The following is a 44,941-nucleotide window of genomic DNA, read 5'->3' as shown; positions in this document are numbered from 1 at the left end:
AAAATAGGAGTAATTGTGAACAAATCCTTCCTTGCAACTCATAGACCATTAGATGTTTCAAAAGGTGTAATCAGGATGTTGATCAATTTTGTTGGCGATCAGTGTTGAGAATTTGCAGACAGTCTTATCTAATTATTTTTCACAAAATTCTGTTATGAGAATACCTTGTTTTCTATGTACAAAAGACCTTGGAAGATTATATTTATACAAATGAACTACTCTCAATCTTTTTAACATCTTTTTCTAATTGAAATTTATGAAAATACCTATCATTATCGGAATTATGATCATGATGACAATGTCATCAACTGCTTTTGGCGTGGTACTCGTATTTTTAGATAAAGATGTTTATGAAATTCCTACTCCGGATAACCCATTAACGGTTTTTATTGAATCTCCAGGCAAAGTTACAATTTCTGTAAGCAATGGAGATGTTGCAACGGTGTTGGGAGATACAGATACTGGTGAATTTACCATTTATCATGATGATTACGATTTCATGGAAGGTACAATGTTGATTGCAAATCACATTAATGATTATACTTTAAAAGAATGGACTGACGTTTCAACTTTTACTAAAACTGGATTATCTGTACCTGCAAAAGAAACAACTAGTGTGAAAACAGGCAATGGTGGAGGTTGTCTCATAGCTACTGCAACATATGGTTCTGAATTAGCACCACAAGTACAACAACTTCGTGAGTTAAGAGATACTCAATTACTAAACACCGAATCTGGAACTGCATTCATGAGTACGTTCAATGACATTTACTATTCATTTAGTCCAACAATTGCGGACATGGAACGTGAAAGTCCATATTTCAAAGAGGCAGTCAAGCTTGCAATCACACCAATGATTTCCACATTATCATTAATGGAGAACGCTGAATCGGAATCAGAAATATTGGGAATTGGAATCTCAGTAATTGCATTGAATTTGGGGATGTATCTAGGGCTTCCAGCTATTGCAATTGTTGGAATTAGGAAAATAAAATAACAAAAACTGACAATCAGTGTTGAGAATATTTAGACTGTCTTATCTAATTCTCATATTTTACTAAAATCATGAATTGTTCATATTGTAAAAAGGACATTCCAATTGTACTTGGATTAATCACAGGTGCAATAATGGCAGCCAGTGGCGGAGATGTTGCCTATGTTTATCCTGATAGACCTCAATACGTGGATCTTAGTACGTAATTGTGATGATAATGAAGATTATTCACGTGTTCTTATACTAATTTTGTAATAATATGGAGATGCAAACATCAGTCGATATGAATAGAATTGAGATGAAAATCCTAGGACAACAAATCAAACAACTAAAGTTTGAACTTGTAAATTTTAGAGAATAATCATCATCAATTTTGACACAAAGAAAGAAACTAGTCAGATATGACTATGCCCAGACAATCTTATCTAATTGATTTTTTCTCAAAAGGATGACAATATCATAAGCAAAAATATTTCCTCGTAGAATATTTCTTACAACAAAGTTGCTTATGGATAATAGAGATCATTATTTTTCTGATTATTTTGAATTGCCATAACTGCATCAAAGGAACTTGTAAATCAAATTTTTTCAACAGTTGATTGTTGTATCAAATTCACACAATACCTCGTATAGTCGTAAAACACAAGAAAAAGTACCAGTCAAAGGGTTTTTTGTGTTAGGCTCTGCAATAGTAAGAGTGTCAAATAGATGATTCAGACATGATCAATTTTTTTACTGTTTTGTTTTTTTCATCTCTGAAATGGCTTCCATCTTTCCCTTCATGAAAGCAAGGTCATATGTTCTAATTAGTACCTCTTCACCATCTTCGAAATTAGTTTGCAGGTGCTTTGCCATGTTTTTTATAATTTCCTCTTTTGTGGGGATTTGAGAATCTTCTTTCATTTTACATCCTCTTAAAAATTATCATCAGGGTCTTCACCGTCTTCTAATGCTTTATTGTACTTGTCAACTTTGAGATTGTACTCATCAATTTTTCTATTTTCTTCATCTATCATTTTGTTTTCTTCATCAATGGAATTATCTACATCCATGCCAAATAACCGCCTTCCAGGGTTACTGCATTGAATCCGCCTTTGATTAACTCATCAGCTGCAATGTTTCCTCTATAACCAGTCCCACAATATGTGCAAATTTTCTTATCTTTCAAATCATCAATTTGACTTTTCTTTACGTTTCTAATGCACAAACCTAAAGGCATGTGGATAGAGTCCTCAATTATTCCGCCTGACAATTCATCAGATTCTCTCACATCAATAATCACAAAATCATTTTTTTGTGCAGCCAATTCTTTTGCCGTAATTTTATCTGACATGTGTAACAAATATTGAGAAATTCATAGAAATAAGTGTTAATTTCATGTCCTGAAGAGATATGACGTATCGACGTTCTTTATCTCAGCAAGACATACTCTATCTTAGATCGTACTAGTATATTTAGATCGCGGTTTAGTGATATAACCAATAAAATAATGAAAATTCATGACTCTTGCAGTAAAAGTACGGAGTTGATTTGTGCCTAGAGTACATGAATTAACATCTGACTACTATGATGTTACTGATCGTCAATTAAAGAAACCAAGGTAATTTTATCATATGCAGAATTTTACTAGTTTGATGAAGAATTTTTGTATTTAAAATATTCCTCAATTTCTTGAGATAGTTTTGTGATGAGTTCCTCTTTGCTAAAATCTGCTTTTTTTAACTCGTCCCATGTTTTTTCTATCTCTTGTTTTAATACAAACAGGGTTCTTTTATCATCACAGTGCATACGAAATAAAAATTTGCGTAAAATTTATCTCTTTTATTTCAGATATTCTAAAAAGATTGGATGAATTTCTTTGTCTTTTGAAAGATAGTCATACATGTTTAAATTCATCATTTTAAACATTTCAGAAAATAATCTCGGAGTTGCAATTTTACTAGTAAACATTATGGGTATGAACTTTCCACATTTGTCCATCTCTTCTTTTAGTTTTGTGGGATTGTTTGTTTCATGATATTTTACTAGCGTCATCCACTGTTCTTGTACGTCTGTTTTTGCTTTTTCCAGAAACTGTTTGCCATCATCAGTTAATTCTGACAAGTCATGAGATTTTAATCCTAATTTTAAATAGATTTTTCTAATATTTTCTTTATGCTCAACACTTAATGTTTGATTTGTATTTTGTGTGTATTGTTTGTATTCAATGGAATTTAGCCAATTCTGAATTTTAATTTTTAATTCTGGCGGTGGCTGGTGTTTCATTTTTTGCATAAATTTACAATCAAAGAATTTTTCACAGCTTTTTATTAATTCAAATGCATTAATTTTGATCATAGTTTTCAAATCTGTTTCATGCATTGCAGCAAGAACAACAAAATCAATTGCAGTTAAACTCTTGAGAATTTCATCATTATTTTCAGAATTGGAAAATTCCATTATTGTTTTGATTCATTACTTTTTGATGAACTGTGTGCAGATGTGACGTATCGAAATACCTCATCAATTAACTCTACACTTAATTCGGATTTAATGTCTTCAGGAATCACTTTTAGCACAAAATCATACATTGTTGTATTTTTTGGCAATTCTTCTCGTTCTTGCAATAATGAAAATACTGCAATTCCATTTGAAATTATTGAAATCATCTTTTCTTTGTTAGTTAGTGCCATGATAATATCTGAAAATCCTTGTCTATTTAATCTAAATTTAGATTATTGTTTGAAATCCATCTTGTTTTTCAATAATTTGTAGTAATTCGGGAGTTGTTTCTACAATATGTAGATCTATTGGGATGCTATGGCCTCCTGCATCATCAGAATAACTCTGAGAATAATTGTATCCCACAAATACTGCAGTGCCAACAAACATTGCAATTACTAGTGCAATCAAGATATTTGCCATACTGCATTAAATGACTCTTTAGGGCTGTAAAAACATTATGAAAATCAATCATTTTGGAAAAGATCCCTTTGAAAAAATTAATTACACCATAAAATATGGAAATATTATAAATTATGATTGAAACTGAACTGGGAAATTTGAGAAGATCTCACTATTCTGATGAAATTAACGCATCTATGGACGGTAGTGAAGTCACTGTCATGGGATGGGTTTTGACTGTAAGAGGACACGGAAATATCAGCTTTGCAACTATTAAAGATAAAAATGGAAGTCTTTCAGTTATTGCAAAAAAAGGAGATTGTTCTGATGAAATACGTGAAAAAATATCCGCACTAAAAGCTCATTCATCAATTGGCGTAACTGGAAAAGTAAAGTCTTCAGAAAAAGCTCCTGGCGGTTATGAGATAATTCCAACTGAATTGCGAGTTTATTCTGAAGTAACAAAAGTTCCTCCATTTGAGCCAACTGTGAAAACTGTAAAAAATATTGATACTCGTTTAGAAGTCAGACCAATTGACTTGCGACGAAATGTATTACAACATGTTTTCAAAACTAGAAGTTTAGTTCTAAAGACAATTAGAGATTATTTCAATGATCAAAACTTTGTTGAGATTAATACTCCAAAAATGATTGCAACAGCTACTGAAGGTGGTGCTGCATTGTTTCCAATATTTTATTACAACAAAGAAGCATTTTTGGCTCAAAGTCCCCAACTGTACAAAGAACAACTGACGATGAGTTTTGAAAAAGTTTTTGAGATTGCCCCAATCTTTAGAGCAGAACCTTCTAGGACAAACAGACACTTGGCTGAAGCAATTTCAATTGATTTGGAAGAAGCTTTTGTTGATTACAACGACGTAATGAACAGAATTGAAGATATCATTAAAGTTTCAATAAATGCAGTAAATGACTACATTAAAAATAATCCTGATTCTGAATTTACTCCAACTCCAGTCCCTGAAAGTATTCCAAGATATACCTACGATGATCTAGTTGATAGAATGCAAAAGGCAGGGGCAAAAACAGAATGGGGTGATGACTTGTATCCCTCAAATCTTAAAAAAATTGGATTAGATGGATTTTACTTTATTACTGATTGGCCTTTAGGTCCAAAGCCATTTTATGTTAAAGACAGTAAATCCAATCCAAAAATTTCTGAATCATTTGATTTGATGTTTGGAGATTTGGAATTATCATCAGGCAGCACAAGAATTGAAAAACGTGATGAATTAGCTCAACGAATGAGCAACAAGGGCATGAAAACTGATTCCTTTGAATATCATCTTAATGCATTTGATTATGGGGTACCGCCACACGCTGGTTGTGGTATTGGCCTTGAGAGATTAATTATGGCTTTAACTGGAACTGAGAATATTAGAGATACAACATTTTATCCAAGAGATGTAGACCGCCTTACTCCATAATTTTCACATGTTGTCATAATCTTACTCTTGTTTTAAATATCAAATTTCTATTCATATTGAAATTTTTTCTAAAATGTACATAAAACTTAAAAATAATTTGTTTATTTTTTATTCTAAAATCTTATTCTATAATCATAGAATTATAAGGCATTAATACTCTTAAGGAAATCTCAAAATGGAATGTCAAAAAAAAATAATTTGATTAGAATATTTTTTGCAATTCTCATGTTTGCATCAATTGCACCCAATATTGAGGTATTAGCTGAAACAACAAACATGGATACTGTAGTACTAAGTACTACGGAAATATTGGCAGTATCATTAGATGTGGTAGATGATAATGTTCAGAATGGAAATTTTGAACAAGCCAAACAATTGACAAAAGAAAACTCAGAATTTTTCTCATTACAAGTACTAACTTTACGAGAATCAAATTCTGAAATAACTGATGAAATCCATATCTTGCTTTTAGACATGCATAATGAAATTAAATCTGGAAATGAAAATCTAATATCTAATAATGTTGCCACAATTAAAAATTTGTTAAAACAATATGAAATTAATTCCCCTGACTACGGAATGGCTAACGCCATGATTTTAACAACTGTTGACGAGCAATATCAAATTGCAAACAAAGAAGGTGATGAATATAGGTATGAAGTTTCAGAAAAATTATTGGAACGAGTTATCGTATTATTTGAAAAAACTGATTTTGATGAACGACTAACATTGGAAATCTCTGATTTTTTAGTTGATTTAAAAAACCATATACAAAATAGAGAAAAATTTACTAGTGTAGGGATGTTAATTACTGCAATTAATAGAGACTTTACAGGTATTGAAGCAGTTCCTTATGAAAAAGAAAAATTATATGAAAACATAAGGGCACTTTACAAAGAATTACTAGTTGCAATAGATAACGGTGATTATGCTCAAGCAGAAGAATTAGGAATTGAAGCATATCTTGAAAATTTTGAATACCTAGAACCTGACATTGAAAAAGTTGATGCAGAACATCTATACAAATTAGAAATTGACATGAGAGAAGAACTTAGAAAAATGATCAAGTTCAAAGAAAGTCCTGCTGCGATTAGAGCATTCTTAGAAGAATCCATCTTACCTGATTTAGCATATGCTCAGGACCTAGTAACTAAAGCAGACAAATCAATTTTACAAAGTAAAATGGATAGAGAACTAAAAGAAATGGGCGATGCAACTGATACCCAAAAGTCAGGAGTTAGGGGTGAAATTGATTTTATTAGAGATACATTACAACTTGTGTTAGTTCAATATCAGGACGGACAATATCCAGAAGCATATAATTCAGCAAGAACTGCATATCTTGATAGTTATGAATTTGTAGAAATTCCCTTGAGAGCAATTGATCCTGACTTCACATTAGAAGTAGAATTTCAATTTGCAGAACTTAGAAGTTTAATTAAACAACAAGCAGATTTTGAAGAAATTAAAGATGTTACAATTAAAATTAAAAGAAATTTAGATGAATCTGAAAGACTAGTTAGTGGAACTGGTACTCTTGCACCTGCAATTGCATTTACTTCTTCATTTGCAATTATCTTTAGAGAGGGCTTAGAATCAGTATTAATTTTAGGTGCAATTATTACATATCTTGAAGCATCACGAAATACAAAATATAAAAAATATCTATACTATGGAGTAGTTGCAGCAATTGGTGCAACAGGGATTACTTGGGTAATTGCATCATACATAATTGAAATATCTGGTGCTAATCGTGAATTAATAGAAGCTATTGCTGCATTATCTGCAACTGCAATTTTGTTTTACGTAAGTTTCTGGGTTTTGAATAAAATTGAACATAAAAAATGGATGGAATTTGTCAAGGCAAAAGTTTGGCAAGCCACAACTACTGGTAGTGTAATGGTGTTTGTTGGATTAGCATTCTTTACAGTGTATAGAGAGGGATTTGAGACTGTTTTATTCTATCAAGCAATGTCTTCGTTTGCAAAATATATGGAAGTATATGTCATATTAGGATTCATTGTTGGTATGGGTTCCTTGTTATTGTTATTTTATATCATGAGAAAACTTGGAAAACGATTGCCACTACGTGCATTATTTGGACTCACAATGGGTGTAGGCGCATATTTGTCAATTGCATTTTTGGGCAATGCAATTAGAGAACTTCAAGTTATAGAAATTATGCCATATACTGGAATGATTGGAATCATTCCTAGATTAGATATCAATCTAGCTGCGATGACAGGAATATATCCGACATTAGAAACTGTAGTTGGTCAGATAATTCTTCTTGGAATCTATCTTGCTGCTGCATCTTATGTTTTGGTTTTGAGACCAAAACGCGAGAATAAAATAGCCGAGATGAGAAAATCAAGAAAAGTTAATGAATAAAAAAAATAGAGTTCGTGTAGGCATAGATGTAGGTGGAACTTTCACAAAAGCTGTTGCATTGGATCTTAAATCTGGTGATATTTTGGGAAAATCTACAGTTCTTACCACACATACATCTGAAAAAGGTGTTTCAGAAGGAATCATTACAGTATTGGGAAATATTATGAATTCATCTGAAATTACATTTGATTCTATAGAATTAATTTCACATAGTACGACTCAGGCAATTAATGCATTATTAGAAAGTGACACATTCAAAGTAGGGATAATAGCAATGGGGGTTGGACCAACGAAAAAGGATGTAGTAAAACGTACCGATTTATCTGATCCAAAAATCAATTCCAAGAAAGATCTTAAAACATCACATCATTTCTTAGACACTTCTGAATTAATTTCTGAAGAACAGGTAAAACAAGTAGTTCAAGAATTAAAAGATGATGGAGCCAAAGTAATTGTTGCTACAGAAGCATTTGGAGTAGACGATCCTTCAAATGAAAAATTTGTAATGAATATGGCATCAAAATTAGAATTGCCATCAACTGCATCACATGAAATATCTGGAATTTATGGATTAGAAATCAGAACTTTAACTGCTGCTGTTAATGCTAGTGTATTACCTAAGACAGTTCAAGTTGCAAATTATGTTGAAAATGCAATTACTGATTTTGGTGTAAAGGCACCTTTAATGATCATGAAAGGGGATGGAGGAGTTACAAGCATGAAAACATTTAGAACAAAACCTATCCTGACAATTCTTTCTGGACCTGCTGCTAGTGTTGCAGGCGGACTATTGCATCAAAGAGTTACAAATGGAATCTTTGTTGAGGTAGGTGGAACCAGTACTAACATCAGTATTATAAAAAACGGAAAACCTGAAATTCGATATGTTACGATAAATGAGCATCCAACTTGTATTCGTTCTATGGATGTCAGGATTTTGGGTGTTGCAGGCGGTAGCATGTGTCAACTCAAAAATAATAAGATAGACAAAGTTGGTCCGCGTAGTGCCCATATTGCAGGTCTGAAATATTCCTGTTATGCTGAACCTGAAGAACTGAAAGGTGGAAAAATAATTTTTGTAAAGCCTAAAGAAAATGATGATGAATATGTAGCAATTGAAAATAATGGAAAAACATTTGCAATTACCAATACGTGTGCTGCAAATGCAATTGACTCCATTGACCAAGGTGATTATGCTTATGCAAATCAAGAATCAGCAAAAATTGCACTTACCATACTTGGAGAGCATTTAGGTGTATCATTTTTTGAGGCTGCAAATTCAATTATTCAAACAGCATCATTGACAATAATTAAAACAGTAAGTAAAATTCTAAAGGAATTCAAACTATCTTCACAGTCCACACAAATTATTGGTGCAGGTGGTGGTGCTTCTGTATTGGTTCCATTTGTTTCAAAGCAGATGGGAATAAAATATGCAAAATGTGACAATGCTGAAGTAATTTCTTCAATAGGTGTTGCATCATCAATGTTACAAGAAGAAACGGAAGTTAGTATGATTGAACCAACGCCTGAAAAAATATCTCAAGAATGCAAAAAAATTCACAACATCCTTACAGAAAGAGGAGCAACACCTGAATCGATTTTAGTAAATACTGAATATTTATCTGATAAAGCAATTCTTAGAATTTCTGCTACTGGAAATGTTGAACTAGATAGTGTAACTACATCAAAATCTGTTTTTTCACAAGAAGAATCAAAAATGAGATGCGCTGAAATCTTAGAAGTGGATGAATCATTAATTGATTTGATTCATGAAACTGAACATTACTTTGTATTTGCTGGAAATATTATAAAAAAGAAATTATTTGTAAAGAAAAAGATTACTCCAATAATAATATTGGACAAATTTGGCAGACTAAAACTCTCAATAAAAAATGGAAAAATTTTTTCTGGAGAGGAAAAAGAAACAAAAGACAATGTTCAACAATTTTTGAAATCAAGAAATAATGATATTGCACCTCAAGTACATTTGTTGACTGATTTGAAACTAATAGATTATTCTAGTTTAACATCTAATTCTAGTATTGTCGATGCAATAGGCCAAGAATTTAAGGAATCTGATAAAGTCATTGTTGTAGTTGAACTGTGATCAAAAAATAAAAAATTATTTTGTGAAAAATTAATTTGTATTTTTAAAACTTTATTTATTCTAGATTTATAGAATAACCCTTAAAATTCAGAATATGTTTTATATATCCAAGTTAGGCGTAGAATTTTGTTGAATAAACTACTATTACTTGCACCGGTTATGGCAGCATTTTTGTTACTTCCTATGGCTGCTCAAGCAGATGCAACATATGGTGATGAGTGGTCTTCAATTAAGAAAACACTTGGAAATGCATACAAAGCAGAAACCACTGATGAGTCACTAAATCTACTTGGTGATGCCAAATCCATTTACAACAATGTATTTGCATCTGCAGCACAAGAGCATGATCCAGCAACACACAATGTAATCCTGGAATGTTATGATGCAGCAGAAGATGCATACAAAGCAGGCGATAACAAACAAGCAAAACTATGGATTCAATGCCAAGAGAAATCAATTTACACCCTTGGTATGGTGATGATGGAAGATGCAATTTCTAATAATGACGCAAATGAGTATTTGCAATGGTCTTCGATTGTACAAACAAAATTCAAAGTCGCTGACAAAGACCCCGCAACATTAGCATTATTTACAGCAATTAACAGTGATAATTCCAAATTAGCAACATACTCTGATGTAATCAGAGAAAATATGCTAGATATTTTCGAACTTAAAACAGTTGAAGAATTAGAAGAAGCACTCATCAAATATGATGAAGATGACACATACTCTGCAAAGAAATACGCATATGAAGGACTTTACTATTACAGAACACTAGACCCATACCTAACTGAATCTATTGGTCCAGCAAAAGCAGACCAACTATATGGTTTGATGGAGAAAGCCATGGACATTTCTGACTCTGCAAACGACGGAGTATCTGTTGCAGACTTGACATCTCAAATGAAAGAGACCAAGAAAGAAGTAGAGAAAATCGTCATGGAACACAACGGAATTGACGCAACTCCTGAGGCACTTGCACTAGCAGGAATCGCTGACAGATTACACTTAGTCCAAGTAGAATATGTGGATGCAATTGATGGTTCAGGAAATATCATCAATGATATGGAATATGCTGAGACTGTAGCATTTGCAGGAGGAGCACTAGAAATCTCTGAAGAAAACGCAGAAGTCTTAAACGCAATCTCATCAAGTGAACTTGCAGAATTACAATCAATCTTAACCCAAATTGTTAGCGATGTGGATGACAAAGAATCCATATCCAAAGTACTCAATGCAGCAGATGATGCAACTACCGTTGTAAAGTCAATGCAAGCACATACTGGTGAAGCAGGTTCTAACCTTACTGGTTACTTTGATACAATTAACAGATTGTTACTCAACGCACAAGCAGCATATTCTATTGGTCAGTCTGACTTGGCATTTGAATTAGTTAGTGAGGCATATCTAGATAACTATGAATTCCTAGAAGGCCCATTAGCAGAAACTAATCCTGCTCTAATGAAAACTATTGAAGATGACATGAGAGAAGAACTTAGAAACATGATAAAATCAGGTGCATCATCCAATGAAGTAAATACTCAAATCTTATTCTTAATTGCAGACCTTGAAACTGCACAAGATGCAGTAACATCAGTACCAACTGCAGAAGCAGAGTCAGAACTAACTCCAACAGCAACATCTCAAGAATCATCTGAAGAAGGTGGTGGATGCTTAATTGCAACAGCAACTTATGGCTCAGAACTAGCACCACAAGTTCAAATGCTCAGAGAGATTCGTGACAACCAATTAATGAATACCCAATCAGGTTCAGCATTTATGAGCACATTTAACGAAGCATACTATTCATTCTCACCATACATTGCAGACATGGAACGACAAAGTCCAGTGTTCAAAGAAATTGTAAAAGCTGGCCTAACTCCAATGATTAGCACTTTGTCAATCATGGAAAGCGCTGAAACTGAGTCAGAAGTCTTGGGACTTGGATTATCTGTAATTGCATTAAACTTGGGAATGTACATCGGACTGCCAGCATTTGGAATCATTGCAATTAGAAAAAGATTCTAAAAATTTACTCCTGAAATCTGAAATATTATTTCTTAGAACTAAGTAATTTATCATCCTCTTGGATATCTTAGATTTGTATGAGTTCGTACGATGAATTATTGATAGAATACCGAGAAAAATTTGATAGAGAGAGATCTTCCTATTATTAGTCTCTAATTAATTAATTCACAAAAATACTGGACAGAATAGAATTACAAAAACAATCAATTGAAAATAAAATATCACAATTAAAACAACATATGTCTAATGGAAATAAGTTTAAAGATTTTGATAAATCTGTACTGTTTGATTTAATTACAATATTTGTTCAAGCAACACTATCATACTTTGAGATATGCAAATCATGTTTACAATTCTCTTTAAATTTTGAAAAACTTGGAATAACTAAATCAAACCTAAGATACAATGAAATGATTGATCAATTAGGTGATTACAAAAATGATAGTGTTACTGTATTTCATAAAGCAGGTCTTAGAACATTTTTCAATGTGGATTTAAGAAATGTATTAAAAAATGACTCTTGGCGGATAAACAATAATTTTGAATTTACGTATGAGGGCCCTGATAGAACAGAGATTTCTTTAAGCATAGGCGAATTACACGGGGAGTTAACTAACATCAATTCTATAGTTTTAGGATTTGCAAAAAACCATCAAAAAACCATGATGATGAATATTCAAAATAGTGTTTTAATTTTAATACTATCAAAGATTTTTTGAATTTATTAAAATGAATGAAAATATATCTAAAATAATTAAAATTAGTGGTCCTGGATTGCTATTTGCTAGTACCGCAATAGGGGTATCTCACTTAATTCAATCTACTAGAGCCGGCGCTGATTTTGGATTGATGATAATTGGGTTTGTAATACTGGTTAGTGTGTTAAAATATCCTTTTTTTGAGTACGGGTCTAGATATGCAAATTCAACTCAGACAAGCATTATAGACGGTTACAAAAAATTAGGAACCCCGATTCTAGTATTGTATCTGATCATTACAGTTTGTTCAATGTTCTTTGTTACAGGTGCTGTAGGATTTGTGGCTGCGGGATTTTTTGAGAATTTATTTAATTTAGAATTTCTAGGAGAATGGTCAATCATACTGTTGTTTATCTCATGTGTATTGATTTTAGGGATAGGGAAATTTCACCTGTTAGATAATTTGATAAAAATTATTGTAACAGTCTTGGTAATTTCCACAGTACTTGCATTTACACTTACAGTAATTAATGGGCCAGTAGAACAAGTGGAGAATTTTATTCCAAAAGAATTATGGACTACAACTGGAATTTTCTTTTTACTTGCGTTAATGGGATGGATGCCTACTGCAATTGATCTATCCAGTTGGAACAGTTTATGGACACTAGAGAAAATAAAGCAATCAAACTACCGACCAAAGTTAAAAGTTACTTTGCTAGAATTTAGAATTTCTTATCTTCTTACAGGTATTATGGCAATAATGTTTGTAACTTTGGGCACTTTCATCTTTTATGGTTCTGGAGAAGAACTTCCAAATAACAATTCACAATTTGCCCATTCAATAATTACAATGTATAGCAGTGTGATGGGTAATTGGAGCTATATCATAATTTCTGCATCTGCATTTACTGTGATGTTTGGAACAATTCTTGCAGTGTTTGACGGATATTCTAGGGCTCTTAATAGAATAGTTGAATTGCTATTTGGCAAAAATGACACAAATCAATCAAAAAGTTCAAGAAAACTATATTCTGTTTTTCTTGTTGTTTTAGCCTCAGGTTCACTAGTTACAGTATTGCAATTTGGAGACAATCTCAAAGAGTTAGTTGATTTTGCCACTATTCTGTCCTTTGTAATAGCTCCTGTAATTGCCATTTTCAATTATAGATTAGTTACTGGAAAATATTTGGAAAAATCAGATCAGCCCTCAATGCTATTGAAAATTCTAAGCATCTGTGGAATTTTGTTTTTATCTGGATTTGCAGCATACTTTATCATGTTGAAATTTGTTTTAAACTAAATTTTTATTTGAATTGTATTTAATCCATTTATGCCATTTGTAAAAGAAGGAGACGAATCAAATCCTGATGTTTCATCATTGTATAGAGAAATTGATGAAGAATTACAAATTGGTAAAATTCCAAATATATTAAAAACTACATCAATTGATCCACAAATTGCAAAATGGTTTTGGGAAGGTGTTAAAATTATTTTATTGCGCGAATCATGCATTCCAAGAACTTTGAAAGAATCCATTGCAGTGGTAGTATCAAATGCAAATTCTTGTAATTATTGCACACAAGCACATTCAATGTTGTTACAATTAATGGGATTTGATGATGATAAAATCAATGAACTAAAAAATAATTTTGAAAATTTTCCAGAAAAGGAAAAAGCTGCATTAAATTATGCACTAAAAATAAACAACTCTGCAAATAAAACAACCTCAAATGATCATAAAATTTTACATGAATTAGGGTATGATGATAAACAAATTGTAGAAATAACCTCTGTAGTTGCTGCTTTCAATTGGGCAAACATTATAGCTGATGCATTGGGCACAGACATGGAAGCATAGTTTTTTAGATAATTTTTGATCTACTAATCAAGTTTTTCATACTTTTTTAATTTTAACAAAAATTTATGAGATAAACCAAGCCAAGATTACAAAGGAAATGAAAAGAAGGGGGATTTGAACCGAACCGGAATTCATGTAATCTGGGCATAACTTTTGTACTAACGAAAATTGATGTTAAGATCAATTTTTTTATTCATTTTTTTATTTATGAGAATTTTTCAAGTTAAAATATTGCCATGGGTAATGCTGGACTGCGATAATTCAAACTAACGCATCTTTTGGAATTATCGCTCTACCTTGTGGCTCTAGCCATGGAATAGACAACTCGATAATCTTGTCCGTATTGTTTTGTTTTACGTTAGTTATGTTATTGAAAAGACGGATAAAGTTTGATTCAATTTTTAACAATCATCTCTGAATTATTTAACTTGGATTAAATTTTTTTTTATGTACATTATTTGACATCCATCCTCACAACACAATGTGAAAAAAATCTTGAAATGGATCGTTTTATTAAAATATTTTTTATCATTGCGATTAATTTTAAAAAATAATTCAAAATAATATTTAATTATAATTTATTAAAATAAAATGATTAGTAACAGAGAGCGGCACATTTGTACTCGTCTTCACCTGTACTGAATCAATTATTTTACTCTTACAAAGTTTGTTTATAATGTTATGTACTGTTATCATACACAAATTATTGATCAAAGTTTTATAATGGGTGACGTGATAACCTTTTTCCAACATGGATGAATTAAAAGTGAAAAAAGATTTTACAAACATCTACACACAAAAAACCCCATATTCATATTTGAAAGAAATGCAAATTTTACAATATAGAATTGCAGATCATACAAAACCACTGTACCTATCTCTTGCAGAACAACTTTATGAAAAACTGCAAAGACCAATCAATGTTTTAGATATTGGAAGTTCTTATGGAATTAATTCTGCATTAATGAAACATGATTTAGTAATGTCAGATCTTGATGATTTCTTTTTAACAAAAGACGAACCATCCATTACACAAACAAAACAATTCTTTGAGAAACAATCACAAAACGATCATCTGAACTTTTATCAAATAGATATCTCAAACCCAGCTCTTGTATTCTCAGAAAATTCGGGCTTGTGTGAAAAAGGAATATGCATAAATCTTGAAACCGATAATTCTAGACTCGCACAAGAATTACCTGAGGTAGATCTAATAATTGCTACTGGGTGTATTGGGTATATCGGATACAAGGCATTTTCAAATCTTTTTGAAGTAATTAAAAATCAAAAGGCGTATTCGCCTATTTCTGAATCCCAAAACATTACCCCTATCTTTGCATTTTCTGTTTTGAGAATGTTTGATATGGAAGAAATCAAAAAAACTTTTGACTCCTATGATTATTCTTTGATTAGTAGTGATATTGAACCAATCCCTCAAAGACAATTCTCAGATGATGGTGAGCAACATCAAACCCTTTCTCTGTTAGACCGCAAAGGTATTGACACGCAAAAATATGAAGATGATGGACATTTTTATGCTGACTTTTATGTTGCAAGTCCAAAGAAACTAGAACCCCAACTAATTACAATGTCTAAGACTATGGAAAACCTGTCCAAATAACGATCCATAGGTAAAATTTACCAATTTTTGAAAAAATGTGTAGTAAATATAGGAAGATGAATAGAAGAATCACATAGGTTAACGAATATGGTAGCAATAGAAGAAATAGAACATGTTTCAAAATTAATGAAAATTGATGTTGAGGACCATAGTGAATATTTGGAAAAAGTTCAAACAATGATAAGTTATTTTGATATCTTAGATTCTGCAGGTGTTGAATCCGAAGAAATTTCAATGCCAGAAATTCCAATTGAACAATTAAGAAATGATGAATACATTCCATTTGATGAAAAATTGATTGAAAAGATGAATCATTACAAGGGAACCTATGTAAGAGCACCAAAGATGTGATATGAATCTAAAAATCTCTGCCCTTGAATTTGTTGAAGAAGTAAAAAGTGGCAATATCACTGTTGAGGAATTTACTGCAAAAACAATTGAAAGAATTGATCAAGTTGATGATAAACTTCATGCGTTTTTATCTGTAAATAATGATGCAGTTGATCAAGCACGCAGCATTGACAAGAAAATCAAGTCAGGAGAAAGTGTAGGTGCATGTTATGGAATGCCTATTTCAATTAAAGACAATGTGTGCATCAAAAATAGTAAAACAACATGTGCGTCAAAAATGCTTGAAAATTTTGTTGCGCCTTATGATGCAACAGTCATCTCAAAATTAAAAAAACAAGATGCAATTTTAATCGGTAAAGTAAACATGGATGAGTTTGCTATGGGGTTGAGTACTGAATTTAGTGCGTTTGGTCCAAGTAAAAATCCGTGGAATACTGAATATGTTCCGGGAGGATCATCTGGAGGAAGTGCAGTTTCAGTCAGTGCCTTTGAATGTGTGGCATCACTTGGTTCTGATACTGGGGGTTCTGTAAGAAATCCTGCCAGTTTTTGTTCAACTGTTGGTTACAAACCAACTTATGGACTAGTCAGCAGATATGGTTTGATTTCATATGCAAATAGTATTGAACAGATAGGCCCTCTGACTAGAACTGTAAAAGATACTGCATTTATCTTAAATCTCATAGCAGGAATTGATCCAAATGACAATACCACCATTGATAACAAAAATGAAGACTATTTGGAAGGAATTGAATCTGGAATTGAAGGTAAAAAAATTGGAATAATTACTGACATGATAGGAGATGGAATTGATCCTGAGGTACTTACAGCAACAAAAGAAGCTATTTCAAAACTTGAGGGATTAGGTGCAGTATGTGAAGAAGTGTCATTGGACATGGTAAAATATTCTGTTGCTGCATATTATACAATCACTGCAACAGAAGCTGGAAGTAATTTGGCAAGATATGACAATTTACGATACGGATATGATTTTCCAGTAGAAGGTTATGAGTTTAATTCTTACATTTCAAAAGCAAGAAAAAATCTTGGACCTGAAGTAACACGAAGAATGATCATTGGAGGTTTTGTTCCATCTGCAGGTCATACAGGAAAATACTTCCTTAAATCTATGAAAGTTAAAAGTAAATTAACTAAAGAAATCAATGAGGTATTTAAGAAATTTGATCTTTTGATTGCACCAACAGTTCCAATTCAGCCATTTAAAATTGGAGGAAAAATTAATGATCCAGTATCTCTATTTTTAATTGACATCAATACAGCTACTGCAAATCTTACAGGAAAACCTGCAATTTCAATTCCGTTTAAGATTGTCAATGGATTGCCAATTGGAATTCAGTTATTGGCAAATTCAATGAATGACAAATTATTGTTAAAAGCTGCATATGCATTAGAGCAAACTGTGACTTTACCGGAGGTACCAATATGACCAAAATTGGTTTGGAGATTCACTGTCAATTAACCAATCTTGAAAGTAAGCTATTTTGTTCATGTAAGGCAAATTATAGAGAGTTTGAACCAAATGAAAACATCTGTCCAGTTTGTGCAGGAATGCCTGGTAGTTTGCCCCGATTAAATCAAGAAGCAGTAAAAAAAGCAACAATGATTGCAATGGCTTTGAATTGTTCAACTCCTGAAAAAATTGCATTTTTTAGAAAAAATTATTTTTATCCTGATTTGCCTAAAAATTTTCAAATTACTCAATTGAACATTTATGGCGATACCAGTGTTGGGGGTTCTGGTACTATCTCTGTTGGAGATAAAAAAATCAGAATCACTCGTATTCAATTAGAAGAAGATCCTGGGAGATTAATCTATGAGGGCAGTTCTTCAAAAAATCAAATTACCTTGGTTGATTACAATCGTGCAGGCACACCATTAGTTGAAATTGTTACTGAACCCGACTTTGAAACCCCAAAAGAAGTACGTGATTTTCTTAACATATTGTCAGATTTGCTCAAAAACCTAGGTGTTGCAGACCCTAGTTTAGAGGGAGCAATGAGAGCAGATGCAAACGTCTCTACTCGTGGAGGAAATAAAGTTGAAATTAAAAATATTGGTTCTTTTCATGATTTAGAAAAGGCAGCACATTTTGAGATTACTCGACAAGAAAGTCTACATGATAGAGATATCCCAATAGTTCAAGAAACACGTCACTGGGATGATAGGAGAAAAATAACTGTATCATCACGTTCTAAAGAAGAAGATTTGGATTATCGTTATTTTCTTGAAGGAGATATTCCTTGGGTCAAAATTAATCCAGAAATAAGAACTGAATTAAAATCAAAAATGCCTGAAAGTATTAGTTCTAAAAAAGAAAGATATGTTTCTAAATATCAAATACCAGAACAAGTTGCAGATGTTTTATCTTCAGATAAATTTTATTCTGATTTGTTTGAAGAAGCACATACAGAATCAAATGCAAAAGAAGTTGCAAATATAATTACCACAGAATTAATGGGTCTAGAAGATACTCGAGAAAAACGAGAAGCATCAAAACTTTCTGCAACCCATTTGAAAGATTTATCTGACGCAATTCAAACGGGTAAGGTGTCAAGAAACTCTTCAAAAAATGCATTACATGAAATATTAAAAACAGGAAAAAGTGTTTCACAAATAATATCTGAATTAGACTTGGGTAATGTTTCAGATGAATCAGAACTGCTGACAATTATTGATAAAATTATCTCTGATGAATCCCAAGCAGTTGAACAAGCAAAATCTAACCCTCAAACAATCAACTTTCTAGTAGGAAAAGTTATGCAGGCTACAAAAGGAAAAGCTGATCCTACACTAACATTAAATTTGTTGAAAAAACAAATTGGCATATGATAAATTTCTCCCTTGAAGACATAGAGTTCATCAAAATTTTAGCAACATCTGATGCGACTATTTTACAAGCAGGAATGAATGATGCTACAAGAAAGCGATTAGATGAACAAGTAGGGATGATTTTAAGGGAATATTATCATGAAAATACTCGAAATTTAGGCACAAAATATACTGAAAAATTATTGGAATGTGGAATTACAGAAGATGATGGTAAAGCAGCTATTGCCTGTGCTCGACGATTAGGCATAGATATCTCCTAAAACCAAAAAAATCTTTTTACTCTCCAGAACACTGAAAAAATTGAAACTTGTCAAATTTTGAATTTATTCCACAACCAGAACAATATCAAAACTCAAACATTTACCAATTTATGAAAAAACATAACATTTCATCATTAGAAGAATTATCTGAAAAATCAAAAAATAACTTGGAATGGTTTTGGGAATCTGTAGAAAAAGATATTGGAATTATTTGGGATACACCATACACAAAAACACTGGATGTTTCAAATGGCATCCCTTGGGCAAAATGGTTTGTTGACGGAAAGACAAATCTCTATAAATCATCTGTAGAAAAATTTACAAACCAAACTCCTGACAAAATTGCATATAATTTTATTTCAGAAGATGGTCTTGAAACAAAATTATCATATGTTGAATTAAACAAAAAGGTATCAAAACTTGCAAATGCTTTCAAATCTTTAGGGGTCAAAAAGGGAGATGTAGTTGCAATATACTTGCCAATGATTGAAGAAGCAATCATATCAATACTTGCTGCAGCAAAAATTGGAGCTGTACAGACTATTGTATTTTCCGGATATAGTTCAGAATCATTAAAAACAAGATTACGAGATTGTCATGCAAAAATATTACTAACTTCCGATGGGTTTCATAGGAAAGGCAAGGACGTATCCCAAAAAACTATCGTAGATAATGCAGTAATGGATACAGACATTGAAAAAATTATTGTTGTTTCTTACAAAGGCATTGATAAATTTGAAAAATCCGATAAAATTGAATTTTACGGTGATTTGATTTTAAATCAAAATGATACTTGTAATACTGAAATAATGAATTCTGAAGATCCATTATTCATATTGTATACGTCAGGAACTACTGGAAAACCAAAAGGAGTTGTTCACACTCATGGCGGTTTTTCTGTTTTTGCGGGTCATCAGGCATCATATTTGGTGAATATGGGTAAAGAGGATAGACTTTTTTGGCCTGCAGATATTGGCTGGATAACAGGTCTAGTTTGGAACGTATATGGACTATTATTGGTGGGGTCTAGTGCAATTATTTATGATGGTGCTTTAGATTTTCCAAATTCTAATAGGGTTTGGGAAATACTGTCAAAATATCAGGCAACAATATTTGGAATCTCTCCAACTGCTGTAAGATTATTCAAAAAAATTAATTCAAATCATCTCAACAAATATTCTTTAGATTCCTTACAAAATATTCCTACAACTGGAGAACCATTAGATGAGGACTCGTGGTGGTGGTTATTTGAAAATGTTGGAAATAAAAAAATCCCAATCATGAATTTATCGGGAGGTACTGAAATTGGTGGTGCAATGTTGTCTGTATTTCCTGGAATGAAATTAAAACCATCAACAGTTGGAATTCCAGTTCCTGGAATGGATCTGGATATTGTTAATGATGATGGGGATTCAGTTAGAGGGCAAAACGGGTATTTGGTTATCAAATCTCCGTGGCCTGGTATGACTAGAGGTCTGTTAAATGATGATCAAAGATACATTGAGACATACTGGTCAAAATTTGAAAACATCTGGTTCCATGGCGATTATGTACTAAAAGATGAGGATAACTTGTGGTATATGCAAGGTAGAACTGATGATGTGATCAACGTCTCAGGCCATAGGATGAGTACTGCAGAAATTGAACACACAGTAATTTCTCATAAAAAAATATCTGATGCAGCATCCATTGCAATACCTGATGACATTACAGGGGAGGCAATTGCGGTATTTTTTGTTCCTGAAAATAAAGGAGATGAAGATTTAGAAAATGAAATAATTGAACACATATCTAAAAAGATTGGTAAAATTGCAAAACCACGACTAGTAATTCAATTAACGGATTTACCAAAAACACGAACTGGAAAAATAATGCGCAGACTATTGAAATCAAAGATTTTGGGAAAACCTTTGGGAGATTTATCATCATTAGAAAATCCAAATATATTAAATGAAATTCAAAAAATTGATAAGAATTAAAAAATCTTATATCTTTTAATTGCTATATTATAGCGATGATTTCATCAATAGATAGTGAAAAAATTTCCTATATTCAAAAGAAAATTGATTCAATAGGCATACAAAAACAACTAGCATTTGTAGAAAAAAAAGAATTGGTATGGAAAGGAAGTGACACACTAAAACGTCCTAGTTATCATTTGTAAAAACAATGTATAATTTCATGTATGAATGCATTATTATTGAAAAATATGCTTAGTAAAAGATCAAATATGGGTTTAGAAAATCAACCCCTTTGATATCTTCTTTTTAACTTTGGAATAATAATTAAAATTTCATAATTTGAAATATTGAGATTCATAGTTGATCAACAAGTTGAGGATATTGAGATGCCTGAGAATTTAAAATTAAATACATTTTTACAAGAATTTCATTCAGACTGCACTCATCCTGAATGTAGATTTGGATTTTATGGATTTGCTTTTGGTCAATCTCCATTTCCTGTGCCTAGATTAATTCAAGAAGCATTAATCCAAAATGTAAACAAAGGAGAATATGCAGCAGTTCCAGGCATACCACAGTTACGAAATGCAATTTCAAAATACAATAAGCATTATTTTGGAATAGATGTAGCACCTGAGCGTATCTATGTGGGTCCTGGCACAAAAGAACTGATTTTCAATCTTTTAGAGATTTTACATGGCACTGTAATTTTACCTACTCCTGCATGGCTAGGGTATTTACCTCAAATTAGATTTTTGAAAAAAAATTTTCATATGCTATCATCTAGAGCAAATGGAAAAATTGCCCCAAATGATCTTAAACGTTTAGCATTAAGATTACAAGATAGACAAAAAATTCTAATTTTAAACAACCCTCATAATCCAACTGGAATGCTTTACAACAAATCTGAATTAGAAGAGATTGCAGATGTTTGTAGAGAATTAAACATTACAGTAATTTCTGATGAAATCTATGCTCAAACTACATATGATTTTTCAAAATTTGTCAGTATGGGAAAAATCTATCCCGAAGGAACTTTTGTTACAAATGGTTTATCAAAATCTCATGCTGCAGGAGGATATCGATTAGGATATGTAATATTTCCTCAACATGCAGTTGATCTTAAAGCTCAATTCAAAAAAATTCTTGCAACTGAATATACTGCAGTATCTACACCAATCCAACATGCTGCAGTTGCAGGTTTTGAAATAAGTCATGAAATGGATGAATATTTCAAAGTTACAAGAAATATTCATAAAATTATGGGTGAATATACTTACAATACGTTAACTGCTATTGATGGAATTAAAGCTACAAAACCTGAAGCAACGTTTTATCTTTTAGCTGATTTTAATGCATATGCCCCAGAATTACAAAAAGCAAAAATCACTACATCACAAAAATTATCTGAAGCGTTAATTGTTCATCCATATCACACTGCAATAGTGGGTGGAGATAGTTTAGTTTTGGAAAGAACTGACTTTAGTGCAAGAATTGCATATGTTGATTATGATGGCGCTAAAGTTTTTGATGCATATCAACAACAAACCCCCAAAACTCATTCAGAAAGAACTGAATTTGTTCAAAACAATGCGCCAAAAATTGTTGCAGGACTAATGATGCTTGAAAAATTCTTCGGGGTCCTCAAAAGAGATGCAGTAGATGAATTGATGTTATTAAAAAATAATCTAAAAATTCCAAATTAATTATTTTGATCTTTTTTTGATTTGTTGGGCAACCATTGGCAAAAATGCACCCACATCAGAGACAATTCCAAGTGCTTGCCATGTACCTCTATCCATTAATTTGGTAACTGTTGGTTGACTGATATCTACAACAATTACCTTGACATTTGCGGGTAACATGTTTCCAGTTGCAATTGAGTGTAACATTGTAGAAATCATAATTACCATATCTGCTCCTTTGAGAACTTTTTTGTATTGTTTTTGAGCTTCTGCAACATCAGTAATTACATCAGGTAATGGCCCATCATCTCTAATTGAACCTGCTAAAACAAATGGAACTTTATTTTTAACACATTCATACATTATTCCTTTTGTCAATTTTTTAGTTTTTACCATATTGGCAATTGAACCTGCTTTGAAAACTGCATTAATGGTATCCATGTGATTTCTGTGACCATGAAATGCCAATGTGGCATCCTTTACATTCATTCCCAATGAAGTTCCAAGGGTTGCATATTCAATATCATGAACAGCTAATGCATTACCTGCCAAAACTCCGTCAATATACCCTGATCTGATTAATTCTGAAACTGAATCATCAGCACCTGTATGTACAATTGCAGGACCGCCAACAATTACAATTTTACCGCCTTTCTTTTTTGTATTGTAGATATCATCAGCTACTTGTTTTGCAATGTGTTGTGTTGGTCTTTCACTAGAACTGGCACTACCCATAAATTCAAAGACGTTAACTCCTTCTCTTGGGCGTTCTGGAGGATTTATTTTAATTCCTGCTTCTCCCACAATAATTTGATCATCTTTTTTTACATCTCTAAAAGGAACACAAAATGCCTTGTTGCCTTTTACAACAATACATTTGTCCATCATCATGTTTTCAACTGAAATCCATTTTCCTTTAAGATAGACTTGGGTATGATTGTTAGTGGTACTGTAAAAGTTGTCTGGCATGACATAATTTTTTGGTGCTTTTTTTAATTGAATTTCTTTTTGGACTTTGGATACTGCACCTTCACGATAAACTGTTTTTAGAATCTCATCCAAATGTATTTGATTTTTACCTGTAATTGTTAATTTTGCATAAGAGTGATCTTTTTTCTTTACACCAATATTGATTTCATCAACGTTAAACTCTCCTTTCAAATCCATAATCTTATCAAAAATCTTAGTAAGAATGGATGAATCTATTAAATGTCCACTAACCTCAATCTCTTGGGAAAATTTACTCATTTTGATACTAATTCATCATGATAACTAAAGGTTTTCTTTGTATAATTATATTAGAATTGACTTTCAGCTCTAAAATCCATGTCTAAATTATAAAATTTACACAGGTAGTATGACTTTTCCTTCAAATTTTGGAATATTGTCTTTTACAAATGCTTTTTCCAAATTTTCTTTTTGTAATTTTGTAACTCCTTGAACTATTGTCTTTGAAGATCCGGTACTATCAACTAAGGCCAAAATATAACCACTGTTATCAGTTAAGATAAAACCTGCAGATTCATCAACAAATGCATACAGATTTTCTTCACCTACGGGTTTCCAGATATTGGATTTTGAATCAGCTAAGGCCAATGCAGGCATTGCTTTTCCATCAGTTAATGTATTAAGATACTCTCGAGCTTCTGCTACTCTCTTTTGTCCAAGTTTTAGCGCTTGAAAATACTGCATATCCATCAAAATATTTGATTGTTATAAAAACATCACAAAAGATAGTTATAGAAACCATGCCTCATATCTTTGATGCCACTAACAAATCCTGTTATCATCAAACTCAATGAAATTACTACTTTTGTTCAAGATAAATCAAAATTAACCGAAGTTGAAGTTGTAGAAATTAAGAAAATTTTCAAGGAATTAGTAAAAAATGGAGAAAGATACGATGTGGATGAAATTGAATTCTGGTTTGAAAATGAAGGGAGTTGGAATACTAAAGAACCACGTGTGAGAATTACCAATCTTTCAAGTTATGTACAAGATAAACATCAACAAACAGCTCATCTGAGAATAATTTCTGATGATGATTGTAGTTGTGGAAATTAGATTTTAATTAAAATTCTTGAATTAATCAATTTTTTATCTGGATTGATAGATGTATTTCCATTTAAAATAGCATATTTGCCAATATGCTTAAGTTCACACAAAAATTATAGATTTATTGAATAATAGGCAAATAGGATTGTCATCAATTATTGCTTCAATAGTTATTGGGATTATTACACTGGGTCTGGATGTTTTGCCTGAATATATGATATTTCCACTTTTGATAATTAGTGGTATTGGATTGATTTTAGGCATAGTTTTACTAAATTACAAAGCAAAACATTCCAAACGGGACAAGAGTAAATTCAAAAGAACAAATACTAAATCATGGGATACCTAATTGATAAAACTGGAAAATTACAATAATGATTCAGATAGGTATGAAACAATCTCAATTGAATCAAAAGTTAGAGAAGGGGTTTTTCATAAAGTTGTAAAAGATTTAGAAACGGGAAAAGCTGTTTCATGTTCTTGTAAATGCTGGAGTAAAGGAAACAAACCTTGTTTTGGTATGAAAACAATTGGTTATTCTGAATCTGATTAAATTTCTAATTGCTCCAATAACCTGCCTACAATTTTGGAATTTTCATTTCTTTCATCTAGAATTTCTTTAATTCTTTTTTCATTTTTTGTCGAATCTGTGATTATTTGAAAATATTCTTCATCTAGATTGTTGTTTGTTTGTAATCGTTTAATCACTTCAAATAATATTCCAATTACTTGTTTTTGGGCATCAATTAATTCATCTTTTTCAGTTTCAGACATTTATTCTTCTTCAATAATCTTCGTAAAAAATTCTTCTAGTTTCATCAAATTCATCAAAATTAACTCCTTTTGGAGGGTATCTTTTGTGTTATTTTACTAGATAAATCGTAAATTAAAAAAATTAACGATATTTTGCACTGCCTATACTTCTATTATTTTTCTGTGGTTTTGAATGTGCTTTTACCATATGTCTCATTGTTCTTTCAGGATCAGAGAATTTCATATGACATATTTTACACTCTGTATCCGTAATTTCTTTAGATTTTTTTTTAAATAGATTCAACTAATCAAGGTAAATTTTGAGTGTTAATAAATTAATAATTTCTAACATTCTTTAATCAACCCCTATCGATTTTTCTAAAATAAAAAATTTTTTTTATTTAGATTAATCTTGCAAAATTCGATTCAATAATTGTTTTAATTTTTCATCAGTAATGTTGGATTTGGCAGATTCTAAAAACGGTTCAATATCTCCAAGAGATTTACCGTTTTTTTCATACATCTTTGCTTGAAGCGCCATTTCTAATCTATCTACTTGATGAACAAGTTGAGATTCTTTAGAATTATTATTTTGATACTCTTTCCAAATTTCTACATATTGTGATTTTAGCACGTTCGGTAATTGACAAATTATTTTTTCAAATGCTTCATTTTCAATTTTTTTCTTATTTTCACAAGTCATTTGTTCAGGTGTAATATCGCCAATTTTTGATTCTGCCAAATCATGCAGCAAGGTCATTTTAAGAATTTTTTCAGTATCATAATTTTCTAAATCCGATATTATCATGGCCATCATTGCCATGGAATAACTATGATCAGCCACAGATTCAGGGTTTTGAATAGATAATTTATCAATCCAACCTTGTCTTTGTACATTTTTCAAATTCAAGGAATATTTTAAAAAGTTCAAAATCTCCATGGTATTACATTTAATTTTCTCCTAATGAGTTTTCATGTTTGATTTTTCGAATCGTATAATAGGTAAGAAGGAATTAAAAAATTATGAAAATCTATACAAAAACTGGTGATGATGGAAATACTGGTTTACAAGGAGATTTTAGAATTGCAAAATCACATCCACGTATTATTGCATATGGAACAGTAGATGAAGTTAATGCTGCTATTGGAGTTGTTTTAAGCAATGTACTAGATGACGATATAAGCAAAGTTTTGAGTAAGATTCAAAATGAATTATTTTTGCTAGGTTCAGATTTATCAAATCAAAATCTCAATGAATTGAAGAATAGAATTTCATTAGAAATGGTTGAAAATTTAGAAAAAACCATAGATATATTTGAATTAGAATTGCCTCCTATCACAAATTTTATTTTACCTGGAGGAAGTATTGCAGCTGCTCAAATTCATCAAGTACGAACCATTATTCGTAGAGCAGAGACTCTGGTAGTTCAATTAAGCGACAAGGATGAAATTAATTCTAATTGTATCAAATATCTTAATCGACTATCAGATCTGATGTTTGTAATGGGTCGTTTAATCAATAAACGAAACGATGTTGAAGATATTATTTGGAAACCATAAAAAGACAAACTTTAATGCCTCATCTAAAGTATTTTTTTTAGTGCCGAGGTAGCTCAGCCTGGAAGAGCACTCGGCTGAAGACCGGGCTGTCGCTTGTTCAAATCATGCCCTCGGCACTTTTACTATTGCAAAGAGCCTGACCAAATTTGATCGTAATTTCGTGCCTACAAGATTATTTCTGAAAATAGCCTTTTTGTATTCTGGTTGTAGACAATTTTATGTAATTCCGGTATTTTCTAAAATTATGAATCTTGAAAATAATTTAGATAGATTGCAAGATGAGTTAGTAAGTTACTACGAAATGCTAGATGACAGTCCACAGATGATTGCATTCAAAGTAAAAGAATTAGTTGCTACAGGGTGGAAAGATGAGCAACTCAAAAAAGAAGTAGAAGAGGAATTTGAAAATCAACAATATTGCATACAGATGATTCATGACTTGAAACAAGTCATAGAGTTTGTCAAAACAGAAAATCCTACCAATGAGGAACTGACAAAATTTACCGAGAAAACAATTAGGAAAGATCTTGACAGTAAAATGAAAGGTGACAGTGAAAAATCAAGTCAAGATTATCGAGAAAAAATGTTTTCAGATATGGATCGTTACAGTAGTTTTGAAAATTAAAATTATATTTTTTCAACAGTCGATTGTTATGTCAAATTCGTACTTTCAGCAGGAATCGTCGATATGTTTAGATTTCATTGATCCTAATGGTTTCTTAATAGTATGAGGATTATCTAATTGCCCTATTTTTTAATAGATGTGCATATCTGATCATCATACCAAAAGATAGATCTTCTACAAATCTTTTAGTAAATCATAAGAGAGTTGAAAAATATCAAAAACTTTATGAAAAATTTGATATTGAGCAGATATTTAATATTTGACTAATGGATTGTACGGGTGCTGCACTTGATAAGATGAAATATCTAAAAAAATTACCCTGATTACAAATTTGAAAAATATTTAGATGGAAACGGATTTGCAATTATTCATTAATCAAAAGATGAAATATTTAGAATTCATGTTGAAGGTTCATATCTTATCTGTTCTAAAGATGGAACTACACAATGTGATCATAAATCATATACTGCATTTCATCCACAATTTACTGCAGGTAAAAAAATAATCAAATTTTTTGATTCATAATATGTTCCACACTTATGCCGTATCCTAGCGACTTTGCTTTATCAAAACACATTGCAGCTACCTTGTAGTTTTCAAGTATTTCATGTAGGTCTCCAATAGTATACCAAAGATATGCATTAGTTGGGTCTTTTTTCAATATTTTCTCATATACCTTCAATGCTGCAGACCATTTTCCCATTTGGCATAACTTGTATGCTTGTCTGAATGAATCAAAATCTGTCATTGCTTTTCAGTTCCACAATGAATACACATGGTTTTAGATAATATCTCAAACCAAGTGAAATCGTGAACAAACCCATCTTTACATGTCATATGCTATGATTATCCAATGACATCATTATGATATTGATCAATTTTCTTGGCGATCAGTGTTGATAATTTGTAGATTCAATTTTCAGAGATTTGGCATGTTGTGAATTTGATCATTTTTGTGTCAAAACAGGTTTTTTAATCAAATTTCCAATTATGATAGAATAACCCTCTCTTTTAGGCTCAATTGAAAGTAATTTATGATCTTATGATTTGTAATATTTTAGGATGTAATGCAGAATCTTATTTTAGAGTACTATACTCTCATTACCATAAATCTAAAACTCCATTTGCAAAAGAAATCATGAGAGTATGTGAAAATCATGGCAAAATGATTGCAGATGAAGATACAGAAATAAAAATTCAAGTGTTACATTGAGAAAAATTGAAATTAAATTAAAGGACAAAGATTATTTTGATTTTCTTAGTATTTGTATCGAACAGGATTTATCAATTGAAGAGAATCTAAAAAATATCATAACATATCACTTGATCACCTATCGAAATAAAAAGAAAATAAAAAATAAAAAATTATTTTCTTAAAAATATTTTTTATGCATCTACTAAATTGTAGAAATTTTTACCAGAGGCTGATTTTTCCATAATGCATTTTACATGAAGAGTTTCTTTACCTGAATTAATATCGTCACGAAGTTTCTGATTAGAGAATTTCTTGACAATAGCAACACGAGTAGTATGAAATTTATTCATTTGATTGCCATCAATTGAAAAAAATTCTTTCATGGTTAATTTAACGCCTTTAGTAATTTCATCACCTTGTGTATAATGAGAATCTTCAATTTGAGTAATTGTAAAAGATTGACCATCTATTTTTGCCAGTGATGCTGAATTGCTAACTACTTGATAATCTGCTAATTTTGCTATCTTATTCACCTCCCAACACGATAAGATGAAATAAAACAAAAATAAAGTAATTCAAAAGTAAAGTATTGACTATTACATACTACTTTTTCAATATTTTGAGTCTTCAAAAACATAGAAAAAAGCCAAAAACATAGAAAATAAATTTAACAAAAAAATTTTACTTGTATGATAAAAGAAGAGGAATTGAATGAATGGATAAGTGAATTTCATCCAACAGTTGAAACTGAAATTATTGAAATATTGCGAGCACGTGTTCAATATGCAATTTTAGATGAATTGAATTATATGGTTTCAAATCAAATTGGAACTCCCGATGAAGTGAAAAAGATCGTATTAGATGAGATTACAGAGATCACAAATGACTCCATTGAGATAGAAACTGAAGAAGATTGACATAAAAAAGAAGAAAAACTACAAAATCCTTAAAAACTACTCAATCACATGATTTTTGATAATAATGACGGAAAAAAAAGTTGTAAAAAAAACAGCAGTAAAGAAGACTGCAAAAAAAACCACTAAAGCAAAGACCACTAAAGCAAAGACCACTAAAGCAAAGACCACTAAAGCAAAGACCACTAAAGCAAAAAAGAGCACAAGTAAGAAATCAAAAAGTAAAAAAATCAACAATGAATCAAGTGGAGACAGTGGAATAGTTATTGTGGATGATGATTTAGTCATAGATCAAGAAAAAATTAACGAAGAAAGAAGAGCATATCTTGAAGAAGCAAGATCACAGGAAGCAACAGACTAGCAATATTTATCAAATTGATTCACGTATAGAATTTGTGTATGCATTATGTTTGATTACAGTTAAGCCTGGAAAAGTGGATTCCGTAGTTGAAATTTTAAAGAAAAAACGTAAAGTTGTAAAACAAGTAATGGTAGTTACTGGAAGAGCAGATATCAGTGTAATTTTACAAGGAAAAATTGATCAAATTAATCAAATGGTAATAGATTTTAAAAAAATTAAAGATATTGTAACCACAGAAACTCTGATTGAAGTGGAGGTCGATTTAGGCTGGTAAAAGCAATAATTTTAGTTAAATCTCCAAAGAAATTGATTGCAGTAAAATTAAGAAAACTTTCAAAAGTTACAAATTCATTTCCAACTAGTGGACAATTTGATGCAGTTGCAATAATTGATGTTCAAGAATTAATAGAAATAAAAGAAGTTGCAAATCAAATTCAAAAAATTAGTGGTGTTGAAAGAACTGAAACATTAGTTGAAGTTCAATAAAAAGAGAAACCCCCTCCATTACGCTACAATTTGTGACAGTGACTAAAACATTGATAATTTTTGATTTACAACAATTCTGATTTTAAAATAATTTAAAAAAATAAAATTAAAATGGTAATTGATTTAAGCAACTTTCGCCCATATTCTTTGTGAATATCAAAAAAGTTGGAAATGTAATATTGGCAGTTCAAGATTTAGACAAGTCAATACAATTCTACAATGAAATAATAGGTCTTCCAATAAAAGACCAAAGAAAAACATGGGTAGATTTAGGTACATCGGGAGCTTTGTTGAGTTTACATCCTGCATCATCAACTACAGAACATGTAGGGGGGTCCATAGATAACGGAATAAGTATTGGATTTCTAGTAGGTGATTTGAAATCTGCCTTAGAAGAACTAAAAACAAAAGGTGTTACAGTTCATCGAGATATTGTTGAAAAAGACGTGGGCAAAAATGCAGTAATATTGGATCCAGACCAATACATGATATCGTTGTTTGAACCCAATTTTATAGACAAAGATCAACAAACCAGCGGATATGTTGGATTTACCCCAGCTTAGATTGTCTGTTTAATCAAAGAGATAATCTTCTCCAAGTTTTTTTCTTTTGAATTAATTGAGATGTAAAAAGAAACATTGTTTTTTTGTAAAATCAGTATATTGACTTTTGAATGTTTCAACAATATGTGATCTAATTTACCAAAAGAATTATTGTTTTTTCTTAAAGACAGAAATGTAGATGTTATAAAAAATTCTTGTTTAACATCTTCAGATTTTAACAATGGTTTAAGACTAGGTTTAATTACGCCCACTAATGTTCGACCATAATTATTAATGACTCCAGCATAACGAATGTTTGTAGAAATTCCAAGAATTGTTTGACATTGTTTTTTATATTTTAAAATATTTTTTTTCCACTTATCTGAAGGGGTTTTAACCATACTAAAAAAACAAACTCAGAATCTAATAAGGCTTGTCAATTTTATAATTAATTTTCTAAGGATTATGTTTGTCTTTAGGTCTATTATCTAATTTTTTCTTTAATTCTAAATTCTCTTTAATTAATTTCTCATTTTCAGTTTTTAATGTTTGAATTGAATTTCTACCACTAAACAATGGATGTCCAGGTGGAATAACAGGAGATTCTGGAGAAATTAAACCAGAAGCATATTGTTGATACAATTTTTGAAACCCTTGAAGCTTTTGATTAAGAGTTTCATCGTGTTGAGATAATTGTGATTTCATTTGATTTTGATGCATTGGTGATAATGGATGATTCAATCCTGGCGGCAATCTAGGAAACTGAAATGCCATGTGAGGAATGTTGGGATTTAGGCCATAAAGGTCCTGGAGGTGTCTCATTACCATATTATCCATAAGTTTTGTCTTAATTTGCTATATTTGTGGCTTACTTTGGGCATTTGATATACCCACTAGTTTAATTTCAGTCGTTTTTACTCAAATTCAGCTGATCGCAGATCCTTATAGATTCCCACAATCAAACGATCATGATCATGACACAAGAAAAAAAAGTCTGTTTAAGATGTAAAAAAGACATCAAACAAGAAGAATTACACAAAATTGTAATGTATGTAGTTCAAAATGAGTTCACAGAACATCATTATGAACACGTTGAGTGTCCTGATAAATTTACAGTTTAAGGGAAATTTTAAAAATCAATTATTCTCGATATTCAAAAACTTGATAAATTTCCCCTGTATGTCTAGAACGATAATTCCATTCGGTACTTTCCCAAATTTTTTGTTGAAAATCTTTTTGAGACTTTGGGTGTAGTCTTTTGTAAACATCATCACCAATTAAAATTTGATGAGGTTTTGCCATGGATTGGATTTTGGCAGCTATGTTCATTGCAGGTCCCATTAGATCCACGTGAGAATTTTGTTCATCAGCACCATATCTGACTACGATATTTTGTCCAAAATCAAGTCCAATTTTTATCATTAAATCAGGATAATCATATTGATCAAGAATTGGATTAATTCCTTTTTGGATAATAGTATTCATAGATTTTGCACAATTTACTGCATTATCTGCAGTCAGTAAGGAATTTGATTCTGCAACAAAGTATCCAATAACTGCATCCCCAACAAATTTTAACACATATCCATGATATTGTCGAATGACTGAAGCCATTTCTTGAGCAAAAGAGCTCATTATAGTGGCAATTTTTTCAGAAGGCATTTCCAAAGCCATTTTTGTAGAACCGACTAAATCCACATACAATACAATCATATCTAATTTTGAAAATACATTTTTTCGAAGAAAATCTTCAGATTCATCATGGACTCCTGAATATTCATAACCTTTTTTCAAAGCTCCCCAAACACGTTTTTGGGTTTCTAAAATCATAGTATCTGAATCAACAGTTGTATCCGCAGTTCTACTTAGAAGCATATCTACTACACTAGTGTCATTTTTTTTATCAATATTTTCAGTCATTTTATTCAATTATTCCAATGGAAAATCAATTTTACAATTGTCACATTTACCTCTATTGCCTCTATACTGTTCATCATAATATTCAATTATTATTAAATGACAATGGTGACATAGAATTTTTGATTCGCCCATGACTAAAAATAATATTTAATGTATTTAGATATTGTTGAGTATTATTGATATTTACCAAAATGCATATTTTCAATTATTTCAAAATGAAGGTTTAAGGATAGTATTTTTTTAGCAAAAATGTGAGACTAGGTTCAAGATCACCCGATGAATTTATCCAATTATTGAATAAAAAAAATGAAGAAATCCAACAAAATTTTCTAGCAAAAATACTAGAAAAAACTAAGCTTGTAAATGTTAAAGTAATGATGGGCGATTCTACTATTACAGAACAAAAAACATTTGATCCTAATGAAGTGACAAATTATCTAGAAAACATGATTCAAAAATTAGATGAATGGTCGTTACAAAATGTATCAATTACAAATAATGAGGATTTGAGAAGAATTTTCACTAAATTTGAAATTACTGAAGGAAATTATTTGATATCAGGTCATTTATCATTACAATTTCACGTATTGTTATTTTACAAACCGGTTCAAAGAGTAATTGATAGTCAAAAAGAATTAGCAGAAATATTAGATTATATAAAAAAACAAGAAGAAGATTTATCAAATAACAGTGATCAATTTGTTTTAAATAAATTAAAAGAAATGGGATACAAAGATTTCGATCATCAAAAATTATTTGAAATATTTTATGAAGATGAAGAATTTAGTAAAAGAGTTTATGCAGAAATAGAAAAAGAATCTAGTGAAGAATTTAAAAAATTAACACAGAAAAAAAATGAACTAATTAAAGAATTAGATTCTTTATTGATTGAAACATATCAAACAAGCTCAGTATTAATTGACGATACTAGATTGGTGGCAGGAGAAGAAGGGTGTTTATGCACACTAGATATCGAATTTATTAAAAACAACAATCGTGAAGGATTATTTGATCCTAGAAAGATGTCAAACAGTGTTAAAGATAATATTTTAAAAAAATTAGAACAACTACAAGAGCAAATTAATTTAAAATGAAATTTACATAACATTACTAAAATATTCACAGGCATGTAATATGGCTGAAATTCATGTAAATTACGCATGAAAAAATAGAGCAAAATGGAATCATATCGATTAACTCAAATACCTCAAAAATTGAGCAACATCTCCAATGAATCCAACATATGATGAAATACTAAAAGCAAATTCATTAAGAGGTAATGAGATCAAAAAAACACCGTTAATCCATTCACCTACATTTAGTGATTTAACAAATTCAGAAATATATCTAAAAGCAGAATTTAGACAAAAAACAGGTTCATTTAAAATCCGAGGAGCATATTATAAAATTAAATCACTATCTCAAGAAGAAAAAAAATTTGGGGTTGTTGCAGCATCTGCAGGTAACCATGCACAAGGAGTTGCACTTGCATCATCTCTGGAGAAGATTTCTTGTACAATTGTAATGCCAAAAAATGCATCGCCAGCTAAAGTTGCTGCAACTAGAGGATACGGGGCAAATGTAATTTTAGAAGGAGTAAATTATGATGAATCATATTCCAAAGCAAAAGAACTTTCTCAACAAACTGGGGCTATGCTAATACAAGCTTTTGACGATCCTCAAATAATAGCAGCGCAAGGGGTTATCGGTTTAGAAATATTAGAAGATTTGCCAGATGTTGAAGAAATCTATCTACCAATTGGTGGTGGGGGCCTTGCTGCAGGAATTGTTCTTGCAATTAAAGAAAAGAATCCAAATGTCAAAGTAATTGGAGTACAATCTAAATCATTTCCTTCAATGTATGAATCAGTTAAAGAAAATACAAGGAAATTATGTGGGGGAGATAGAACGATAGCTGATGGTATATCTGTTAAAATGCCTGGAGAAATAACTTTTAACATAATCAAAGAATTGATGGATGAGATTGTATTAGTTGATGATGATGAAATAACAAAAGCAATGTTTCTACTTATGGAAAGAATGAAATTTGTTGTTGAGCCAGCTGGTGCCGTAGGTCTTGCACATCTAATTTCGAAAAAACCATCACCTGGAAAAAAAGTGGTAGCAGTATTGGCAGGAGGTAATGTTGACATGTATCTTTTAGGTCAAATCGTGGATAAAGGATTGGCAGCAATGAGCCGATTGTTAAAATTATCAGTATTATTGCCAGACAGACCTGGGGCTTTTAAAGAAATTGTAGATATCATCACATTAGCAAATGCCAACATTGTAGAGGTAGTACATGATAGATTAAGTTCAGATGTAAATGCAGGTTCAGCATCTGTTACACTTAATTTAGAAACACAAGGCAAGGATCAAGCAGAATCTTTGATAAAATCTCTAGAAGAAAAGAATGTAAAATTCAAATTATTGACCTAAAAATTTTCTACTGATGCCTCTATTTTGTAAACAATGCAATGAAAGAAGATTACCAAAGTCAGTAAAACCTGCAAATATCACATTATGGTTATGTGAAAAATGTAAAAATTTTGTAGATTCCAATGATTTCATAGTTAGAGATGCAAAAACAGATGAATTCAATTCATCGCAAGAAGATTATAAAAAATGGGTTAAATCCATTCCAGATACAGACGGGACAAAAGATTCATTTCGATATTAATAAAATCTAAAAATTTAATTCTATACCTAAAACAATTAACTGTATTAGAAAAACAACTCCCAACAATGCAGATCCTAAAAGAATTTTAATAATTTTAGACACATTACATTAGATATTTTTAGTGCATTTTAATGAACTCATTTAATGGCAAAAATTTTGGGCATCATAGGCGGAGGTCAATTAGGGATGATGCTTACTGAAGCTGCAAAAAACATGTCTGAACACATATCAAAAGTAATAGTTTTAGATCCAAATGAAAATTGTTCTGCATCACTAGTTGGAGCAGAGCAAATAGTGGCAGATTTTAAAGACAAAGACTCAATTATCAACCTGGCAAACCAAGTGGATATTATCACATATGAAATCGAATCAGGAGATAGTGATGTGTTAAAATCCGTTGAAAATAAGGCTGAAATCAACCCATCTCCAGAAACTCTAAAAACTATTCAAGATAAATTTTTACAAAAAACATTTTTACAAAATCACAATATTCCAGTCCCAGAATTTATCAAAGTTGAGAACATTGATGAAGTCAAAGAAGGATTGAAAAAATATGGGTATCCTGCATTATTAAAAGCAAGAAGAGATGCATATGATGGAAAAGGAAATTTCAAAATAGATTCAGAAAATGAGATTCAAACAGCATATGATTATTTTAAAGGACAAAAACTCATGTTAGAAAAATTTGTACCATTCAAAATGGAAGTATCAGTAATAGCTTCAAGAAACACTAAAGGAGAAATTAAGACATATCCATTAGTTGAGAATATACATGAACACAATATTTTACGTGAAACAATTGCCCCTGCAAGAACATCTGATGATGTATCAAAAAAAGCAGGAAAAATTGCTAGTGATACAATGGATGTTTTAAAAGGTGCAGGTGTTTTTGGAATTGAAATGTTTGTCACACAAGATGATGAAATAGTAATTAATGAAATTGCACCTAGAGTTCACAATTCAGGACATCATACATTACAATCAAGTAAAACATCTCAATTTGAACAACACTTGCGAGCAATCTTGGGATTAGAATTAGGAAGTACTAAATTAATTTCTCCTACTATAATGTATAATGTGTTAGGCTCTGTGGGATTTGAAGGCGAATACAGACCAATATCCATTTTAGAACCAAATCTATTTTTAAAAATGTATGGTAAAAAAATTTCAAAACCGTTACGAAAATTAGGTCATTTTAATTTAGTTGCAAAAAAAGGAGAATCAGTAGAACAATTACTAGAAAAAATTAACTCATTAAAAGAAAATGTAAAAACCATTCGCATAGAATGATCGTATACAAAGATCAGAACATTTTCAAAATACGTTTATTAATTAATTCATAGTAATCATAGTAATGACGTCTGTTCCCCACATATTATCTGGAATTTCAATAATTCTTTTAGTAATTTATGGTGCTGATGTTATTATTGGTGGTGGCGAAGGCGGAGCAGGATTCTTGCCATTTGATGGAATGACTAGAGGAATTGGATTTGGAATGCCTCCAATAATTTTATCATTCATTGCATTTTTCATACCAAGAAGGCCTAGATTCAAGGGATTAGGTATGATGTTAATTGTTACTGGAATTTTAATTATTATCGGTGGCGGATTGTCATTGGCAAGTGCAGCTGAATCTGAACATGCTGCTCGAATGATTGGCGAAGGTGGTGGATTAATAGGAATTGGAGCTATTATTGCAGCTTTAGGTGCAATAGAAATAAAAAAATCATCTAAAAACTAAGAACCATGCCAATTTGTACCAAATGTAGTAATGAGGTGAAAAAAGTTTATGATTGTGATCATACAAAATTTGAAGATTATTGTGTGGAATGCTATACAGAACTTCACTACTACATAACGGAGAATAATAAAGACGAAGATGTTAACTGCTAGAGAAATTGCAATTTATGCACTAGGTAAAACAGAAGGAGTGAATTCACTTGCAGAAACACTTGGAAAAGGAATGGATGATGAAAAATACATTGAATCATGGAATAAAACATTGAAACAATTAGGAATTGAAATGCCATTAGAAGAATTAGAAACCATTTACAATGAATTTGCAAAGAAAATGGATGAAATTGTTAATGATTCTGAAATAAATGAAATTAACAAAAAATAGGAAAAATTTGAATAGTTGAATATGGAAAATTTAGCAATGAAAGCAATAATTTTGGCAGGAGGTAGAGGAAAAAGACTAAAACCGATAACAGATTATGTTCCAAAACCACTAGTTCCAATAAACAATATTCCAATTATTGAATGGCAAATAAAATATTTGAAGAAATTCGATGTTAAAGAAGTAATAATTTGTACAGGTTACAAAGCAGATATGATTGAAAGTTATTTGAATATGAAAGAATTAGGAATTAAAATTAAATTTTCAATAGAAAAATCCCCACTAGGTACAGGAGGTGCAATTAAAAAAGCAGGAAAAATGATCAATGAAAAATCTTTTTTTGTAATTAATGGAGATACAATAACAAATATTGATTTACATAAATTGGCAAGTAAAACAAACACCATTGCTGCAATTGAATTAAGAACAAAATACGGTATTTTAGAAACTGAATCAGAAAAAATTGTTAATTTTAAAGAGAAAAAAGAAATTACAGACACATGGATGAATGCAGGTATTTATCATCTTCAAAAAGAAATTTTAAAAAAATTGCCAGTAAAAGGAGATATAGAAAAGACAGTTTTTCCAGATTATGCAAAGAAAGGATTACTAAATACAATCAAATTCAAAAATGTAGAATGGTTTTCTGTTGATTCATTCAAAGATATGGAAGAATGCTCAACCAGAGTAGAAAAAATAATTAAATAAAATATTAGATTAGGCACCAGTTCGGTGTAGCGTTACCATCATGTATGCAACTTCTTCGACAAATAATTCATCATTACTAGCAGAAGCATATTTTGTTGCATTTTTCCAAAATTTTTCATTTTTGTTAGATTCTTTTACAATCTGTTCTGCCATGATGTTATTGGATAATTGATTGGATAATTAATTACCTCAATCAAAATTCACCTATTACTAAAACAGATACACTAGAATATGCATAATTCATACTAAATTCATGCGTATAGCATGTAGTTTAGGCTCGTTACTGTCTGTTGAGGAGGTATTACATTGTTCAAAATCCCTATCAGATTCAAAAATAGATTCAATTTGGATTCCAGAAACTTGGGGGATGGAAAATTTTTCAATTATGTCGGCAGTAGCAAATAATACAAAAAATCAAAAAATAGGCTCATCAATAATCAACATTTACTCTAGAAGTCCAGCCACAATTGCAATGGGTGCTGCTACAACAGATACATTATCAGATGGGAGAATTATTTTGGGATTAGGTACAAGCAGTGTCCCAATTGTAGAAGATTTTCACGGAGCAAAATTTGACAGTCCAGTTCAAAGAATGAAAGAATATGTAGAAATTATTCGAATGGCGTTATCAAAAAAACAAATCAATTATTCCGGCAAAATTTTTCAGTTAAATAATTTTACATTGCTAATTGAACCAAAAAGAAATGCAATCCCAATTTATCTTGCAGCAATAAATGAAAAAATGGTTAATTTAACATGGGAGATGGCAGATGGAGTAATTTTCTATTTGAGACCATTAGAAGAAATGAAAAAAACAATTACAAAAATGCAATCAAAAAAAAGAATTGATGTTACATGTCAAATTATAACTTGTGTATCTGAAAATGCAGAAGAGGCCATCTTAAGAGCAAAAAAGACACTTGCGTTTTATGTTTCCGTAGGTAGTATCTATAGAGAATTTTTATCTAAAAATGGATTTCAAAATGAAACAAAAAATATTTATGAAGAATTTAAAAATTCAGGATTTAAATCAAATCACGAATTAGTTACAGATTCAATGTTAAATTCATTATGTATTGCTGGAAATCCAAGCGATATTAAAAAACAATTACAAAAATTTAGAGACGTAGGAATAGATTTACCCATAATTCAATTTAACCCGATTGGAGATACCAAAGAATCATTTTCATTGTTAAAAAAAACATTGCTGGAGAATTAGATATGAATAAAGTTGGAATTGTAGGTTATGGAAATACCGCATTTACAAAAGAAGATCAAAAAATTGAATCAATTTTACATAATTGTACAAATCAACTTTTTAAAACAAATTCAGAAATTAATAAAAATCTAATAGATGCAGTACTTGTTTCAACAAATAATAATTCAAAATATTTGTCAGCAATTCTCTCAGAAATGGTTGGAATTCAACCAAAAATCGCTCATTCCATAGAGAGTTTATGCAATTCAGGAACAAATTCAATAGTTTCAGCATTTTCATATATTTCATCAGGGCTAGCAGACATAGTTCTTGTTTCAGGTGCAGAAAGATATGATAGTCCAGGTCAAATTCTAGAATGGGATAATTCCCGAGGAGAATTTAAGCATCCGATATTTTGGGCATCAATTTTTTCAAAATCATATAAACAAAAATTCAACATCTCAGAAGAAGATCTAGCAATTGTTTCAGTTAAAAATCACAAACAAGCACAGAAAAATCCCAATGCATTATCTAAAAAAACATACTCTGTTGAAGATGTACTAAACTCTAAAAAATTAACAGAAGATTTAAGATTATTAGATTGTTCAAGACCATGTTCTGGTGGAGCATCTATTCTTTTAGCATCAGAAGAAATGTCAAAGAAGATTACAGATGAACCAATTTGGATTAGTGGAATAGGACAAAAAACAACATCTGCAGGATTTACAAAAAACGAATCATTATTTTCAATGACGTCTACTAAACATGCAGGTGAATCTGCATTAAAAATGGCAAATAAAAATATCTCACAAGTAGATGTTGCAGAGATACATGATGCATTTTCAGTATGTGAACCAATGGCATTAGAGGCTTTAGGATTTTCAAAAACAGGTGAAGGAATGAATTTGATTAAAAAATTACATGAAACTAATAATTTTAAGATAAATCCACGTGGAGGGTTAATTGGTTGTGGGCATCCATTAGGAGCAACAGGAGTATCTCAAACTATAGAAATTGTAAAACAATTACAACAATCTGCAGATAACAGACAATTAAAGGATCCAGAAGTAGGTTTAGTTCATAACATGTCAGCTGCAGCTACATCATCAACAGTTTTGGTTCTAGAAAAATGAATTTTGAAGATGAATTAACTAGAGGTAATTTCACTATTCCAGAGTGTACATCATGTAAGAAAATTATTTGGCCGCCTAGTGAATTTTGTGATGTTTGTTATAATGAAACATGCCTAAAATCTGGACAATTTTCAGGTAAAATTATAGAATATTCAAAGCAAAATGACGAATATTTTTGCGTGGTAGAATTTTTAGATACTTTTAGATTAATAGCAAAAATGAAAGAAAAACCAGAAAATGGACAAATTGTTAAAATTTTAAAATGCGGAATTTTAAATGGTACATATTTTTTTCAAATTATTTGAATTTTGTGAAAATATACGGAGTTTCAACATTTTGATCAAAAGTCCATACAGTTGGCAATGAAACAGTTTCAATGACAGATAATTGATTTTCTTCAATAAGAGAACTCCAACCACCATCAGACAAATTTCCAGATAATTGTCTTTTAGTATTACTACCTGCAAAAACAACTCCAGTTTTATTTTTTAAATTATCAATTAAATTGATTTTTTTGATAATACTAGTAGCCAAAATATCTCCGCCCATTTGAGCTAGTCCACCTATAAAGAATACAGGGTTTTGTAAATTTAATTTGGAGTAATTGAATTCTAATGCATCATCACATTTTGGATTAAAATTTTGTTTTGTGTTCATGCAAATTGTATTTTGTAAATCTACCAATACATTATCAATTTCAATACTGTGAGAATTAAAATCCAATATTTTTCCACAATATGCAATTCGGCCATCCCCGGATCCAATATCTACAAGTTCAGAATAACCAATTTTTTTTGCAACTAAAGACATAACATATGCAGACATTATCCATGTCGGATAGAAGGGTTGACAACTTGAACCATGTTTGATACTGTTTAACCAATATTCGTTGATATCCCCTTCATAGACCATACAAGGAAATTCAAGAATTTTTTCCTCAAAGGAGTTTAAATAGATGGGGTTTTTCTGTGCAAAAATATGTAATTGTTCTAAATGTTGTGGGTTGATAGGAAATTCTTTTGAAGATTCTAAAGGTAGAATTTCTTGAATATGTGCATTACCGGTATAATTTTGTGCAAAATTTTGCTTAATCTTAATTAAATTATCAACTATCTCTTCAATCATAAAATTTCTAAAATAATGGGTATGATAAACTCATTGTATCGAATTATCATTTTTGGATAAAATGTCCGATATTTCTTTTTGAATTAAATCTAATTCATGTAAGGTATTTTTTTCCAATTCATTAATTTTTTTGATTTCATCATCAGTTGGTTCCATCATTAATTCAAAACTAAGATGTTTCAAAATATTTAGATAAGAATCACGTTTTTCAAATAATTTTTCAACATTAAATTCAGACATTAAAAAGAATAATTTTTTCAAGTATATACAATTAGATCATAAATAACATGTTTTTGTTAAATGAGTAATTTGTATGACTGAAATCATAGATATTGTTGAGTAATAGTGTAATTACCAAGACTACTAAATCTAAACTAATAGAAAATGCCTATGAATAAAAATTTGAAATCAATTACATTAACAAAACAAAAAAATGAAATGAAAAAATCTAATCATCAAAATGCAGCAAAAACACGTAGACAAAGAGGATATCAATGGGAAGATACAATTGTTAAAAGATTTAAAAAAACAGAAAATTGGAAAGCCTTCAGATTAGGATCTCCCAGCATTGCATTACCGGATGTATTGGCAGTAAATACAGAAATAAGCACAATTTTTACAATTGAAGCAAAATCCGGTACCAGTACAACATTGCCAGTACCTGCAGATCAAATTCAACGATGTTTAGATTGGATTAAAACTTTTGATATTTACAAAAATAAACAGGTTTTACTGGCATTCAAATTTCTATCAAAAAAACGAGTAGATGTTGGAATGTACAAGAATAGAGAATTAAGAGAATTTTTTAAAATTTGGGATAATAAATTAGAGATTACTGACTGTATTTGCACATATGATGGAAAGATCTATTCAAAAATTAATGGTAAAAAAGAAGAATTATTTTTAAAAGAATGTAAAATGCCATTTAAAACAAAACAAAGGACTAGTGCCTAACCACATAATTAGTTCAAATCATTATTAAGGATAAATGATGAGGCTATAGTATGTCTGAAGAAAATCCAAAAGATGAACAAATTGAATCAACAACAGAATCATTACTAGAGACAGTATCAGATGCAGAAGTTAATTCAAGAATAAGTTTTGAAGAATTCACTGATGAAAGAGCACTCATCAGTCGTGATGCTTTTGGGAAAAAACAGATGAAAATTAAAATTTTAGAGGTGTCTGATGAAAATCCAGTAATGAAATGGAAATTTGGTGATCGTGTTAAAGTTACAAAAATTCTTGTTACCATTAAACATCTAACGACGCAAGAAGTGGAAGAAGCTGAATTCGACATAGAAGAAATTGAAAGAGAATTGTCAGAAAAAAGACATTATACATCCACAAATAGATGGATTCCTACAGAAGATATCAAAAATGGTTACGTGGTAGGTTCAAAACATACTAGGTTGATTAGTGATGCAGCAGCATTAGACTATATTATATTTTAGTAATTCAACATCAAACTAGACAGGTCCTGAAAAACATTATAAACATCTCAATTTGAAAATCAGTATGAGTTCAAAAGAATTTGACATTAATGGAACTGATTATACAGTTACAATAACTGAGCAAGTAATTGGACATGTAAATAATTTAAAAAATCTGTACAATGCAGCATATGAAGATCCAGAAAGTTTCGAAGATGTTAGTGCTGAAATTTCAAGCACAATTACAGATATTGCAAGCACAGTCGAACCAGAAGTTGAAGATAGTGATCTTGATGGACTAATTCAAGAAATTATCAAAGCAGTAGATAACAAGGCTGAAGAGATTGAAAAAGAATTAGCAGCCAAAGAAAAACCAATAAAAAAATCAAAATCAAAAAAATAATTCCAATTTGACCTTAAAATCACATTAAATTAAGGCAAGGGATAAATTCTAAAAAAAATTACAGTACTAGAGATATGTCTAAAAGTTGTGAATGTGGAATATGTGATCATCATTATGAAAATGAATGTTTAGAAAAAGAATGCAAATGTTGTTTAAATTTTCACGAGAGATCAGGCCCTAGAAGAAAATAAGATTATTTGAAACAATTACATTTTTTTGAAAGATGTTTAGAGCATCCAATTAATCGATGATCTTTACATCCACACAAAACACATTTTTTTTGACCAGTCATAGTTTTTCCAATAATTCATGAACAGTATTCATCATATTATTATTTTTTAAGGATTCTATAATTTTCAACCTCATATTTTTAATGCGATTTACATCATTGGAATACAAAGGGGCCATAGTTTCAATTTCCTTTTCAAATGAATATGCATTCAAATAATCTGCAAATTTTTTTTTGATAATTTTAAAATCAGCTAAAGGGATCTTTTCAATTTCAATCTTATTGGACACAACTTTGATAAATCCATTAATTTTTAGCATTTCTTTTTCAATTTTTTTAAGATCCCCTGGCTTATCCTCAATAGCCT

63 protein-coding genes and 1 tRNA gene (1 of these 64 cut by a window edge) are annotated in these 44,941 nt (G+C 30.9%); 43 read left to right on the top strand and 21 right to left on the bottom strand.

The genetic code is table 11. From position 1 onward, the window contains the following. The first annotated feature begins 256 nt into the window (after positions 1-256). Positions 257-997 (top strand): CFI-box-CTERM domain-containing protein, encoded by a 741-nt coding sequence (locus AW732_RS09075; protein WP_216634412.1) that lies wholly within the window; start codon positions 257-259, stop codon positions 995-997. Positions 998-1,065: 68 nt separating this feature from the next. Further along, positions 1,066-1,200 (top strand): hypothetical protein, encoded by a 135-nt coding sequence (locus tag AW732_RS09015; protein ID WP_256381661.1) that lies wholly within the window; start codon positions 1,066-1,068, stop codon positions 1,198-1,200. Positions 1,201-1,726: 526 nt separating this feature from the next. Here AW732_RS09015 and AW732_RS08605 read toward each other — a convergent pair. From AW732_RS08605 to AW732_RS07435, 7 genes are all read right to left on the bottom strand, one after another. Beyond that, entirely contained in the window at positions 1,727-1,897 is a 171-nt protein-coding gene (locus AW732_RS08605) for a hypothetical protein (RefSeq protein WP_156416090.1), read from the bottom strand. 11 nt (positions 1,898-1,908) lie between these two features. Beyond that, complete coding sequence (locus AW732_RS08600) at positions 1,909-2,046, bottom strand: hypothetical protein (protein WP_156416089.1); 138 nt, start codon at positions 2,044-2,046, stop codon at positions 1,909-1,911. Further along, entirely contained in the window at positions 2,037-2,327 is a 291-nt protein-coding gene (locus AW732_RS07450) for a rhodanese-like domain-containing protein (protein ID WP_067960794.1), read from the bottom strand. Before AW732_RS07450 ends, AW732_RS08600 begins: the two co-directional genes overlap by 10 nt. Positions 2,328-2,620: 293 nt before the next feature. After that, a complete protein-coding gene (locus AW732_RS08820) occupies positions 2,621-2,782 on the bottom strand; it encodes a hypothetical protein (RefSeq protein ID WP_172790426.1) in 162 nt (53 codons plus the stop codon). A 33-nt stretch (positions 2,783-2,815) separates the two neighbouring features. Beyond that, a complete protein-coding gene (locus AW732_RS07445; protein ID WP_067960761.1) occupies positions 2,816-3,433 on the bottom strand; it encodes a hypothetical protein in 618 nt (205 codons plus the stop codon). Next, a complete protein-coding gene (locus AW732_RS07440) occupies positions 3,433-3,666 on the bottom strand; it encodes a hypothetical protein (RefSeq protein ID WP_067960758.1) in 234 nt (77 codons plus the stop codon). The genes AW732_RS07445 and AW732_RS07440 overlap by 1 nt, the downstream gene beginning before the upstream one ends. Before the next feature lie 37 nt (positions 3,667-3,703). Further along, positions 3,704-3,898, bottom strand: a complete 195-nt coding sequence (locus tag AW732_RS07435) for a hypothetical protein (RefSeq protein ID WP_067960756.1) — start codon at positions 3,896-3,898, stop codon at positions 3,704-3,706. 113 nt (positions 3,899-4,011) lie between these two features. Here AW732_RS07435 and aspS point away from each other — a divergent pair, with 113 nt between their 5' ends. From aspS to AW732_RS07365, 15 genes are all read left to right on the top strand, one after another. Further along, positions 4,012-5,322 (top strand): aspartate--tRNA(Asn) ligase, encoded by a 1,311-nt coding sequence (gene aspS / locus AW732_RS07430; protein ID WP_067960753.1) that lies wholly within the window; start codon positions 4,012-4,014, stop codon positions 5,320-5,322. Positions 5,323-5,502: 180 nt separating this feature from the next. Beyond that, positions 5,503-7,713 (top strand): FTR1 family protein, encoded by a 2,211-nt coding sequence (locus tag AW732_RS07425; RefSeq protein ID WP_082697440.1) that lies wholly within the window; start codon positions 5,503-5,505, stop codon positions 7,711-7,713. After that, on the top strand, positions 7,706-9,823 hold the full coding sequence (locus tag AW732_RS07420) for a hydantoinase/oxoprolinase family protein (RefSeq protein ID WP_067960750.1): 2,118 nt from the start codon (positions 7,706-7,708) through the stop codon (positions 9,821-9,823). Before AW732_RS07425 ends, AW732_RS07420 begins: the two co-directional genes overlap by 8 nt. 129 nt (positions 9,824-9,952) lie before the next feature. Then, entirely contained in the window at positions 9,953-11,851 is a 1,899-nt protein-coding gene (locus AW732_RS08950) for a CFI-box-CTERM domain-containing protein (protein WP_253805600.1), read from the top strand. A 239-nt stretch (positions 11,852-12,090) separates the two neighbouring features. Continuing rightward, positions 12,091-12,570, top strand: a complete 480-nt coding sequence (locus AW732_RS07410) for a hypothetical protein (RefSeq protein ID WP_067960744.1) — start codon at positions 12,091-12,093, stop codon at positions 12,568-12,570. A gap of 10 nt (positions 12,571-12,580) precedes the next feature. After that, positions 12,581-13,849 carry a divalent metal cation transporter gene (locus AW732_RS07405; protein ID WP_067960743.1) on the top strand — a complete coding sequence of 423 codons (1,269 nt, stop codon included), beginning with the start codon at positions 12,581-12,583 and terminating at the stop codon, positions 13,847-13,849. 30 nt (positions 13,850-13,879) lie between these two features. Beyond that, positions 13,880-14,407, top strand: a complete 528-nt coding sequence (locus AW732_RS07400) for a peroxidase-related enzyme (RefSeq protein ID WP_067960741.1) — start codon at positions 13,880-13,882, stop codon at positions 14,405-14,407. A 751-nt stretch (positions 14,408-15,158) separates the two neighbouring features. Continuing rightward, positions 15,159-16,028, top strand: coding sequence for a hypothetical protein (locus tag AW732_RS07395; protein ID WP_067960739.1), 870 nt, complete (start codon positions 15,159-15,161; stop codon positions 16,026-16,028). A gap of 87 nt (positions 16,029-16,115) precedes the next feature. Next, positions 16,116-16,379, top strand: a complete 264-nt coding sequence (locus AW732_RS07390; protein ID WP_067960737.1) for a hypothetical protein — start codon at positions 16,116-16,118, stop codon at positions 16,377-16,379. Between the two features lies 1 nt (position 16,380). After that, positions 16,381-17,826, top strand: coding sequence for an Asp-tRNA(Asn)/Glu-tRNA(Gln) amidotransferase subunit GatA (gatA, locus tag AW732_RS07385; RefSeq protein WP_067960735.1), 1,446 nt, complete (start codon positions 16,381-16,383; stop codon positions 17,824-17,826). Further along, on the top strand, positions 17,823-19,229 hold the full coding sequence (gatB, locus tag AW732_RS07380; protein ID WP_067960733.1) for an Asp-tRNA(Asn)/Glu-tRNA(Gln) amidotransferase subunit GatB: 1,407 nt from the start codon (positions 17,823-17,825) through the stop codon (positions 19,227-19,229). The genes gatA and gatB overlap by 4 nt, the downstream gene beginning before the upstream one ends. Beyond that, positions 19,226-19,489 carry a hypothetical protein gene (locus AW732_RS07375; protein WP_067960731.1) on the top strand — a complete coding sequence of 88 codons (264 nt, stop codon included), beginning with the start codon at positions 19,226-19,228 and terminating at the stop codon, positions 19,487-19,489. The genes gatB and AW732_RS07375 overlap by 4 nt, the downstream gene beginning before the upstream one ends. Positions 19,490-19,536: 47 nt before the next feature. Continuing rightward, entirely contained in the window at positions 19,537-21,468 is a 1,932-nt protein-coding gene (locus AW732_RS07370; protein ID WP_067960730.1) for an AMP-binding protein, read from the top strand. 35 nt (positions 21,469-21,503) lie between these two features. Then, positions 21,504-21,653, top strand: coding sequence for a hypothetical protein (locus tag AW732_RS08590; protein WP_156416088.1), 150 nt, complete (start codon positions 21,504-21,506; stop codon positions 21,651-21,653). A 144-nt stretch (positions 21,654-21,797) separates the two neighbouring features. Next, positions 21,798-23,156 (top strand): pyridoxal phosphate-dependent aminotransferase, encoded by a 1,359-nt coding sequence (locus AW732_RS07365; protein WP_067960728.1) that lies wholly within the window; start codon positions 21,798-21,800, stop codon positions 23,154-23,156. Here AW732_RS07365 and AW732_RS07360 read toward each other — a convergent pair whose 3' ends face one another. Together AW732_RS07360 and AW732_RS07355 are read right to left on the bottom strand one after the other, a co-directional pair. Continuing rightward, positions 23,157-24,383, bottom strand: a complete 1,227-nt coding sequence (locus tag AW732_RS07360) for a TIGR00300 family protein (RefSeq protein WP_067960726.1) — start codon at positions 24,381-24,383, stop codon at positions 23,157-23,159. It abuts the gene before it with no gap. Positions 24,384-24,479: 96 nt separating this feature from the next. Next, on the bottom strand, positions 24,480-24,827 hold the full coding sequence (locus AW732_RS07355) for a hypothetical protein (RefSeq protein ID WP_067960789.1): 348 nt from the start codon (positions 24,825-24,827) through the stop codon (positions 24,480-24,482). Between the two features lie 72 nt (positions 24,828-24,899). Between AW732_RS07355 and AW732_RS07350 the strand changes: the two genes are divergently transcribed. The 3 genes from AW732_RS07350 to AW732_RS07340 all read left to right on the top strand — a co-directional run bounded on the left by AW732_RS07350 (position 24,900) and on the right by AW732_RS07340 (position 25,743). Next, positions 24,900-25,199, top strand: coding sequence for a hypothetical protein (locus AW732_RS07350; RefSeq protein WP_067960725.1), 300 nt, complete (start codon positions 24,900-24,902; stop codon positions 25,197-25,199). Between the two features lie 115 nt (positions 25,200-25,314). Beyond that, positions 25,315-25,539, top strand: a complete 225-nt coding sequence (locus tag AW732_RS07345; protein WP_156416087.1) for a hypothetical protein — start codon at positions 25,315-25,317, stop codon at positions 25,537-25,539. Beyond that, on the top strand, positions 25,540-25,743 hold the full coding sequence (locus AW732_RS07340; protein ID WP_067960720.1) for a hypothetical protein: 204 nt from the start codon (positions 25,540-25,542) through the stop codon (positions 25,741-25,743). Here the strand turns inward: AW732_RS07340 and AW732_RS07335 are convergent. From AW732_RS07335 to AW732_RS07330, 3 genes are all read right to left on the bottom strand, one after another. Then, complete coding sequence (locus AW732_RS07335) at positions 25,740-25,964, bottom strand: hydrolase (RefSeq protein WP_067960717.1); 225 nt, start codon at positions 25,962-25,964, stop codon at positions 25,740-25,742. The genes AW732_RS07340 and AW732_RS07335 overlap by 4 nt on opposite strands. A gap of 121 nt (positions 25,965-26,085) precedes the next feature. Then, positions 26,086-26,247, bottom strand: coding sequence for a hypothetical protein (locus tag AW732_RS08815; RefSeq protein WP_172790425.1), 162 nt, complete (start codon positions 26,245-26,247; stop codon positions 26,086-26,088). Between the two features lie 102 nt (positions 26,248-26,349). After that, entirely contained in the window at positions 26,350-26,883 is a 534-nt protein-coding gene (locus AW732_RS07330; RefSeq protein WP_067960714.1) for an HD domain-containing protein, read from the bottom strand. 83 nt (positions 26,884-26,966) lie between these two features. Here AW732_RS07330 and AW732_RS07325 point away from each other — a divergent pair, with 83 nt between their 5' ends. The 3 genes from AW732_RS07325 to AW732_RS07315 all read left to right on the top strand — a co-directional run bounded on the left by AW732_RS07325 (position 26,967) and on the right by AW732_RS07315 (position 28,128). Beyond that, on the top strand, positions 26,967-27,503 hold the full coding sequence (locus AW732_RS07325) for a cob(I)yrinic acid a,c-diamide adenosyltransferase (RefSeq protein ID WP_067960713.1): 537 nt from the start codon (positions 26,967-26,969) through the stop codon (positions 27,501-27,503). 42 nt (positions 27,504-27,545) lie between these two features. After that, positions 27,546-27,619 (top strand) — tRNA-Phe (locus tag AW732_RS07320). A 128-nt stretch (positions 27,620-27,747) separates the two neighbouring features. Then, entirely contained in the window at positions 27,748-28,128 is a 381-nt protein-coding gene (locus tag AW732_RS07315; protein WP_156416086.1) for a hypothetical protein, read from the top strand. A gap of 505 nt (positions 28,129-28,633) precedes the next feature. On the opposite strand, the gene AW732_RS07310 is transcribed toward AW732_RS07315, so the two are convergent. Beyond that, positions 28,634-28,876, bottom strand: a complete 243-nt coding sequence (locus tag AW732_RS07310) for a tetratricopeptide repeat protein (RefSeq protein WP_067960707.1) — start codon at positions 28,874-28,876, stop codon at positions 28,634-28,636. Between the two features lie 273 nt (positions 28,877-29,149). Here AW732_RS07310 and AW732_RS07305 point away from each other — a divergent pair, with 273 nt between their 5' ends. Then, on the top strand, positions 29,150-29,341 hold the full coding sequence (locus tag AW732_RS07305) for a hypothetical protein (protein ID WP_067960704.1): 192 nt from the start codon (positions 29,150-29,152) through the stop codon (positions 29,339-29,341). A 173-nt stretch (positions 29,342-29,514) separates the two neighbouring features. On the opposite strand, the gene AW732_RS07300 is transcribed toward AW732_RS07305, so the two are convergent. Beyond that, entirely contained in the window at positions 29,515-29,856 is a 342-nt protein-coding gene (locus AW732_RS07300) for a hypothetical protein (protein ID WP_253805599.1), read from the bottom strand. A gap of 156 nt (positions 29,857-30,012) precedes the next feature. On the opposite strand from AW732_RS07300, the gene AW732_RS07295 reads away from it, so the two are divergent. The 5 genes from AW732_RS07295 to AW732_RS07275 all read left to right on the top strand — a co-directional run bounded on the left by AW732_RS07295 (position 30,013) and on the right by AW732_RS07275 (position 31,647). After that, complete coding sequence (locus tag AW732_RS07295) at positions 30,013-30,240, top strand: hypothetical protein (RefSeq protein WP_067960701.1); 228 nt, start codon at positions 30,013-30,015, stop codon at positions 30,238-30,240. A 64-nt stretch (positions 30,241-30,304) separates the two neighbouring features. Then, positions 30,305-30,598, top strand: a complete 294-nt coding sequence (locus AW732_RS07290) for a hypothetical protein (RefSeq protein ID WP_067960699.1) — start codon at positions 30,305-30,307, stop codon at positions 30,596-30,598. A 49-nt stretch (positions 30,599-30,647) separates the two neighbouring features. After that, complete coding sequence (locus AW732_RS07285; protein WP_253805598.1) at positions 30,648-30,872, top strand: hypothetical protein; 225 nt, start codon at positions 30,648-30,650, stop codon at positions 30,870-30,872. 32 nt (positions 30,873-30,904) lie between these two features. Continuing rightward, positions 30,905-31,084, top strand: a complete 180-nt coding sequence (locus AW732_RS07280; RefSeq protein WP_253805597.1) for an Lrp/AsnC ligand binding domain-containing protein — start codon at positions 30,905-30,907, stop codon at positions 31,082-31,084. 179 nt (positions 31,085-31,263) lie between these two features. Next, the gene (locus tag AW732_RS07275; protein WP_253805596.1) at positions 31,264-31,647 is read left to right on the top strand and encodes a VOC family protein; all 384 of its coding nucleotides are present in this window, start codon (positions 31,264-31,266) and stop codon (positions 31,645-31,647) included. On the opposite strand, the gene AW732_RS07270 is transcribed toward AW732_RS07275, so the two are convergent. Both AW732_RS07270 and AW732_RS07265 read right to left on the bottom strand, forming a co-directional pair. Further along, the gene (locus AW732_RS07270) at positions 31,644-32,027 is read right to left on the bottom strand and encodes a hypothetical protein (RefSeq protein ID WP_067960688.1); all 384 of its coding nucleotides are present in this window, start codon (positions 32,025-32,027) and stop codon (positions 31,644-31,646) included. The two genes, AW732_RS07275 and AW732_RS07270, sit on opposite strands and share 4 nt — an antisense overlap. Positions 32,028-32,082: 55 nt before the next feature. Beyond that, positions 32,083-32,400 carry a hypothetical protein gene (locus AW732_RS07265; RefSeq protein ID WP_253805595.1) on the bottom strand — a complete coding sequence of 106 codons (318 nt, stop codon included), beginning with the start codon at positions 32,398-32,400 and terminating at the stop codon, positions 32,083-32,085. Between the two features lie 200 nt (positions 32,401-32,600). On the opposite strand from AW732_RS07265, the gene AW732_RS08810 reads away from it, so the two are divergent. Next, positions 32,601-32,747 carry a hypothetical protein gene (locus AW732_RS08810; protein WP_172790424.1) on the top strand — a complete coding sequence of 49 codons (147 nt, stop codon included), beginning with the start codon at positions 32,601-32,603 and terminating at the stop codon, positions 32,745-32,747. A gap of 19 nt (positions 32,748-32,766) precedes the next feature. Here the strand turns inward: AW732_RS08810 and AW732_RS07260 are convergent, their stop codons facing one another. After that, a complete protein-coding gene (locus tag AW732_RS07260; RefSeq protein ID WP_067960682.1) occupies positions 32,767-33,546 on the bottom strand; it encodes an adenylate/guanylate cyclase domain-containing protein in 780 nt (259 codons plus the stop codon). 293 nt (positions 33,547-33,839) lie between these two features. Here AW732_RS07260 and AW732_RS07255 point away from each other — a divergent pair, with 293 nt between their 5' ends. The 7 genes from AW732_RS07255 to AW732_RS07225 all read left to right on the top strand — a co-directional run bounded on the left by AW732_RS07255 (position 33,840) and on the right by AW732_RS07225 (position 39,053). Then, positions 33,840-34,640, top strand: a complete 801-nt coding sequence (locus AW732_RS07255) for a hypothetical protein (RefSeq protein WP_253805594.1) — start codon at positions 33,840-33,842, stop codon at positions 34,638-34,640. Between the two features lie 136 nt (positions 34,641-34,776). Further along, positions 34,777-35,985, top strand: coding sequence for a threonine ammonia-lyase (gene ilvA / locus AW732_RS07250; RefSeq protein WP_067960678.1), 1,209 nt, complete (start codon positions 34,777-34,779; stop codon positions 35,983-35,985). Positions 35,986-35,998: 13 nt separating this feature from the next. Beyond that, positions 35,999-36,226, top strand: a complete 228-nt coding sequence (locus AW732_RS07245) for a hypothetical protein (RefSeq protein WP_067960675.1) — start codon at positions 35,999-36,001, stop codon at positions 36,224-36,226. Positions 36,227-36,370: 144 nt separating this feature from the next. After that, positions 36,371-37,516: a 5-(carboxyamino)imidazole ribonucleotide synthase gene (locus AW732_RS07240; protein ID WP_067960672.1), complete on the top strand. Its 1,146-nt coding sequence runs from the start codon at positions 36,371-36,373 to the stop codon at positions 37,514-37,516. 64 nt (positions 37,517-37,580) lie between these two features. Continuing rightward, the gene (locus AW732_RS07235) at positions 37,581-37,967 is read left to right on the top strand and encodes a hypothetical protein (protein ID WP_067960667.1); all 387 of its coding nucleotides are present in this window, start codon (positions 37,581-37,583) and stop codon (positions 37,965-37,967) included. A 138-nt stretch (positions 37,968-38,105) separates the two neighbouring features. Next, positions 38,106-38,348: a hypothetical protein gene (locus AW732_RS07230; protein ID WP_067960664.1), complete on the top strand. Its 243-nt coding sequence runs from the start codon at positions 38,106-38,108 to the stop codon at positions 38,346-38,348. A gap of 36 nt (positions 38,349-38,384) precedes the next feature. Further along, positions 38,385-39,053, top strand: a complete 669-nt coding sequence (locus AW732_RS07225; RefSeq protein WP_067960783.1) for a nucleotidyltransferase family protein — start codon at positions 38,385-38,387, stop codon at positions 39,051-39,053. 9 nt (positions 39,054-39,062) lie between these two features. Here AW732_RS07225 and AW732_RS08805 read toward each other — a convergent pair whose 3' ends face one another. After that, on the bottom strand, positions 39,063-39,206 hold the full coding sequence (locus tag AW732_RS08805) for a hypothetical protein (RefSeq protein ID WP_172790423.1): 144 nt from the start codon (positions 39,204-39,206) through the stop codon (positions 39,063-39,065). Between the two features lie 100 nt (positions 39,207-39,306). Between AW732_RS08805 and AW732_RS07220 the strand changes: the two genes are divergently transcribed. Genes AW732_RS07220 through AW732_RS07210 form a run of 3 tightly spaced genes read left to right on the top strand, consistent with a single transcriptional unit; the run spans position 39,307 to position 41,689 of the window. Beyond that, positions 39,307-40,272: an LLM class flavin-dependent oxidoreductase gene (locus AW732_RS07220; RefSeq protein WP_067960661.1), complete on the top strand. Its 966-nt coding sequence runs from the start codon at positions 39,307-39,309 to the stop codon at positions 40,270-40,272. A 2-nt stretch (positions 40,273-40,274) separates the two neighbouring features. Next, positions 40,275-41,384 carry a 3-ketoacyl-CoA thiolase gene (locus tag AW732_RS07215; protein ID WP_067960657.1) on the top strand — a complete coding sequence of 370 codons (1,110 nt, stop codon included), beginning with the start codon at positions 40,275-40,277 and terminating at the stop codon, positions 41,382-41,384. Then, entirely contained in the window at positions 41,381-41,689 is a 309-nt protein-coding gene (locus AW732_RS07210; RefSeq protein WP_067960655.1) for a zinc ribbon domain-containing protein, read from the top strand. The genes AW732_RS07215 and AW732_RS07210 overlap by 4 nt, the downstream gene beginning before the upstream one ends. Here AW732_RS07210 and AW732_RS07205 read toward each other — a convergent pair. Continuing rightward, entirely contained in the window at positions 41,682-42,509 is an 828-nt protein-coding gene (locus AW732_RS07205; RefSeq protein WP_067960652.1) for a hypothetical protein, read from the bottom strand. The genes AW732_RS07210 and AW732_RS07205 overlap by 8 nt on opposite strands. A 30-nt stretch (positions 42,510-42,539) precedes the next feature. Next, a complete protein-coding gene (locus tag AW732_RS07200) occupies positions 42,540-42,749 on the bottom strand; it encodes a hypothetical protein (RefSeq protein WP_067960649.1) in 210 nt (69 codons plus the stop codon). Positions 42,750-42,893: 144 nt separating this feature from the next. On the opposite strand from AW732_RS07200, the gene AW732_RS07195 reads away from it, so the two are divergent. From AW732_RS07195 to AW732_RS07185, 3 genes are all read left to right on the top strand, one after another. Then, the gene (locus tag AW732_RS07195) at positions 42,894-43,463 is read left to right on the top strand and encodes a resolvase (RefSeq protein WP_067960645.1); all 570 of its coding nucleotides are present in this window, start codon (positions 42,894-42,896) and stop codon (positions 43,461-43,463) included. Between the two features lie 50 nt (positions 43,464-43,513). Next, entirely contained in the window at positions 43,514-43,963 is a 450-nt protein-coding gene (locus tag AW732_RS07190; protein WP_067960643.1) for a hypothetical protein, read from the top strand. A 64-nt stretch (positions 43,964-44,027) separates the two neighbouring features. Next, entirely contained in the window at positions 44,028-44,345 is a 318-nt protein-coding gene (locus tag AW732_RS07185; protein ID WP_067960639.1) for a hypothetical protein, read from the top strand. 288 nt (positions 44,346-44,633) lie between these two features. On the opposite strand, the gene AW732_RS07180 is transcribed toward AW732_RS07185, so the two are convergent. Beyond that, positions 44,634-44,941: the 3' portion of a hypothetical protein gene (locus tag AW732_RS07180; RefSeq protein ID WP_067960635.1), read on the bottom strand. The gene runs 67 nt beyond the window's last position; the window shows 308 of its 375 coding nt (coding positions 68-375); the start codon falls outside the window, past its right edge — the gene reads right to left on this strand; the stop codon is at positions 44,634-44,636.

Source organism: Nitrosopumilus sp. Nsub (assembly GCF_001541925.1).
Classification (GTDB): domain Archaea; phylum Thermoproteota; class Nitrososphaeria; order Nitrososphaerales; family Nitrosopumilaceae; genus Nitrosopumilus.
The sequence above is the reverse complement of the archived record's forward strand: the minus strand, read 5'-3'. Positions and strand labels throughout refer to the sequence as shown.

What these genes read in the sequence shown, in the direction of transcription:
- AW732_RS07215 (WP_067960657.1), top strand. Translation starts at nt 40,275, where the DNA reads ATGAATAAAGTTGGAATTGTAGGTTATGGAAATACCGCATTTACAAAA.
- AW732_RS07390 (WP_067960737.1), top strand. Translation starts at nt 16,116, where the DNA reads ATGGTAGCAATAGAAGAAATAGAACATGTTTCAAAATTAATGAAAATT.
- AW732_RS07195 (WP_067960645.1), top strand. Translation starts at nt 42,894, where the DNA reads ATGCCTATGAATAAAAATTTGAAATCAATTACATTAACAAAACAAAAA.
- AW732_RS08590 (WP_156416088.1), top strand. Translation starts at nt 21,504, where the DNA reads ATGATTTCATCAATAGATAGTGAAAAAATTTCCTATATTCAAAAGAAA.
- AW732_RS07330 (WP_067960714.1), bottom strand. Translation starts at nt 26,883, where the DNA reads ATGGAGATTTTGAACTTTTTAAAATATTCCTTGAATTTGAAAAATGTA.
- AW732_RS07325 (WP_067960713.1), top strand. Translation starts at nt 26,967, where the DNA reads ATGAAAATCTATACAAAAACTGGTGATGATGGAAATACTGGTTTACAA.
- AW732_RS07220 (WP_067960661.1), top strand. Translation starts at nt 39,307, where the DNA reads ATGCGTATAGCATGTAGTTTAGGCTCGTTACTGTCTGTTGAGGAGGTA.
- AW732_RS07445 (WP_067960761.1), bottom strand. Translation starts at nt 3,433, where the DNA reads ATGGAATTTTCCAATTCTGAAAATAATGATGAAATTCTCAAGAGTTTA.
- ilvA (WP_067960678.1), top strand. Translation starts at nt 34,777, where the DNA reads ATGAATCCAACATATGATGAAATACTAAAAGCAAATTCATTAAGAGGT.
- AW732_RS07200 (WP_067960649.1), bottom strand. Translation starts at nt 42,749, where the DNA reads ATGTCTGAATTTAATGTTGAAAAATTATTTGAAAAACGTGATTCTTAT.
- AW732_RS07315 (WP_156416086.1), top strand. Translation starts at nt 27,748, where the DNA reads ATGAATCTTGAAAATAATTTAGATAGATTGCAAGATGAGTTAGTAAGT.
- AW732_RS07240 (WP_067960672.1), top strand. Translation starts at nt 36,371, where the DNA reads ATGGCAAAAATTTTGGGCATCATAGGCGGAGGTCAATTAGGGATGATG.
- AW732_RS07360 (WP_067960726.1), bottom strand. Translation starts at nt 24,383, where the DNA reads ATGAGTAAATTTTCCCAAGAGATTGAGGTTAGTGGACATTTAATAGAT.
- AW732_RS07450 (WP_067960794.1), bottom strand. Translation starts at nt 2,327, where the DNA reads ATGTCAGATAAAATTACGGCAAAAGAATTGGCTGCACAAAAAAATGAT.
- gatA (WP_067960735.1), top strand. Translation starts at nt 16,381, where the DNA reads ATGAATCTAAAAATCTCTGCCCTTGAATTTGTTGAAGAAGTAAAAAGT.
- AW732_RS07395 (WP_067960739.1), top strand. Translation starts at nt 15,159, where the DNA reads ATGGATGAATTAAAAGTGAAAAAAGATTTTACAAACATCTACACACAA.
- AW732_RS07235 (WP_067960667.1), top strand. Translation starts at nt 37,581, where the DNA reads ATGACGTCTGTTCCCCACATATTATCTGGAATTTCAATAATTCTTTTA.
- AW732_RS07425 (WP_082697440.1), top strand. Translation starts at nt 5,503, where the DNA reads ATGTCAAAAAAAAATAATTTGATTAGAATATTTTTTGCAATTCTCATG.
- AW732_RS07185 (WP_067960639.1), top strand. Translation starts at nt 44,028, where the DNA reads ATGAGTTCAAAAGAATTTGACATTAATGGAACTGATTATACAGTTACA.
- AW732_RS09015 (WP_256381661.1), top strand. Translation starts at nt 1,066, where the DNA reads ATGAATTGTTCATATTGTAAAAAGGACATTCCAATTGTACTTGGATTA.
- AW732_RS08605 (WP_156416090.1), bottom strand. Translation starts at nt 1,897, where the DNA reads ATGAAAGAAGATTCTCAAATCCCCACAAAAGAGGAAATTATAAAAAAC.
- AW732_RS07375 (WP_067960731.1), top strand. Translation starts at nt 19,226, where the DNA reads ATGATAAATTTCTCCCTTGAAGACATAGAGTTCATCAAAATTTTAGCA.
- AW732_RS07310 (WP_067960707.1), bottom strand. Translation starts at nt 28,876, where the DNA reads ATGACAGATTTTGATTCATTCAGACAAGCATACAAGTTATGCCAAATG.
- AW732_RS07355 (WP_067960789.1), bottom strand. Translation starts at nt 24,827, where the DNA reads ATGCAGTATTTTCAAGCGCTAAAACTTGGACAAAAGAGAGTAGCAGAA.
- AW732_RS07290 (WP_067960699.1), top strand. Translation starts at nt 30,305, where the DNA reads ATGACGGAAAAAAAAGTTGTAAAAAAAACAGCAGTAAAGAAGACTGCA.
- AW732_RS07270 (WP_067960688.1), bottom strand. Translation starts at nt 32,027, where the DNA reads ATGGTTAAAACCCCTTCAGATAAGTGGAAAAAAAATATTTTAAAATAT.
- AW732_RS08805 (WP_172790423.1), bottom strand. Translation starts at nt 39,206, where the DNA reads ATGGCAGAACAGATTGTAAAAGAATCTAACAAAAATGAAAAATTTTGG.
- AW732_RS07265 (WP_253805595.1), bottom strand. Translation starts at nt 32,400, where the DNA reads ATGGCATTTCAGTTTCCTAGATTGCCGCCAGGATTGAATCATCCATTA.
- AW732_RS07205 (WP_067960652.1), bottom strand. Translation starts at nt 42,509, where the DNA reads ATGATTGAAGAGATAGTTGATAATTTAATTAAGATTAAGCAAAATTTT.
- AW732_RS07225 (WP_067960783.1), top strand. Translation starts at nt 38,385, where the DNA reads ATGAAAGCAATAATTTTGGCAGGAGGTAGAGGAAAAAGACTAAAACCG.
- AW732_RS07420 (WP_067960750.1), top strand. Translation starts at nt 7,706, where the DNA reads ATGAATAAAAAAAATAGAGTTCGTGTAGGCATAGATGTAGGTGGAACT.
- aspS (WP_067960753.1), top strand. Translation starts at nt 4,012, where the DNA reads ATGATTGAAACTGAACTGGGAAATTTGAGAAGATCTCACTATTCTGAT.
- AW732_RS09075 (WP_216634412.1), top strand. Translation starts at nt 257, where the DNA reads ATGAAAATACCTATCATTATCGGAATTATGATCATGATGACAATGTCA.
- AW732_RS07440 (WP_067960758.1), bottom strand. Translation starts at nt 3,666, where the DNA reads ATGGCACTAACTAACAAAGAAAAGATGATTTCAATAATTTCAAATGGA.
- AW732_RS07405 (WP_067960743.1), top strand. Translation starts at nt 12,581, where the DNA reads ATGAATGAAAATATATCTAAAATAATTAAAATTAGTGGTCCTGGATTG.
- AW732_RS07435 (WP_067960756.1), bottom strand. Translation starts at nt 3,898, where the DNA reads ATGGCAAATATCTTGATTGCACTAGTAATTGCAATGTTTGTTGGCACT.
- AW732_RS08600 (WP_156416089.1), bottom strand. Translation starts at nt 2,046, where the DNA reads ATGGATGTAGATAATTCCATTGATGAAGAAAACAAAATGATAGATGAA.
- AW732_RS08820 (WP_172790426.1), bottom strand. Translation starts at nt 2,782, where the DNA reads ATGCACTGTGATGATAAAAGAACCCTGTTTGTATTAAAACAAGAGATA.
- AW732_RS07400 (WP_067960741.1), top strand. Translation starts at nt 13,880, where the DNA reads ATGCCATTTGTAAAAGAAGGAGACGAATCAAATCCTGATGTTTCATCA.
- AW732_RS07350 (WP_067960725.1), top strand. Translation starts at nt 24,900, where the DNA reads ATGCCACTAACAAATCCTGTTATCATCAAACTCAATGAAATTACTACT.
- AW732_RS07260 (WP_067960682.1), bottom strand. Translation starts at nt 33,546, where the DNA reads ATGACTGAAAATATTGATAAAAAAAATGACACTAGTGTAGTAGATATG.
- AW732_RS07245 (WP_067960675.1), top strand. Translation starts at nt 35,999, where the DNA reads ATGCCTCTATTTTGTAAACAATGCAATGAAAGAAGATTACCAAAGTCA.
- AW732_RS07210 (WP_067960655.1), top strand. Translation starts at nt 41,381, where the DNA reads ATGAATTTTGAAGATGAATTAACTAGAGGTAATTTCACTATTCCAGAG.
- AW732_RS07230 (WP_067960664.1), top strand. Translation starts at nt 38,106, where the DNA reads ATGTTAACTGCTAGAGAAATTGCAATTTATGCACTAGGTAAAACAGAA.
- AW732_RS08810 (WP_172790424.1), top strand. Translation starts at nt 32,601, where the DNA reads ATGACACAAGAAAAAAAAGTCTGTTTAAGATGTAAAAAAGACATCAAA.
- AW732_RS07190 (WP_067960643.1), top strand. Translation starts at nt 43,514, where the DNA reads ATGTCTGAAGAAAATCCAAAAGATGAACAAATTGAATCAACAACAGAA.
- AW732_RS07295 (WP_067960701.1), top strand. Translation starts at nt 30,013, where the DNA reads ATGATAAAAGAAGAGGAATTGAATGAATGGATAAGTGAATTTCATCCA.
- AW732_RS07410 (WP_067960744.1), top strand. Translation starts at nt 12,091, where the DNA reads ATGTCTAATGGAAATAAGTTTAAAGATTTTGATAAATCTGTACTGTTT.
- AW732_RS07335 (WP_067960717.1), bottom strand. Translation starts at nt 25,964, where the DNA reads ATGTCTGAAACTGAAAAAGATGAATTAATTGATGCCCAAAAACAAGTA.
- gatB (WP_067960733.1), top strand. Translation starts at nt 17,823, where the DNA reads ATGACCAAAATTGGTTTGGAGATTCACTGTCAATTAACCAATCTTGAA.